Below are 57,671 nucleotides of genomic sequence, written 5' to 3'. Positions count from 1 at the left end.
TTCCACCGTCGTGCGCAGCTCGAGCATCATCAGCGAATCCATGCCGATTTCGGCCAATGGCCGATGGCGGTCGACTTCCTTGGGCGGCAGGCGAAGCACCCTTGCGATCTCCTCCACGACGATGTCGAGGAGGGCTGCGGTCGCTTCTTCCGGCGGCATGGCGCGCAGCCGCTCCAGAGTAACGGCCGCTTGGCCGGACTGACGGGACACGCTGCCCGTGTCGATGGCGTTGAAGGTCGGAGCGCGTACAGCCGCGAGTTCGCGCCTGGCCATCGCCCAGTCGATGCGCGCGATGGCACAAGCATCGACCAGCTGGCGTCCCGTGGCGTCGAATGCCCAGTCCAGTGCGTTGAGTGCCGTGCGCGCTGGCATCAAGGTGGAGGCGAACCGGCGCTTCAGGCTCGAGTTCGCTTCGATATGCCGGGCGAGATACCCGGCATCCTCGATCGCTCCCCACGCAACGGCCAGGACAGGCAGCCCTTGGGCCCGCAGGCGGCGGGCGATCCCCTCGACATAGGCATTTCCGGCCACATAGTTGAACTGGCCGGGATTGCCGAACAGGGTGGTGGCCGACGAGAAAAGCAGCAGGTAGTCGAGGTCCAGCCTGCCGGCAATGCGTTCCAGGTGGAGCGCACCGCTCGCCTTCGGCCGCAGCACGATGTCGATCGATTCGTGATCGATTCCCTGCATCAACCTGTCATCGAGGACCATCGCGGCATGGGCAATGCCCTTGACCGGACGCTGGTCGCCGAGCTGGTCGACGAAACGGTCGAGGCCGGCGGCGTCGGTCACGTCGGTGGCAGCGATCTCCACCGTCACGCCTCTTTCGCGCAAGGCCTCGACCTGCCCGGCGACCGTATCGGACAGGTGGCCTGACCGGCTGATCAGCGCGATGTGCCGGGCGCCGCGGTCGACCAGCCATTCCGCCGTCGCGAATCCGAACCCGCTGGTGCCGCCGATCACGACATGCCAGCCGTCGGCATTCACCGGGAAGGTGTTGACGGGCGCCTCCGAAACGCTTGGTTGTCGGGCCGGCGTCACGACGATCTTTCCGATATGGCCTGCGCGCTGCATCAGGCGGAAAGCCTCACCGATATGTGCGCCGTCGAAGACGCGGTGCGGAAGCGCAGAGAACTCGCCCTCGGCAAAGAACGCCACCACTTCGGCAAACAACCGCTGCGACAAGGCCCTGTGGGCGCCTATGAGCTGATCAACGTCGACGCCGAAGTAGCTCAGATTGCGGCGTAGCGGCCGCAACCCGAGATGGGTGTTGGCATAGAAGTCGCGCTTGCCCAGTTCGATGAAGCGACCGAACGGTCTGAGGCAATCCATGGAACGGATCATCGCCTCGCCCGCCAGCGAGTTGAGAACCACATCGACGCCCTTGCCGCCAGTGAAACTCAACACTTCCTCGGCAAAGGCGAGGGTGCGGGAATTGCAGACGAAGTCGGCACCGAGGCTGCGCAGCAGGGCTCGCTTCTCCCCGCTGCCGGCCGTCGCAATGATGGTGGCGCCGCGCTGCTTGGCGATTTGCATGGCCGCCAGGCCGACGGCGCCGGCCCCACCATGGATCAGGACGGCTTCACCGGGCTCCAGCCTGGCCAGGTGCACGAGAGAATAGTAGGCGGTGAGGAACGCGACAGGCAAAGTCGTCCCGTCTTCGAACGACAGCTGGGGCGGTAACTTGCTCACGGCGAACGACTTGGCGATGAGGTGGCTCGCAAAGGCGCCAGGCGCAAAGGCAAGAACGCGATCGCCGATTGCCAGTTCTTCGACATCGGGGCCCGTCCTGACCACCGTTCCGGAACACTCCATGCCGAGGCCGGGGCCGGCAAAACCATCCTCCAGCGCCTCTTCGGGCAGCAGGCGCAGGTTCCACATCACGTCGCGGAAGTTGAGCCCGGTGGTCGCCACCTCGATTTCGACCTCGCCGGCTTCGGGCGCGCGGCGTGGCTGCGGTACCCAGCCGAGTGCGCTCCTGCCGGAGCCCTGACGCGTCACCAGGCGCAACGCCATATCGTCGGCCAGGGGCTTGGGCGGATGGGGAGCGGCTGCCCCTCGCTCGACGCGGAAAACGACACGACTGTCGCCCAGGATGAAGATTTCCCGTTCGTCGTCCGGGGCTAGCATTTCGCCTGCGGCCCGCTTGATGATCTGCGCACGCGATGCACCTGCCAAACCGACACAGCGTATCTGAAGGCCGGGATACTCGTTGCGTGCCACTCGGAGGGCCGCCACCAGCGCGCACCAGAGCGGCTGCTCGAGGGGCACCAGGCTTTCCGCGGGGCCGAAATCGACGACGATCCAGAGGCGGGTCGGCATATCCGCCAACCGCCGGCATTGATCGGCGATCGCATCGAGATGCTCGGTCAGGACGGACACCGGATCGACCGCTCTTTCGTCGGGCGAGATCGACAAGACGTAGTCGGTCGTCGCGACCTTATCTTGACGTACGGTTTCGGTGCCACCATGGCTCACGGCGGCCCGAAGATCTGCGGCCGCCGCGCCTTGCCAGGAGAACACGGCCTGTTCGATCGCAGCCGCGGCGTTGCGATCGTTGCCATTGCCGAACACCCCGTGCACGACCACACCGATACGCGCTTCGCCGGAGGCGGGGGACACCGAAATGCCAGAGAAGCCCGCAGTTTCGAGTTCGTCGATCCATTCCTGATCGGTCAACAATGCACCGACAGGGAACTCGGCATTGGCCGAGCGCGACCACCAGCGTCGCCGGCTGCCGCGTACGATGTCCCAAAAGGCGCTGGGTGCCAGTTCGCCCGCGATGAGCGGTGCGCCCGGACGCAGCAACCTGGTAACGGCCGCGATGCCCTCGTCGCTGCCGGCAGCGACTTCGCTCAGAGCGTCGACCGCCAATGCGAGATCCAGCGAGGCCGGACGCAAGGTGTCGAGCTGTGACCAGGTGAGGCAGCGTACAAGCGGGGCGCTATCTCCGATCGCCGCCCGCGCCTGTTCGAGGCGGTCCTCGTCCAGGTCGGTCAGAGTGATCTCGACATTGGCGAAGCGTGCGCTGAGATCCACGGCCGTGGCGAAGTGGTCGGCACCCACCATCAAAAGGCGAAGCAGGCGGCCGCCGGGGTGACATGCAAGCGACGCCGCCACGTCGTGGACGACGGCGTCGCGCAACCATCCGATCTGATTGGAGGCCAGGCCGAGATTGCGCCAGTGCGGCGAGCCCAGCTCGCTCACGGCGGTTGGGTCTCCTTCGCTCAGACGTCCGATAATACTCTCAAGGCGCGAGACGCTGGCCGCTTCCGCGCCCATTGTCGGATGACGCACCAGAAGCGTACTGACGATCGTGTCGATCTCTGGAAGGTCGCATGAAGAAGACAGCGTGCGAACGCCAGCCTGATCGACAGCGAGGTTCTTCGCCTCGAGATGCCACAGCAAGGCGGAGCGGAGGAAAGCGGACCAGGATGCGCCATCGTCGGCGCTGGGCGCATCGGGGCTTTCCTCCTGCGAACCGATGGCTGGCTGGCTCTGGAGGGCAGCCCACGTCGAACGAAGCGTTCCTGCCTCGAGCAGAAGCAGGGCTTCGGAGAGGGCGGCCGCGCTGCCCGCGGGGCGTTCCATGTCGATATGCCGGTATGCAAGAGTCGACGGGAAACCCGCGCGTTCTAGCTGCCAAGCGGTGGTGCGGTAGCTCAGGGACCTGGGGTCCGCAGCCAGCTCGGTCGGGGCTTCGACCAGTCGGACGTTCTGCGCCGTCACGACGATCTTTCCGTGCTCGTCCCAGAGGTCGATATCGACGACCATCGAGCTCAAGGACTGCCTGAGGGTGCGAGCGGTGACGCGTGTGACGATGACACCGGACTGGAATACCCGTACGCAGCCGAAGCGAACCGGCAGCATGCGCTTCATCGGCATGTCCGCAACGCCTGCTTCCTCCGAGGCGAAAAGCGCGTGGAATGCGGCATCCAGTGCGGTGATATCGATGATGCGCGTCCCATCTACCAGCGCGTCCGGCCGGTCGAGGCTGCCGATCGCAAACTTCGACTCGGGGAACACGACCTGCCGAATGCGCTGGAACGTCGGGCCATAGCTGAAGCCGAGATCGCTGGCCGAGGCGTAGACACTGTTCTTGGGAACGATGACGGCATGAGCCGGCGCCGCCGGGGGAACGGTCGCCTTGCCGGCAATCGGCGAGCGCCCAATGATACCGCGGGCGTTGAGAGTCCAGTCCGCGCCGGCGCCGCTGCCACGCTGCCGCGACAGTAATTCGACGACGCCCGTCTCGTGCGCGAGTTGAACCCAGACTTCAAAGGAGGTTTTGCCTTCGAAGACAAGCGGCCGAAGGATATCCAGATCGCGAAGTTCCAGGGCGCCATCCGGATGGGTCTCGCGTGCGGCGGCGAGCATGATCTCCACGTAGCCTGTCGCCGGCAGGACCGGGACATCGCCGACCTTGTGATCCGCGATCCATGGATAGAGTGCCGGATCGACCGTCGAAAACCATTCGACGCCGTCCTTGCGGGGACGGGCCCCCAGCAGCGGATGGGCATGCGGCAGCAACGTGGTGCTGGCCTCAACGGTCGCAGATACCTTGAAGTGGGTGTGCTGCCACGGATAGAGCGGCAGGACGACAGCGGTTGCGGGAGCAGGGCCGAAGAAGCGCTGCATCTCGATCTTGCCGCCGGCCAGCGCGACCTTCGAGGCCGCCCGCTCGATGGGATCGAGGGCGGACTGTCCGTCGCTCTCAGTCAGCGTGTCGATGACAATGCCGCGCGTTCCGGCCTCGCGAAGCACGTCTCGCACGTAGCTTGCCAGAATGGGCCGAGGCCCCACTTCCAGGAATACGCGCAGTCCGTCGTTCAGCAGCTCGTTCAGCGCCGGCTCGAATTGCACAGGCTCGCGGACGTTACGCCACCAATGGTCTGCGCCGAGCGTCTCCGCAGCAACTGCGCCACCGGTCACCGACGACACGAACTTCTTGTGAGGGGGCAGCGGTCGCAGCCCCTGCAATTCGCGCAACAACGGCCCCCGAACGGGATTGATCAACGCACTGTGGAATGGATAGTCCAGGTCGAGTCGTCGCGCGCTGATCCTCAGGTCGGCCGCCGCCTGAAGCACGCGGTCGATATCCGCAGTCGTTCCGGAAACAGTGACGCTGCGCCAGCTGTTGATCGCCGCGATTTCGACACTGTGTGTACCGGCGGTTTTCAGAAAGCGTCGAGCCTCGCGGTCGCTCAGCATCAGCGCCGCCATGCTTCCGCTGCCGCGCACGCCTTCCTGGTTGCGGCTGCGGGCCACCACGACGTCGATGGCCTGGTCCAGGCTGAGCGCGCCGGCGCACCAGGCGGCGCCGATCTCGCCGACGCTGTGACCCAGCGTAGCACTGGCCACAACACCTCGCTCCTCGAGCGCGCGAACCGTGGCAACTTGCAGGGCAAGGAGGAGAGGCTGCGAGTAAGTGGCCCGTCTCAGGCGCGGCGCGAGATCATCCGCGAACAGCGTGTCCACGATCGACCAGCTCTGGACCTTCGCGAAACGGTTGTCGATTTCCTTGAGTGCGTCGCGGAAGACTGGGCTGGTCTCCCAAGCGTCGCGACCCATGCCTGCCCACTGCGAGCCGTTTCCCGAGAACAGGAAGACAAGGGGCTGATCGGTGCCTAATGCCTGGCCGGTGAGGACGGCGGCGGACTCCTCGCCCTTTGCGAAGGAGGTGAGATGATGACGAATCTCGTCCGTCGTCTCGCCGCGAGCGACCAGGCGGTGCGGAAGCGCATCCCGCAGATAGGCGCTGGCAGAAATGAAGGTCGCGGCCTCGCGCGTCGTGGCGGGCCACGTCTCGACATAGCGGGTTGCAAGCTCTCGCAAGCCGTCACCCGTGTGTGCGGACAGCAGCAGAGGCGGAGGCGCGGTCGTATTGCTCACCTGAACGAGATGCGCGACAGCCCTCTCGCTGCGAAGGATGACGTGCGAGTTGGTGCCGCCAAACCCGAACGAATTGACGCCTACCAGTTGGGGGCCCCGCTGATCCGGGAGGCGGCGGTTCTGGGAGATGATCTCGAGATTGAGTTCGTCGAAGGGAATGTCGGGATTCGGCGCGCGCTGGTGCAGCGTCGCGGGAACAAGACCCTGGTCGAGAGCCATGATGGACTTCAGCAAGCCAGCCAGCCCCGATACGGGCTCGAGGTGGCCCACGTTCGATTTCACCGACCCGATCGGCAGGGGCTGCGTACGCTTCTGGGCCAGACCCTTGCCAAGCGCGTCGGCCTCGATGGGATCTCCTACCCGTGTGCCGGTGCCGTGCGCTTCGACGAAGCTCAGGTCAGCGGGATCGATCCGGAAGTCTCCGTAAACCTGTTCCAGAAGACGTCGCTGAGACTCGGCGGAGGGCAGCGACATGCCGGTCGTGCGTCCGTCCTGGTTTATCCCCGAACCGACGATCACTGCATGGATGCGGCTGCGGGATTTCAGTGCCGAGGCCATCGAGCGGAGCACGACGACGATCGCGCCCTCGGACCGCACATACCCGTCCGCCGAAGCGTCGAACGGCCGGCAAAGCCCGGTCGGCGACAACATCGAAGCGCGCGAGAAGCCGATGTAGGAGAAGGGCGAGAGGAGCAGATTCACACCTCCCACGATCGCCGTCTCGATGGCGCCGCTGCGGATGGCTTCCGCGGCGAGATTGAGGGCCACCAGGGAAGACGAGCAGGCGGTATCGACCGCCAGGCTCGGGCCGCGCAGGTCAAACGTGTAGGAAATGCGATTGGCCATGATGCTGAGCGAGTTGCCCGTCATCATGTGCATGCCCGCGGCAGAGGGGTCGGCAAAGAAGCGCGCGGCGTGGTCGACCGAAGAGGCGCCTACATAGACGCCTACGGGGCTCCCGGTGAGGAGCGAGGGGCGGATGCCTGCGTGGGCGAGTGCGTCATGGGTGACTTCGAGAAGGTGACGGTGCTGAGGGTCGACCTGTTCGGCTTCCCGAGGACTCATGCCGAACGCGGTGGCATCGAAGCCCCACACGTCATCGATCACTCCGGCCGAAAAAGAATAGCTGCGGCCGATCTGGTCGGGAGAAGGATGATAGAAGGATTGAGTGGGGAATCGATCGGGAGTGATTTCGGTTACACTGCAAAGATTGCGGCGTAAAAGTTTCCAGAGACCTTCACTGTCCTTGGCACCCGGCAGGCGGCAGGCATATCCAACAATCGCAACTTCATCTCGACGCGTCATTGGAAAGCTGCTCCCGCGACGCGGCCCGACGTCTTAGAACCTACGCACACCATGCAAGAGCCCCACTCTCCCGATTTGAATTCTGCCTCGTACAGCAAGTGACAGTCGATTGCCGACCCGAAAGTAAGTCGAAATTGTGTTGATCTTGCGTCGCTAACGTCGCAGCGGCCTTCTTGTTTCGGACTATATGCAAGTCCACCGTGATAAACCAAATCAGACAGGATGGAGAGACGGCGGCATGCACAAAGGAGTGATACAAAGGTGAGATTGCCGTCAACTTCAGTCACGGCATCCGCAATGGTTGAGGGGGCAGCGGGTGAGGGCGGCACCGGCCGCTCCGGACCTGAAGGAGGTGCCGAGCTCGAGCTCGATTTTCGGCCTGATGCTGCGTCGCACGGCTGGTTGTTGGTGCATTTTCGAACGACATTGTATGGCTCGGCTGCCCGCCCGGTGATCCGCTTCGAGCGCGAAGGGGCGGAGACCCAGGCGCCCATGCCGGCCGCCCTGTTCGGACTCGGAACATGGATCGGGCCTGTTCCTGAGCAGACGCGCCGGATTTATGTTGCCCCGCCGCGGGGATGCTCCGAGACGGACTTTAGTGTCACTTCCTGCAAATTGCTTGGCTATCCGGAACTGTTGAGCCTGGCGTGGAAGCGCAGCCCGGCCAGGGCCTTGCTGGCAGCGGCGTTGGGCGCTGTTGGGCGGAGAGCCGATTCCGGTGAAATTTTGAAGAGTATATTGGGGGCCACCCCGCTCTCCCGATACCACAAATGGCGTGCCGCCAGTGAGCGGGGGCTGGATCTGGTGGGACTGGAAGCCCCCCGGGACAGTTGGCGTCTGGGACCCCACATCCGCGTGATCGTCCACGACGATAGCAACAAGGCGGCCGATGCGGTCAGGGCGACGGTTGCTTCCCTCGAGCGGCAAGCTTACCCGAATTGGTCGCTGGCCCTCGTCGGCACGGAAAATACATATCGCATCGATCGGCCGGCTATCCAGGTCGAACGGGGTGCGAAGGCCGAGCACTTGTGGAGAGGCCTTGAAAGCTCCGATCTGATTCTGCCGATCTCCGCCGGCGACACGCTGTCGGACTATGCGATGGCGGCGCTGGCCGAGTTCGCCTCCGCGCGTCCCAGCTGGTCGCTGTTCTATGCCGACGAGGACTCGATCGACGGCGGCCGACATGTCGCGCCGGAACTCAAGCCCGACTGGAGTCCGATTCGCCACCGGGCGAGGCCTTTCATTGGGCGTGCCATCTATGTACGGCGCCGGGCACTCGACGGCTTGGCACAGCTTGCACCGGCAGATGCCTTGCGGCCGTCGACTTGGAGCGCACTGTTCGCTGCAGAAGCGGGACCGGTCGGCCACATCCGGCGCGTCCTCCTGACCAAGGTGTGGAATGCCCCCGTTGAAGAGGACCGGGTCGGCGTGCCGAAGGCGCGTGCATCGGCAGCTACGGCCACGATCATCATTCCAACGCGTGATCGTGCGGATCTGTTGGCGGTGTGTCTGGCCGGCCTCGAGAAAACCACGCCCCGCAATTTCGACCTGCTGATCGTCGACAATGGCAGCAGGAAGCCAGCGACGCGAAGACTTCTCGATCGGGCGCGAGCCTATCCTTGGGTTCGCGTCCTCGAGGCCGCCGGGCCATTCAACTTTTCCGCACTCTGCAATCGTGCGGCAGAACTGGCGACCGGCGAGGTCCTCGTCTTTCTCAACAATGATACCGAGGCGATGCGACCGGACTGGCTCGTCAATCTCATCGGCTGGGCGGTGGATCCCGGCGTCGGCGCGGTAGGCGCCAAGCTCTTCTATCCGTCGGGACGCCTCCAGCATGCCGGGCTCGTGCTCGGCCTGTGCGGCTATGCGGCTCACATCGACATTGGGGCTCCTGCTGCGTATCCCGGATACCTCGGTCGCTTCACGGTCCCGCACGAGGTTTCCGCGGTGACGGGGGCTTGCCTGGCTGTCCAGAAGAGCAAATTCGACGCGGTCGGCGGCTTCGACGCGGACAGATTTCCGGTCGAACTCGGCGACGTGGACCTCTGCCTGCGATTGGCGCAGCGCGGGTGGAAGACGATCTTAACGCCCGACGCGGTCCTGACGCATAAAGAATCCGCCACCCGAGGTAGATCGAATGTAGCGAGACGCTACGCGGCGGAGAGGAAGCAGTTCCTGGCGGCATGGCAGGACGCCCTTCGCGACGATCCCTTCTTCCATCCGGCGCTGTCGCTGACCGCGCGGCGGACGAGCCTCGATCACTAGCGCGATGCGTGTCCGTCGGCCCTCCAGGTACGAGCCGCCGCGATGGCGCGGCGGGCGGCTTCGGCGCTGGATCGATTCCGCGCTCGAAACCATCCATTCCGAACTCCTCGTACCGCTGGTCGAGCACGTGATTCTCGGGCGCTTGGCTGGTGCCACGATCCGGCCAACGCTCCTCCATGTCATGGCGCGGCGGCTCGCCCTGCTCGAGTGCGGTTTCGACCGTGATTTCTATCTGCGCCAGTTTGCTGACGAGGCGCAGCGTCGGCGTGCTGCCCGTGCTCCCTTGCTCCACTATGCCCTCCTGGGGTGGCGGACGCGGCGCGCTCCCGCTCCAGCCTTCGATCCTGTCTTTTACCGGCGCCGCTACCTGGAGCGGCCACCGGGATTGGATCCGCTGTTGCACCACCTGGAGAAGCCCCCCGGTGGTGGATCTCCCCGCAACGAGGTCGAGGCGCGTTCGGACCGTTCGCCGTGGCGAGAGGGAGCGGAGGCCGTGCTGGTGTTTCATCACGGACGCGGCGGCGGCAGCAGCCACTTCCTCGATCTCTATGAGCGGGATATCGAGAAAGGAGGCCAGAATGTCCTCCGCGCGCGGACGATCCTCGAAGCCCCAACGCTGGCCGTCATTGACGATCACACGTTCGATCTTTCATCCGATCTCGATGCACTGGTAGAGTTTGCCCGGCGGCGCAGGGTAAATAGGCTTCTCGTGAATCATCTCGTCGATCGTCCGGCAGAGACGATGGGATGGCTGCGTGATCTCGGTAGGCGTCTGGGCATATCCTATGAGGTCGTCCTGCACGACTATTACATCTTGTGCCCGCGGATCGATCTGGTCACCGGAGCCGGTGTCTGTTGCGACGTCGCACCGCCCGAAACATGCGTTCGATGCGTCACTCACCATGGCGCGGAGGTGGCCGAGTTCGACCCGCTGACCTGGCGCCGCGATCACCTGGAGTTTCTCGCCGGGGCGGTCCGCATCGTTGCGCCGAGCGACGATCTTGCGACGCGAATGCGGAGCTACCTGCGGAAGCAGATCGTCGTCTGGGAACCCGAGAGCGATGCCGGGCTCCCGCCCGAGAGTGCGCCGGCCGTCAAGGCGAACGAGCCCCTGCGACTCGTCACTCTGGGGGCACTGAACGTATCGAAGGGCCTGCGCGTCATGCAGGCCCTCGCCGACGCGTCGGAGCGGGCCGGCGCACCTCTTCGGCTGTCGGTCCTCGGCCCGACTTCGGAACCGTTGCCGGCAAGCGTCAGCATCACTGGCGCCTATCGCGCCGACGATCTCGACAGGCTTCTGATCGAAGCGGCACCCCATGCGGTGCTTCTTCCGGCGATCTGGCCGGAAACATGGTCATTCGTGCTGACCGCAGCCCTGGCGCGAGGCTTGCCGGTGATCGTGTTCGACATTGGGGCACCAGCGGCACGTCTGCGCCGCCTTGGACGTGGCCACGTACTGCCGCTGGCGTTGTCAACGGACCCGGCGGGGCTTCTCGCGGCGCTTCTCCAGCTGCGCGATCGGTGGGTGGGCCGATGAGCGGCCTGCGATCGCCGAGGACCGCGAGTGACCTTCTGTTCGGACTGGTCCGGCGCGGCGGGCTGGCGGTGGCCACAGGGCATGCACTTCCGGGCTGGAAGCGGGGCCTCTGCCGGCAATATGGCCTCACGCCCGGAACCGTCGACGTCGAGCACTATGCGCGCTCTGCGGGGCGACCGTTCTCGTCCCCGGAAGACGCGGCCTTCCACTATCTGGCGGTGGGGTCCGATCGCGGCTGGTCTCCATGGCCTGGCTTTTCGCCGAACGACTATCGCCGAGCCAATCCCGATACGGTCCTGGCCGGATACGAGCCCTTTGCCCACTGGTCGAGATTTGGCCGCACCGAGGGAAGGGGCGCGGAAGCTCCTGATTCGCCGGTTCCCGAGCTTCGGCATCTGCTGGAGCAACGACCTCCGGACCGTGCTCGTGCTTCGGTGGACGTCGTCATGCCTGTCTACGGTGGGCGGGCATTGGCGCTGGCCGCGATTGGAAGCGTACTCGAAGCGGCAAACCGAGGGGCCTATGACCTGGTCGTCGTTGACGATGCCTCGCCCGATCCGCTCCTGCGAGCTGACCTGGCGACGTTGGCCGAGGCCGGTCTGATTACCTTGCTTGTGAACGAGCGCAATGTCGGCTTCGTCGGATCCGTCAATCGCGGCATGAGCCTACATCCCGACCGAGACGTGGTCCTGTTGAACTCGGACACTCGGGTCTTCGGTGACTGGCTGGATCGGTTGCTCGCGGCGCTGCGGACCGTGCGGACGGCCACGGCAACGCCGCTTTCGAACGCGGCGACGATCCTGAGCTACCCGGCGACGCTTTGCGAAAACCGCCCGGTGTCGGTGCTCGATGCCGCGCATTGGGACCGCCTGTGTGCCGCCATCGATGCCCCGGTCGTGGAAATTCCCACCGCCATTGGCTTCTGCATGGCGGTGAGCCGCACCTGCCTCGATCAGATCGGCACTTTTGACCAGGAGCGTTTTGGTCGTGGCTATGGTGAGGAAAACGACTTCTGTCTTCGGGCAACGGCGGCCGGGTGGCGTCACGTCGCGGCGCCAGGTATCTTCGTCTGGCATCGCGGTGGCAACTCGTTCGGCGAGAAGCGCGGCGAGCTCATCGCCGCCGCTCAGGCCACCCTTGAGGCGCTCCATCCGGGTTATGCCGCCTCGGTGGGGCGCTTCATTCGACGGGATCCGCTGGAACCTGTGAGGAGAGCGCTCGATATCGCGAGAATTCGTGCCGATCCCCGGCACAAGCGGCTCTGTTTGGGGCCGCCCGTCGCGCCACCGGCGGACGTGCTCGACGTCGAACTCGTGCCCGACCTGCCACCCTATGCGGGGCAATACCGTCTGGTGCCGAGGGGATTTGGCGCCGTTCCCAACCTACCCCGCTTGGAACGGTCGACGACGACGGCCGTCCTGGCGTCCATGTTCAAGGAACTCGGCATCCAGGAGTTCGGTGGGGGAATGGCGGGAGCCGCATTTTACAGATGGAATGGACGTGTTCGTCGGGCGTTGGAAATGAACGGCATCAGCTGAGCAACCACCTCCCATAGTGTTGCGCGCGTGCCACAGTTGGCGACAGACGAGCTGCGATAACCATACTGTGCCCTCAACCGAAGGCGGTGTTCGTGATATCGTACTTTCAGCGGCCCTCTACATTCGACGTAAACGTTGGGGAGATAGATGAAGAAAGCTGGTTTGGCCCTTCTGGGCTTTGGTTTGTTGCTGCCGAACGTTGCGGGCGCCCAGGCCATCAACGCTCAAGAGGGCTTCTACATCGGTGCTGGCGGCGGAGCCGCCTGGTTCATCGGTTCCAATTCCAACATCCAGACCTGGACGGGCTGGGCCGTAGGCGGCAAGGCCGGTTACGACTTCGTCGGTCCGCGCGTCGAACTGGAGGTCAGCTACGGCCAGATCCCGACGTCGGCCAACATCCCGGGCACGGCGATCAACGGCAAGGTCGGCCAGCTCAACGTGATGGCGAACGTGCTGTACGATTTCATGCCGACCTCGGTGATCACCCCGTATATCGGCGCCGGTGCTGGCGTCGCGTTTATCGACAGCAATTCTTCGCTGGGCAGCACGCAGTTCGCCTATCAGGGCATGGTGGGCGTTGCCTACAATGTGACTGAGCAACTCCGCTTCCTGATCGAAGGCCGGTACGTCGGCACGACGGCGCCGAGCGTGAACACGCCGTTCGGCAATGTGACCTTCCAGAACAACAATATCCTCGCGCTGGCAGGCGTGACCTACAAGTTCGCCGCGGCACCGGCTGCTCCGCCGCCGCCGCCGCCGGTCGTTGCGCCGCCGTCGTTCATGGTGTTCTTCGACTGGGATCGCGCGAACCTGTCGGCTCAGGCTCTGACCACGATCAAGCAGGCTGCCGGCGCCTACAAGGCGAAGGGTAACGCCCGCATCACGGCGACCGGTCACACCGACACGTCGGGCGCGCCAGCCTACAACATGGCGCTGTCGCTGCGTCGTGCGAACGCCGTCAAGGACGCCCTGGTTCGCGAAGGCGTGCCGGCGACCGCGATCGCGGTGGTTGGCCGTGGCGAGCAGGGCCTGCTGGTCCAGACCGGCCCGAACGTCCGCGAGCCGCAGAACCGTCGCGTCGAAATCGTTATCCAGTAAGCTGGACGACCCGAAACAGGAAAGGGCGGCCCGATGGGCCGCCTTTTTCTTTGCTCAAAGCTCGCGAAGCGCAGCGGCGACAACGGTGAGGTGGCGCTCCCAAGTCGCCCGCAACCAAGATCCACAGCGCGTGCAAGGTGACCGGCCAAGGCGCGGCGGTCGATACTCAAGGCGGGAGGCCACGTCGCACAGTTGATTGGCTAGCGGGCATTATCGCGGACTACCTCGCAGACAGTCGAAAGGCTGGTTCGCGCAGGACCTGTCCGCCCACCGAAATCAGTCGTCTCAGGGCCTTCCTGAGGGGAGCAGGATCACGGCATGATTGGCGCCGGATATCGACACATCACAAGTCAACGGGGACCAAACCATGCAGCGGCTGAAATTCGGCGCCTTCCTCGCCCCGCACCATCCGATCGGCGAGAATCCCATGCTGCAGTTCCGGCGCGATCTCGATCTCGTCGAGCAACTCGACGGGCTGGGCTACGACGAATTCTGGTGCGGCGAACATCACTCCAGCGGCTGGGAGATGATTGCCTCGCCCGAGATGTTCCTGGCGGCGGCCGGCGAGCGTAGCAAGCGCATCAAACTCGGCACCGGCGTGATCTCGCTGCCCTACCACCACCCCTACAACGTCGCCCAGCGCATGGTGCAGCTCGATCACATGACCGGCGGCCGCGCGATCTTCGGTTCCGGACCCGGCGCGCTCGCGTCCGACGCGCACACGCTCGGCATCGACCCGATGCTCCAGCGCGACCGCCAGGACCATGCCATTGGCATCATCCGCCGCCTTTTCAAGGGCGAGAGGGTGACCGACAAGACCGACTGGTACACGATGCAGGATGCGGCCCTGCAGCTCCTGCCGCTGCAGGAGGACATGCCGTTCGTGGTGGCCTCGCAGGTCAGCCCCTCGGGCATGACCCTGGCGGGCAAGCACGGTATCGGCATCATCTCGATCGGCTCGATGTCCAACGAGGGGCTGTTGGCGCTGCCGACGCAGTGGAAATTCGCGGAGGACGCCGCGAAGAAGCACGGCCAGACGGTCGACCGGAAGAACTGGCGCGTCCTGCTGAGCTGGCATGTCGCGGAAACGCGGGAGAAGGCGCGTGAGGAGGCCCGTCACGGGCTGATGAGGTGGCATAACGAGTACATCGTCGGCACCTTGCAGCGCCCGGGTGCGGCGCCCTTCACCGATCCGGACGATGCGGTCGACAAGACGGCGTTCACGCCGGGTTCCGCCGCTACGATCGGTACGCCCGACGACCTGGTGAAGGTCATCAAGGACGTCTATGCGAAGAGCGGCGGCTTCGGTACGGTCGTGGGCTTCGTCCACGATTGGGCCAACCCGGAGAACACGCGCCGCAGCTGGGACATGGTCGCACGCTATGTCATTCCCGAGATCAACGGCTACGTGACCAAGCTGCGCGAATCGCAGAAGTTCCTGATCGAGAATCGCGGGGTATTCGAACGCGCGCAACAGGCGATCATGGCGAAGATCATGCAGACCGACGGCGGCGCCGAAGCCCTCAAGGCCACCAAGGCCCCGCGCTTTGCAGCCGCATCGGCGGCGGTGCCGGACTTCGAGAAGGAAAATGCCCGCTGAGGGCATGATGAGGTGGCGCCGGAAGGCGCCGCCTCAGTTCTGCTGCTGCCGCCAGACGATGATCGAACTCATCGTGTAGTTGAACGTGGCGCCGACGACGACTCCGGCGATGCCCGCGATCCACCAGCTCTCGTTCGAGTCGAACAGCCACGACGCCACGCCGATGTTGGCCAGCGCTCCCACGCCGCAGACGACGTAGAACTTCAGGAGCCCGGCCAGTGCCGCCGTGCCCCGCAGCTTCATGTCGCTGTAGGTAAGCAGGTTGTTCACATGGAAGTTCGACGTCATGGCGGCGACGGTTGCCATCGACTGTGCCGTGTCGAAGCCGCAGCCGGCGAGCAGGCCCAGTCGCAGCGCGATAAGGTGAACGGCGATACCGGTGGTACCAACGATCATGAAGAACACGAAGCGGACCGGCACGGTCCCGCCCGTCACGCGGTGCAGCAGGAGGCCGAGGAAGTCGAGAATCGCGCGCGCGTCGAACTTCGACCGGCCTTCCTGGCGCGATCGGAAGCGATAGGCGACCTCGGCCACGCGCACCTGGTTACGGGTGGTGGCGAGGATATCCAGAAGGATCTTGAAGCCCGACGGCACGAGCCGCGGCGCAGCAGACTCGAAGACTTCGCGTTTCAGGGCAAAGAACCCGCTCATCGGATCGCAGACCTGCCGGCCGATGAAGCAGTTGGCGAGGTGGGTCGCAACGCGGCTGGCGAAAGCGCGCCCGGCGGAGTAGCCACCCTCGGTGCTGCCATCGCCAACGAAGCGGCTTCCGATCACGATCTCGGCCTGGTCGTTCTGCAGCATGGCCACCATGGCGGGCAACACCGTCTCGTCGTGCTGCAGATCGGCATCCATCACCGCGACGTAGGCGGCGGCGGAACTGAGGGCGCCCTCGATACAGGCGCCCGCGAGGCCGCGCCGGCCCACTCTGCGGATACAGCGAACACGCGCATCGTCCTGCGCGAGCTGCTTGGCCACTTTCCAGGTCCCGTCAGGGCTGTCGTCGTCGACGAAGACGACTTCCCACGGAATGCCGATCATCGCTTTATCGAGCTGGTCCACAAGCCGCAGAAGATTCTGCGATTCGTTGAAGGTCGGAACGACGATCGAGACTGTCGGGGAGGGCATTGGCATCCACCGTCAGTATATTGTCCCGACCGGCATGATCCCAACAGGATTGAGAGCGGTCGGCTGCAGTGTCATGCTGGCCGCCAGATTTCGACCGGCGGCAAACTTCATCGGCTGTGTACAGGTGCCCGTGCCGGACCGGCGGGCAGGACAACTCGCGCACACCATCCACAATCGGGTTAAAAGGGACGAGCCGATCAACTCGACACGGCTGTCGCATTCAACGTTGCAGGAAAAGTGTCGGAAGAGGGAGAGACGAAGTGAAGATTTGCTATTTCAACGACTACCGGCTCGGCGTCATCAAGGGCGACCAGGTCGTCGACGTGACCGACTCCGTGAAGGACATTCCGCATCTCGACTCGCGGGACCTGATCATCGGGCTGATTGCACGCTGGGACGCCTACAAGGCCAAGGTCGAGAAGGCCGCCGCCGAGGGCAAGGGAGTGCCTGTGTCCGGCGTGAAGCTGCGTCCTCCCGTGCCAAAGCCGGGCAACATCGTCTGCATGGCCGTGAACTACATGGAAGACGGCACGCTGCCGGAGAAGCCGGCCATCAACGCCTTCCACAAGGCGGCGACCGCGGTGATCGGTGACGGCGACACGATGGTCCTGCCGGACGCGCCGGCCACGATCTTCGAGGGCGAGGCGGAGATGGCGCTGGTCATCGGCAAGCGCGCCACGCGCGTCGCGCAGGCCGACGCCTTCAAGCACATCTTCGGTTACACCTGCTTCATCGACGGTTCGGCCCGCGGCCTGCCGCCGCCGGGCAACGTCTTCTTCCAGATGAAGTCGCGCGACACGTTCGCCCCGATCGGCCCTTGCATCGTCACCGCCGACGAGATCGCCGATCCGCAGAACCTCGACATCACGCTGACCAACAACGGCACGGTGATGCAGAAGTTCAACACTTCCGACATGGCGCACCACATCCCGCGCATCATCGAGTGGGTGAGCTCGATCCACACCCTCGAGCCAGGCGACATCGTCGCCACCGGCACCAACCATCGTGGCCTCCACTCCTTCATGGACGGGGACAAGATCGAGCTGACCGTCGAGAAGATCGGCACGCTGAAGTTCAGCGTGAAGGATGAGCTGAAGCGCACGTGGGCGCGCACGACCCGTCTCCAGCACAAGGAGAAGGGCGGCGAGGGGCCGCACACTCCCCAGCTGACCGGCAAGTACGCAAAGCAGTAACTCGTGCGGGGGCGCACCGTGTCGGCGGTGCGCCCATCGCTATCGAAAGGGAAGCGGTGACTCGATCAATTCAGGTGCCGGCCGGACTTTTCGACAGCCGGGACTACGGCTTCGCCCAAGTAACGCTGACGCGAACTCCTGTCGGTCTGGCCGTGCATGTGTCGGGGCAAGTTGCCTGGGACGCCGATCGGAATGTCGTCGGCCGTGACGATATCGGCCGTCAGCTCGAGAAGAGCCTCGAGAATCTGGCGGCCGCATTGGCATCGGTCGGCGCCAGTCTCGATCAGGTCGGTGCATTGCGCCTCTATATCAAGCAGAGCCACATGCACGAGGGTAAGGCTATCACGCGTGCTCTGAAGGCGACGTTTGGCGACAATCCACCGTGCGCGACATGGATCGGCGTCCCGTCGCTTGCCGACGACGCGTTTCTTATCGAGGTCGAACCCTCTACGGTATTTCTGGCGCTTCGATGACAAGGAAAGGGCGCCGCGGTTTCCCGCGACGCCCCTTCGAGACAGCAGGCTGCTACCTGCTTAGTGGGTGAGAGCCGCCTGGCCGTTGCCCGCCTGGACGGGGATCGCGCGGGGCTTCTTCTCCTCCGGGATCTCGCGCTGCAGCTCGATCGTAAGCAGGCCGTTGGCGAGCTTCGCGCCCGTGACCTTGACATGGTCGGCGAGCTGGAAGCGGCGCTCGAAGTTGCGGCCGGCGATGCCACGATAGAGATACTGCTTCTCTTCCTGACCCTCGGTCGGCGCGGCCTGACCGGTGACAAGAAGCTCGTTCTCCTTCTGGGTCACGTTCAGCTCGGCTTCGGCAAAGCCCGCGACCGCCATCACGATCCGGTAGGCGTTATCGCCGGCCTTCTCGATATTGTACGGGGGGTAGCCGTTGGCGCCGGACTGATTGGCCACCGAGTCGAGCAGGTCGAAAACTCGGTCGAAACCGACGGTGGCACGATAGAACGGTGAATAGTCGACAGTACGCATTTGATCATCCTCTCTTGAGCGATGTTGGACGTTCCCGCCCCGGATGGGCGCGGCGAACGACGGTGATTTGGGGAGGGAAGGGACGGCTTCAAGGGCGAAAGAAATTTCCTTTGGAGGGCCTTGAACAGCAGGAAATGCTCCCTTCGGAATAACCTTCGGAAATTCAACTCATGGCCAATGTGCGAGATATCGCCAAATCAAAGGCGGTAAGCGCATGTCCAAGTTCATCCCCCGTTCCGAAGCTGCTTTGTGGGTCCTGTCGATCTCCCAGGCCGCCGGCATGCTCGCCCTCAATATCGCTTTGCGCGTGGGCGTGTCGTGAGGCACCTGCCGCTCTTTTTCGATTTGGTCGGCCGTCAGGTCGCGGTGGTGGGCGATGGCGCCAAGGCGGATCTGCGCGCCAACCTGGCCCGCTCCGCCGGTGCCGAGGTCCGCAGGCTCAACGCCGGTTCGGTCACGGCGGCGGATTTCCAGGGCGCGGTAGCAGTCTTCGTCGCCACCGACGATGAGGCGGCAGACGCTGCGGTCCACCGGGTCGCGAAGACCGCGGGGGTGCCGGTCAATGTGGCGGACCGGCCTGCGCTTTGCGACTTCATCATGCCTGCCATTGTCGATCGCGAGGGCGTGGTCGTGGCGATCTCGACCGGCGGCGCGTCGCCCACGCTGGCGACTGTGCTGCGGGGGCGGATCGAGGCGGCGTTGCCGGAGCGGCTGGGCGCGCTGATACGCCTCGTTACGACATTCCGGGCCCAGATCAATGCGCTGATCACCGCGCCCTCCGGCCGGCGCATTTTCTTGAGGCGACTGGTCGAGGGACCGGCCGCACGGCTTGCCCTGGCGGGTGACGAGGCCGGGGCCCGACGGGTTGCACTCGGCGAACTGGACGCCGCGCGGCGGCAACTCTCGCCGGCCGGCATTGCGCATATCGTTGGCGCCGGGCCGGGCGATCCAGACTTGCTGACCCTGAAGGCGGCGCAGCTCCTCCAGGAGGCCGACGCCATCCTGCACGATGATCTCGTGCCGCCGGCCGTCCTGGCGCGCGCGAGGCGCGACGCCGAAATCGTTTCCGTGGGCAAGCGCAAGGGGCGCCCGAGTTGGGCGCAAGCCGATATCGACGCGGAGCTGGTACGTCGCGTGCGCGCCGGCCAGACGGTGGTTCGGCTGAAGGCCGGCGACCCGTTCGTCTTCGGTCGCGGCGGCGAGGAGGTCGATGCCTTGCGGACCGCAGGGCTGCCCTGGACTGTCGTACCCGGTATCACCGCGGCACTGGGCTGCGCGGCCTCGGCCTGTATTCCTCTCACTCATCGCCGACATGCTTCGGCCGTGACCTTCGTCAGCGGACACGGGGCCAAGGACGGCAAGCAGCCCGCCTGGGCCTCGCTCGTCGGTGATGGCCATACGCTGGCGATCTACATGGGCGCTTCCGAGGCTTCGACCGTGCGCGATCGCCTGATGGCCGCGGGCGCGGGTCCCTCCACGCCGGTCGCGATCGTGGAGAACGGCACGCGCCCGGGCCAACGGGTCTCGACCGGCCGGCTGAGCGACCTTGCGCGGCTCGCCGCTTCCCACTCCCAGGGCATGGCGGCTGGTCCCAGTCTCATCATCGTGGGCGATGTCGCGGCCTACGCCGCCCTGTCCGAAGACCTGCCGCTCGCAAAGGTGTCCTGATGGCCAAGAATCTGAGTGGCGACCTCCAGGTCGCCTCGGCGAACCGGTTGGTCGACGGCACGGTTGTCTGGCTCGACGAGGCGGGCCAATGGACCGATCGCCTCGAGCACGCGGCCATCGCTCGCGACAAGCGCAACGCCGAAATCCTTCTAGAGCGCGCCCGCGCCGAGGCCTCCAGCGTGATCGATCCGTTCCTCGTCGCAGTGACGGAGGACGACGAGGCTACGATCGAGCCGCTATCGCTTCGCGAGAAGATCCGTGCCTCGGGCCTCACCTTCGAGGCCATCGCGGCCGATGCGGTGCGTTATGCCTGATACTCATTTCTACCAGTACGACGACTACGACCGGACTCTGGTCTCCGAGCGCGTCAACCAGTTCCGCGATCAGGTGCGGCGCCGGCTGGCGGGTGAGTTGACCGAGGAGCAGTTCAAGCCGTTGCGCCTGCACAACGGCCTTTACCTGCAGCTGCACGCCTACATGCTGCGGATCGCGATCCCCTACGGCACGCTGTCGTCGCGACAGCTTCGCAAGCTAGCCGACATCTCGCGCAAGTACGATCGCGGCTACGGCCACTTCACGACACGCCAGAACCTGCAGCTCAACTGGATCAAGCTCGAGGACGCGCCGGACGCACTGGCGGCTCTGGCCGAGGTCGACATGCATGCGATGCAGACGTCGGGCAACTGCATCCGCAACGTGACCGCCGACCACTATGCCGGCGCGGCGATCGACGAGATCGAGGATCCGCGCATCTGGGCCGAGATCGTGCGCCAATGGTCGACGCTCCATCCCGAGTTCACCTTCCTGCCGCGCAAGTTCAAGATCGCCATCACCGGCTCGCCGAACGACCGCGCGGCGGTGCGCGTGCACGACATCGGCTTGCGTCTGTGGCGAAACGAGCAGGGCGACGTCGGCTTCGAGGTGATCGTGGGCGGTGGCCTTGGGCGCACGCCGATGATCGGCAAGACGCTGCGGGAGTTCCTTCCCAGGGACGAGCTGCTCGCGTATCTCGAATCGACCCTGCGGGTCTATAATCGCTATGGCCGCCGCGACAATCTCTACAAGGCCCGGATCAAGATCCTCGTGCACGAGGTCGGTGTCGAGAAGATGCGCGAGGAGGTCGAGGCAGAATATGCCGCGAACCGCGACGGTGCCCTCAAGCTGCCCACGGCCACGATCGAGGCGATTACCCGCCAGTTCGCGCCGCCCGTGCTCCCGCCGAAGCCTGTCATGTCGCCTCTCGTTGAGGCCCAGCGGCTGGAGGATCCAGACTTCGCGCTGTGGCTGAAGTCCAACGTCGCGCCGCATCGCGTCCCGGGCTACGCCATCGTGACCGCCTCGCTGAAGCCCGCGGGCTCACCGCCGGGCGACGCCAGCGCGGCTCAGATGGAGGGGGTCGCAGACATCGCCGAGGCGTACAGCCAGGCCGAGTTGCGGGTCAGCCACGAGCAGAACCTGATCTTCCCCCATGTCGCGGTGGAGGACCTGCCGCGGGTCTACCGGGAACTGGCGGTGCTGGGCTTCGCGGAAGCCAATGTCGGCAAGATCACCGACATCATTGCCTGCCCGGGTCTCGACTACTGCGCGCTGGCCAATGCGCGTTCCATCCCCGTGGCGCAGCGGATCTCCAATCATTTCGCGAACCTCGCGCGTCAGCACGATATCGGTGACCTGAAGATCAAGATCTCGGGGTGCATCAACGCCTGCGGCCATCACCATGTCGGCCATATCGGCATTCTCGGCGTCGACAAGAACGGCGTCGAACTCTACCAGATCAGCCTCGGTGGCGACGTCGATTTCGGCAGGACCGCGATCGGCGCAATCCTTGGACCTGCCGTGGCGGCGGACAAGGTCGTCGAGACCGTAGACTCGATCGTGGCGACCTATCTCGATGCCCGCCAGCCGGGCGAACGCTTCGTCGACACCTACCGGCGCATCGGCGCGCAGCCCTTCAAGGAGAATGTCTATGGCGCTCTATAGCGAAGCGGGTCTGCCCGCGTCCTACGTTGCTCTGCCCTTCGCCGAGTGGCTGGCGCGGCCCGAATGGCCGGCCGTGTCCCTCGCGAACACCGATCCCGTGGAGGACCTCGCGCCGCATCTCGGTCGCCTGCGCCTGATCATCCTCGACTTTCCGAAGTTCAGTGACGGCCGTGCCTACAGCCAAGCCCGGTTGCTGCGCGGGCGGATGGGCTATCGCGGTGAACTGAGGGCGACGGGCGGCGTGCTGCAGGACCAGATCGCGTTCATGCTGCGCTGCGGCTTCGATTCCTTCGAAAGCGAGCAGAAGGGCTTCGGCGAAGCCCTGGCCAAGGCGCGCACCCTGTTCAGCGTTGTGTACCAGCCCGCCGAGGACGATCAGGTCCCGGCTGCGCTTCGCCGGCTCGAGCACGGCAACGCTGCGGCGTCCTGATCAAGGCTCACCTTCCGGTTGGGCTTCCAGCCACTTCAGGCCTTCTTCGGCCGTGGCGAAAATCTGCGCCTGACCGGTGAACTTGCCAAGATTGACGTAGCGCTTGGCGAGCTCTGCCCCATGGGTGGGCCGGGGTACCAGCGCGAGAGGCCCCCGCTTCGCGAGGGTTGCATAGGCTGCGGCCCGTGCGGCGAGCATCATCACATCGTGATCGTCGTAGGTCCCGTCGCCCCGGCTGCCATCGAACAGCTTGCGATAGGTGAGGGCGTTCTGCGCGACGACCGCGTCGGTAAAAGCCTCGATGTCCTTGAGAGCGATGACCCCCACCACCCGGGCTTGGACGAGGCGCTTGTCGTGATCGATCGTGTACTCGATGGGCATGGCCGGACTTTAAGCAAACTCCGCGCTGGACGTCGAGGCGTTTGGCGGTGTTTGCAACCCACGATAAGCTTACTGCAATAGCCGGAGTCACACTGGCCGGTATCCCACCGGATGATGTGGACCGACGCCGAAATGGATCGCATCATCGAACCGGGCGGACATCCGCGAACGACGCTGATCACGAGAAGGCGCCTTCAGGGAGGACCAGCGCCCCATGCCTGATGAGACGCTGCTGATCGCCGCCGCGCACAAGGGGCTGGACGTCCCGCCGTGACTTGGGAATTGTGGGCCATGACCACGATCTACGGCATCAAGAACTGCGACACGATGAAGAAGGCGCGCGCCTGGCTGGACGGGAAGGGCATCGCCTACGATTTCCATGACTACAAGATGGCGGGAATCGAGCGCGGCCGTCTCGAAGGCTGGGCCCGCCAGGTCGGCTGGGAGACGCTGCTGAACCGTGCCGGCACGACCTTCCGCAAGCTGCCCGCCGAGGACAAGGAGGGGCTGACCGAAAGGAAGGCGATCGCGCTGATGATCGCACAGCCGTCGATGATCAAGCGACCGGTGCTCGAGGCCGGCGGCAAGCTGCTGGTCGGCTTCAAACCGGATCAGTACGAGACGCTTGCCTAGACGGGAAGCGCCGCAAGCACGACGCCAATTGCCCCGCCTCAAACATTGCCGTCGCCGCGCGGTCCGTTGCGGCCGCTGACCGCCATTGGCGAGCCAGGGCTCTCATAGGGCCCGAAATCGTTCTAGAGCCAGATCGCTTCGGCATTGATCGCGGCAAGATCCGCGGCCAGGTGACCGAGCTGGGCATCCTCGTCGACGCTCACCCGCCGAATGTCCGAGGCGCGGTAGATGGTTATAAAATTAAGTTATTTCAACAAGTTACATGATTGATTTGACGCATTTCGGGAAATGAGGGAAGATCACGCCATAAGGCCTTTAACAGGCTATCTATTTGATTTTTGAGTGGCCGAAACGGCCGTGTCCTCACTTTTCGAGGTCTGATGATGAAAACCCTCTCTGTCGCACTTGTTGCCCTTCCTCTTGCCCTGTCGCTTTCCGCCTGCGGAGATACCTGGGGTGAACGCGCCGTGACCGGTGGCGGCATCGGTGCGGGCACCGGCCTTGCGGTGGGCGCCATCGCGGGTTGGCCGCTGGTTGCCCCGGTCCTGGTCGGAACGGCGGTCGGCGCCGGCATCGGCGCGGCCACCACGCCAAAGAAATAGCGTCAGCCCAGCAGAAGCTTGAGTTTGCGCTCGAAGACGCTCAGCACGTCTTCGAGCGTTTCTCCGTGCGCGAGCTTGCGCGGACCATTGTAGACCATGTAACTGCCGCCGCCGCCGCCCGGGACTTTGGCGATGGCGTACAGAGGTTGCTCTGCCGTGTGGCGAAAGATCGAGAAGATCGCCATGCCGGGCCGGAAGTCGATGGCATAGTCGCGCCACTCTCCGGATGCCACACGCATGCTGTACAAACCGAGAAGTCGCGACAATTCACGTTTGTCGAACGAGACGATTCGGCGCCGGGCCCGCTGATCGGCCAAACGGTACAGGTTGCTCATGCCGTCGCGATTTCGAACATGTCAGTTGTATGAATTCTTGCAGAACCGCCGATGGGGGTAAAGCACGTTGCAACCCCATTCGCTTGTTTGCCAAAGACGGGGTGGGGGGGTATGAACCGCCGCTGAAGCTGTTGATATTCCGCGATATTCCGGGAGCACTCCGTGTCCGAGTCCGCCGCGTTCCACGAAATAGACGAGGCCGTCCGCAAGGACGAGATGAAGGAGTGGTGGAGTCGCTACGGGACGCTGATCGTGGTGGTCGCCGTCGGGCTGGTGGTCGCCGTAACGGCCTTCGTGGGCTGGCGGCAGTATGATCAGGCGCAGCGCGCCGCCGCCAGTGCCACTTATTCGGCGGCGCTGGCCCAGATTGCGACGGATCCGGCGGCAGCCCGCACCGAGCTGGAAAAGCAGGCAGCGAATGCCGTTCAACCCTACCGGTCTCTGGCGGCCCTCACGGCGGCGCAGCTCCGGGCAACTCTGGAGGAGCAGGTGACGGCGCTCGCGACCGTGGCGCCCAGCCTGTCGGCGAGCGAGCTCAGCGACCTTGCTCTCGTCATCGCCGCCTTCAAGAGCATCGACACCCCCAAGGCCGAAGAGATGGTGGCCCGGCTCGAGCCGCTCGCCGGCCCCGATCGTCCGTTCCGGCTGAGCGCTCGCGAGTTGCAGGCCATGCTCGCCGTTCGCAAGGGCGATACCAAGCGTGCGAAGGAACTGTGGAACGAGATCGCCAAGGATCCAGCCGTGCCGCAGGGCGCATCCCAGCGTGTTTCGGCGATGTTAAATCTCTACGGCGGCGCGGAGGCGAAATAGTCCGATGTTGAGCGTAATCCGCGTGTTCGACCCCCGATTCCTTCTCGCCGCCGTCCTCCTGGTGGTCTCCCTTTCCGGTTGCGATATCCTCGAAAAGAAGAAGACGGCGCTCCCCGGCGAGCGCATCTCGGTACTGGGCGACCGAAAGGACCTCGAACCGGACAGCGACGCTGCGAACATTCCGGTGGTTCTGCCGCCGCCGACGGTGAACGAATCCTGGCCGCAGTCCGGCGGCTTCGCCAACAATGCCATGCACAATCTGGCCATCGGCGCGTCTCCGCAGATCGTCTGGACGGCCGATGTCGGAACTGGCAGCAGCTCCACTCGCATCCTGACCACGCCGCCGGTCGTCGCCGAGGGCAAGGTGTTCGCCAAGGACGCGCAGAGCACGGTGTCCGCCTTCAACGCCGATACCGGCGCACTGCTGTGGCGCGTCACGCTGGAGCCGGAGAAGGCACGGGACTCCGATGAGTTCGGCGGCGGGCTGGCCTATTACGGCGGGCGGCTGTTCGTGACCACCGGCTTCGCGACGGTCTTTTCGCTCGATCCCGCTACCGGCAAGGAGGACTGGCATTCGACCGTCAGCGCGCCGGTCCGCGGGGCTCCGCTGGTCTTCGCGGACAGGGTCTTCGTCATCGCCATCGACAACAGGCTGCACACGCTGGCGGCGGCCGATGGCTCCGACCTCTGGCAGTTCGCCGGTCTGCAGGAGACGTCGGGCTACGTCGGCGGCAACAGCCCGGCAGGCTCCGGCGACACGATCGTGGCGCCGTTCACCTCGGGCGAGCTTGCCGCGCTGCGCATCGACAACGGCCGGCCCATCTGGAACGAAACGCTGATCGGTGCGCGCGCCGACGTGCGCGCCTTCGGCAATCTCGCCGACATTCGCGGCCGTCCCGTGATCGACCGCGGTCTGGTGATCGCCATGGGCTCGGCCGGTCAGATCGCGGGCATCGACCTGCGGTCCGGCCAGCGCCAGTGGGACCGCAACATCGGCGGCAGCCAGACACCTTGGCCGGCGGGCCGCTTCCTCTTCATCGTCACCGGCAACGCCGACGTGGTGGCGATGGTCCGTGACACTGGCAAGATCCGCTGGGTCACGCCGCTCACACAGTACGAGGACAGCAAGAAACAAGTGCCGGTCCTCTGGGGTGGGCCGGTGCTCGCGGGCGACCGCCTTCTCTTGACCAGTTCGCGGGGCGACCTCGTGGTCGTCTCGCCTTATACCGGAGAGATCATGGGCAAGATCGACGTGCGCGACCGCGTGCGCCTCGGACCCGTGATTGCCAACCAGACCATTTATGTCCTCACAGATTCCGGGCGACTCATTGCCCTCCGCTGAAGAACGCTCACAATCCCAGGGGCTGCGTCGGGTCGCCATTGTCGGTCGCCCCAACGTCGGCAAGTCGACGCTCTTCAACCGTCTGGCTGGCCGTCGGCGCGCCATCGTCGACGACACGCCCGGCGTGACCCGCGACGTGCGCGAGCAGCCGGCGCAGCTCGGCGATCTCGCCTTCATGCTGCTCGATACGGCAGGGTGGGAAACCGCGGGCGGCGAAGCCCTCGAGGCACGCATGCGGCGCTTCACAGAGCGGGCGATCGACGGGTCGGACGTCGTCCTGTTCCTGATCGATGCCCGCTCCGGAATCCTGCCGCTCGACCAGAGTTTCGCCAGCTGGCTGCGCAAGCGATCGGCCAAGGTGATCCTGGTTGCCAACAAGTGCGAAGGCCGTGCCGGCGCGCAGGGGCTTGCCGAGGCGCACGGGCTGGGCCTGGGCGAGCCGATCCCGGTGTCGGCGGAGCATGGCGAGGGGCTGAGCGACCTGCACGAGGCGCTGAGCCGGTACATCGAACCGATGCCGGAAGAAGACGAATCCGGCGAGGCCGACGCGATCGATCCTGACCTCGACGACGTGCCGGAGGGGCGACCGCTGCTGCTGGCCATCGTCGGCCGGCCGAACGTGGGCAAGTCGACGCTTCTTAACCGGCTGGTCGGCGAGGAGCGGGTCCTGACCGGGCCCGAAGCTGGAATTACACGCGACTCGATCCGGGTCGAATGGGAATGGCGGGGCCGTCCCGTGCGCCTGGTCGACACGGCCGGCATGCGCCGCCGCAGCCGCATCGACGCCAAGCTGGAGGCCGCCTCGGTGGCCGATTCGCTCGACACGATCCGGCTCGCCGATGTGGTCGTGGTCGTGCTGGACGCCGCCGACATGGCCGAGAAGCAGGACCTCAACATCGCCGGCTGGGTGATCGAGGAGGGGCGCGCGCTGGTGATCGCGGTCAACAAGACCGACCTGTTGGCAGACGACCAGTCGCAGTCGTCGAAGCAGTGGCGCAAGTTGCGCGACCGGCTGGAGATGTCGTTCTCGCAGGTGAAGGACGTGGCTATCGTCGGGTTCTCGGCGCTCACCGGACGTGGCGTAGAGCGCCTTCTGCCCAAGGTCTTCGAAACGTACGAGATTTGGAACAAGCGGGTTACGACACCCAAGCTCAATCGCTGGCTGCGCGAGATGGAGACGCTGCATCCGCCGCCGCTCGCCAGCAACGGGCGCCGCATCCGCCTGCGCTTCATGACCCAGATCAAGCGCCGGCCGCCGACCTTCATCCTGTCGGTCAGCCAGCCGCAGGAGCTGGGCAACGACTATCTGCGCTTCCTGACGAACCGCCTGCGCGACGATTTCGACATGCCGGGCGTGCCGATCCGGCTCAGCATGCGCAAGCCGAAGAACCCCTTCGAAGGCCGTCGCAAGCAGCAGCGCTAGGGCTGAGCGCAGCTCAGCCGGGGCAGCGTCAGGACATTGCCTCCGGCAATGTCCGGGAGCGTTGAAGAAAGAGCGACTACAGGAAAGCCAATACCACCGGCCGCATCGCGGCCGATGGTGGAGAGGCGCCTTGCCCCGTACCGACCTGCTGCCCTAGGCTTCATTCCAACAAAGTCGAAATAACGAGCTGCGCCGCGGCCGCCGACGGGATGAAAGGGCAGAACCATGGATATTCAGTACGTAGCGCCTAGAACGCTCGATGAAGCGGTACGGGCGTTCGCCGCGGCGGCCGGCGCCGGCCGGATCCTGGCAGGCGGCACCGACCTCCTGGTCCAGATGCGCAACGGCGTCGTCGCGCCGGGCACGATCGTCGACATCAAGAAGATCGGCGAGCTGACCACCATCGAGGATACGAAGGAGGGCGGCTTCCGGATCGGCGCCGCCGTCTCGGGCGCGGTTCTGCGCGAACATCCCAAGGTCGGCAAGGTCTGGCCGGGCGTGGTCGAGGCCACCAACCTGATCGGCTCCACTCAGGTCCAGGGGCGTGCGACACCCGGCGGCAATTTGTGCAACGGCTCGCCGGCCGGCGACAGCGTTCCGGCCATGGTCGCGGCCGGCGCGATCGTCACCATCCACGGGCCGAACGGTCGTCGCGAGCTCGCCGTCGAAAAGGTGCCGAAGGGTCCGGGCCGGCTCAACCTCGAGCCGGGCGAGATCGTCGTTTCCTTCACTTTGCCGCCGCGGCCGAAGGGCTCGAGCGACGCCTATCTGCGCATGATCCCGCGCACCGAGATGGACATTGCCGTCGTGGGCTGCGGCGTCAGCCTGACGATGGACAAGGGAACCTGCACCGCCGCGCGCGTCGGCCTCGGCGCCGTCGCACCGACGGTGCTGCTGGTCGAGGAAGCGGCGAAGGCGCTCATCGGTTCCAAGCTCGACGAGGCGGCGCTGGCGAAGGCCGCTGCTGCCTGCAGCGCCGCCTGCCGTCCCATCGACGACAAGCGCGGCACCATCGCCTATCGCACCAAGGTGGCCGGCGTCCTGCTGAAGCGCACCGCACTGATTGCCGCCGAACGCGCGGGAGGAAACTAGGACCATGGCAAAGCTTCACGTCACCACCACCATCAACGGCGAGCCACAGGAATTCCTCTGCGACGCCGACCAGAGCATGCTGGATGTGCTGCGCGGACCGCTCGGGCTCACCGGCGCCAAGGAAGGCTGCGGCACCGGCGACTGTGGCGCCTGCACGATCACCCTGAACGGGCGCATCGTCTGCTCCTGCCTGATGCTGGCGGCCGAGGCCGAGGGCCAGAAGATCGGCACCATCGAAGGCATGGCCGGCGAAGAGCTGCACCCGCTGCAGCAGAAGTTCCTCGAATCGGCCGCACTCCAGTGCGGCATCTGCACGCCGGGCGTCCTGATGGCCGCCAAGGCCCTGCTCGAGAAGAACCCCGATCCGACCGAGCATGAAGTCCGCTTCTGGCTGGCCGGCAACCTGTGCAGGTGCACGGGCTACGACAAGATCATCCGCGCCGTGATGGATACCGCCGCCGACATGAGGGCCGCACGATGAGCACGACTGGGAGCACCACCGACACTGCCAACGACAACAAGTGGATCGGCAAGCGCACGATCCGGCCCGACGGCGCCGACAAGGTGACGGGTCGCGCGGCCTATGCCGCCGACACCACCATGCCCGGCATGATCTGGGGCAAGGTCTTGCGCAGTCCGCATCCGCACGCGCGCATCAAGTCGATCGACACCAGCAAGGCGGAAGCCCATCCCGGCGTGAAGGCCGTGATGACGGCCAAGGATATCGTGAACTTCCCGATCGAGAAGTCGGTGATGCTGGGCATCCAGGACATGCGCTGGATGTGCCGTAACGTCATGGCGCGGGAGAAGGCGCTGTTCGCCGGACATCCGGTGGCGGCGGTCGCGGCGACCACCGAGAAGATCGCGGCGGAAGCCTGCAAGCTGATCGAGGTCGAGTACGAGGTCCTGCCGTTCGTGATCGACGTCGAGGAGGCGATGAAGCCCGATGCGCCGATCCTGCACGACTTCATCAAGTTCAAGGACAAGCCGTCCAACATCGCCGGCACGCTGGAGCACAAGCTCGGCGACATCGGCGAAGGCTTTGCCAAGGCCGACATCGTCATCGAGCGCAGCTTCCGCACCCAGCCGGTACATCAGGGCTATATCGAGCCGCATGCCTGCCTGGTCAGCGTCTCCGACGGCAAGGCCACGATCTGGAGCTCCAGCCAGGGCCAGTTCATGGTCCGCGCCATGTGCGCCTACCTGACGGGGCTGCCGCAGAACGAAATCCGCGCCATTCCCGCCGAGATCGGCGGCGGCTTCGGCGGCAAGACGATCATCTACCTCGAGCCGCTGGCCCTGATCCTGGCCAAGAAGTCCGGCCGTCCGGTGAAGATGACCATGAGCCGGGCCGAGGTGTTCCATGCCTCGGGCCCCACCTCGGGCTCCTACAGCACGGTCAAGCTCGGCGCGACCAAGGACGGCAAGCTGGTGGCGGCACAAGGCACCTTCTGCCTGCAGGCCGGCGCGCTCCCGGGTTCGCCCATCCGCGGTGCAGCGGGCTGCGCCTTCGCGCCCTATGACATCCCGAACGTGCACTCGTTCGGCTACGATGTGGTGTCCAACCGCTCCAAGGTTGCCGCCTATCGCGCGCCCGGCGCGCCGATCGGCGCCTATGGCGTCGAGTGCGTCATGGACGAGATGGCCGAGGCGCTGAAGATGGATCCGCTGGAGTTCCGACTGAAGAACGCGGCGAAGCAGGGCACCAAGGCCGCGCACGGGCCGGTCTATCCGCGCATCGGCTTCGTCGAGACGATCGAGGAGGCGAGGAAGCACGCGCACTACACGACGCCGCTTCCCAAGGCGAAGAAGGGTATGCTGTATGGCCGCGGCGTGGCTTCGGGCTTCTGGTTCAACGCCGGCGGCGAATCCAGCGCCCAGGTCAACATCAACGAGGACGGCACGGTGGTGGTGATCACCGGCCATCCCGACATCGGCGGCTCGCGCGCCTCGACGGCCAACATCACCGCCGAGATCCTGGGCATCGACTACAAGAAGGTCTCGGTGCTGATCGGCGACACCAGCGTCATCGGCTTCAGCAACCTGACCGGCGGCAGCCGCGTGACCTACGCCTCGGCCATGGTCGTGACCCAGTCGACTGAGCGGGTGATCACCCAGCTGCGCGAGCGCGCCGCCAAGATCTGGAAGATCGATCCCGACGCCGTCGTCTGGGAGAATGGCGAGGCCCGGCCGGCCGGCGACAATGCCGGCAAGTTCGAGCCGCTGAGTCTCGGCCAGATCGCGGCCCAGGCCAGCGCCACCGGCGGGCCCATCGGCGCCGGCCAGCAGCTCAACACGACGGGCGCCGAAGGCGGCTTCGCCACGCATCTTTGCGACGTCGAGGTCGATCCCGACCTCGGCATCGTGCGCGTGCTGCGCTACACGGCCTTCCAGGATGTCGGCCGGGCCATTCATCCCAGCTATGTCGAGGGCCAGATCCAGGGCGGTGCCGCCCAGGGTATCGGCTGGGCGCTCAGCGAGGAGTACATCTTCAACAAGGACGGCAAGCTCGATAATCCCAGCTTCCTGGATTACCGCATGCCGGTGAGCTCGGACTTGCCGATGCTCGACTCGGTGATCCTCGAGATCCCGAACCCGAAGCATCCGCAGGGCGTGCGCGGTGTCGGCGAAGTGCCGCTGGTGCCGCCGCTCGCAGCGGTCTCGAACGCGATCTACGACGCGCTCGGCCGGCGGTTCTACAGCCTCCCGATGTCGCCGCCCAAGGTGCTGGCCGCGATGGACCTGGCAGCGGAATAAGAGAGGCGGTGACGGCCCCGCGCCGTCACCTCTTCGAAGACGCCGCGGGCGGCGCCCCTCAGCTCAGGCTCGGGCGCTGCTCGAGGGCCACGTCGCCGGCGACCCATTCGCCGTTCATCGTGCAGGAAGGCATCGCGAGCTGGATCAGCGATTCGCCATGCGCCTCCGGTGGGATTTGCTGCGCCTCGTCCTCGCCGGGAAAGGCCTCGCGGCGCATGAACGTGCGCATCGGCCCCGGATTGAACAGATTGGCCTTCACCTGGGTATGCGCGACCTCGGCCGCGTAGATCCCGACCATCATGTCGAGCGCGGCCTTGCTCGTGGCATAGGCTCCCCAGTAGGGAATGATCCTACGCGAGGCTCCCGAGGTCACGAAGATGGCCCGGCCGGCGTCGGAGCGGCGCAGCAGCGGGTCCATCGAGCGGATCAGGCGCCAGTTGGCGGTCACGTTCACCGCCATCACCTGCTCGAACACCTTGGGCTCGAAATGGCCCATCGGCGAGAGCGTGCCCAGGATGGCCGCATTGCCCAGAAGCACGTCGAGGCGACCGAAGCGATCGAACAGCGCCTGGCCCAGCCGGTCGATCCCGGGTCCGTCCGTAATATCGAGCGGTACCAAAGTGGCCGAGCCACCGATCGCCTTGATGCGGTCGTCGACCTCTTCGAGGCCGCCCACGGTCCGGGCGACGAGGACGCAGTGCGCGCCCTCGGCGGCATAGGCGAGGGCGGCCGCGGCCCCGAGACCGCGCGAGGCGCCGGTGATCAGCGCAACACGCCCGGCGAGGCGGCCGACGGCGGCTTCGGTCATGATCCTGAACTCAGGTCGATTCGACGAGGAGGGAGAGCTGACGATCCTCGACGCCGGTCACGTCGTCGAGGGCGATAGGATAGTCACCCGTGAAGCAGGCGTCGCAGAAGGCCGGATTGGCCGCGTCGCGGCCCGGCAGGCCCATGGCTCGATAGAGCCCGTCGATCGAAACGAAGGCCAGCGAATCGACGCCGATGAACTTCGCCATGCCGGCGACGTCGTAGCGCGAGGCCAGCAGCTTGTCCTTGTCCGGCGTGTCGATTCCGTAGAAGCACGGATCGGTGGTCGGCGGCGCCGCGATGCGCATATGCACTTCCTTGGCGCCGGCGTTGCGCACCATCTCGACGATCTTCATCGAGGTGGTGCCGCGCACGATCGAATCGTCGACCAGAATGACGCGCTTGCCCTCGATGTGGGCGCGATTGGCGTTGTGCTTCAGGCGAACGCCGAGATGGCGGATATGGTCCGCCGGCTCGATGAAGGTGCGGCCGACATAGTGGTTGCGGATGATGCCCAGTTCGAACGGCAGGCCCGACTGCGCGGCATAGCCGATAGCGGCGGGTACGCCGGAATCCGGCACCGGCACGACGACGTCGGCCGGCACCGGGCTTTCCTTGGCCAGTTCCATGCCGATGCGCTTGCGGGCGTCGTAGACGCCGATACCCTCGACCTTCGAATCCGGTCGCGCGAAGTAGATATGTTCGAACACGCAGAAGCGGCGCTTCTGCTTCACGAACGGCTTGATGGACCGGAGGCCGTTGCCGTCGACGATGACGATCTCGCCCGGCTCGACGTCGCGCACGAAGCGGGCGCCGATGATGTCGAGGGCGCAGCTTTCCGAGGTCAGGATCCACGCATCGTCGAGGCGGCCAATCACCAGGGGACGCACGCCCATCGGATCGCGCACGCCCAGCAGCGCTTCGTTGGTCAGCAGCAGGAGCGAATAGGCACCCTTTACGCGGCCGAGCGCGTCGATCAGCCGGTCGACCACGGTCGAATAATTGGAGCGGGCGATCAGGTGGTTGATCACCTCCGTGTCGGTCGTCGACTGGAACAGGCAGCCGATCCGGACCAGCTCCTTGCGCAGGAGATACGCGTTGGTGAGATTGCCGTTATGCGCGAGCGCCAAGCCGCCAAAGTCGAAATCGGCGAAGATCGGCTGAATGTTGCGGTCCGAGGAACCGCCCGTCGTGGCGTATCGGTTGTGGCCGATCGCCGAATAGCCGACGAGCTTTTCCATGACGGCCTGGGTGCCGAAGATGTCTCCGACCAAGCCGGCGGCGCGATGGTTGTGAAAAACCCGGCCGTCGAAAGTCACTATTCCCGAGGCTTCCTGCCCACGGTGCTGCAGGGCGTGGAGGCCCAGCGCGGTGTGCGCGGCGGCATCGGCTGTCCCGTAGATGCCGAACAGCGCACATTCCTCGTGAAACTTGTCGAGGTCGTCTTCGGAGCGTTTCAGGGGGGTATGCACGGCGGGGTTATAGCTGGGGTGTCGCCGCGACGCTATCAAGTATGACTCACTGCGGCGGTTTGGTTTCCCCCGGCGCGGCCGGTGTCGCGGGTGCGGCAGGAGTGGCATCCGACGGGGCGACAGTCGAAGGCGCCGAACGCGGCGCGGCTGTCGACGACCCCGGAATGACGCCGCTTTCCATGCCCGGGCGCTGCAGGCGGTTGCGGAAGCCGCTCGGCAGTTGCGGCTCCACGAAGGTCGCCATTTCACGGATCATCGGAAAACTGGCGGCGCCTTCGACCGCCGGCGGCAGCTGGCGGGGGCCGAGATAACCGTAGAACAGGAAGGCCGTTCCCATCGCGACCCAGGCGCAAAGCACGCCGAAGCCCGCCCCGAGAATCCTGTCGGGCCGTCCGAGCGGCCCGGTCCGGATGGACCGGGAAACCACGCTGGTGAGCATAATCAGCACGATCAGGGCTCCGACGAAGACGACGAGCAGGGAGATGAAGTAGGACAGTTCTGCGCTGCCCACGACCTTCAGGACCTCGGGCTCGACGACGTTCGAGAAGCGCCAGGCGATCCAGCCGGCGCCGATCCAGGAGGCGATGAACAGGATGGCATGGGCAAAGCCCGTGGACATGCCTATGAGCGCCCCGAACACGGCGACGGCGATCACTGCGACGTCGAAAACGGTAATTCCCAGCTGCTCCATCGACCCCGTTCTCTCCGTACCTCAGTATTGATCCCGGTCGCGCCGGCGGTCCCCCGATCCTTCGGGGGCTCCCTCGCGCCGGCCACGTTTTAGAGGCCGATCAGCCGGTTGGAAACGTGCCACAAGGTCCGATAGATGCTCAATTTCGTCAATGGCGATGCCCTCCGGCGCCCGCGGAGCGGGACCCGAGCCGCTGCGAACCTGCGGGACGAGTGCACTCCGGAAACCGAGTTTCGCCGCCTCCCGCAAACGGGCTTCGCGCTGGCCGACGGGCCGCACTTCGCCGCCGAGGCCGATTTCACCGAAAACCACCATATCGCCCGGCACCTGTTCGTCGGCCAGGGAGGAAATGACAGCCGCCGCCACGGCGAGGTCGGCGGCCGGTTCGCCGATCCTGAGGCCGCCGGCGACGTTCAGGTAGACGTCGTTCGCGCCGACCGTGACGCCGCAGCGTGCCTCCAGCACAGCCAGGACCATGGCAAGGCGGTTCGAATCCCAGCCGACCACGGCGCGCCGCGGCGTGGCGAGGGAGGAGGGGCTGACCAGCGCCTGGATCTCCACCAGCAGCGGACGGGTGCCTTCGATGCCGGCGAACACACAGGTCCCCGAGACGTGACCGCGGCGGTCCGCTAGGAACAGGGCCGAGGGATTGGCGACATCGGACAGTCCCCGGTCGGACATCTCGAAGACGCCGATCTCGTCGGTCGGGCCGAAGCGGTTCTTGACGGTGCGCAGGATGCGGAACTGATGGCCGCGTTCGCCTTCGAAGTAGAGGACCGTGTCGACCATGTGCTCGAGGACGCGGGGGCCGGCAATGGCGCCGTCCTTGGTCACGTGGCCGACCAGCAGCACGGCGATACCACGCCGCTTGGCGAGCTCGACGAGGGCCTGCGCCGAGGCGCGGACCTGGGTGACGGTGCCTGGCGTCGAATCCACGGTATCGAGCCACATCGTCTGGATCGAATCTATGACGGCGACCTTCGGCGCGTCCGGCTGCTCCAGCGACGCCACGATGTCACGCACCGAGGTCGCGGCGACCAGCTGAACGGGGGCGTCGGCCAGGCCCAGCCGTTCGGCCCGCAGGCGGACCTGGTCGACGGCCTCTTCGCCGGAAATGTACGCGCAGGCGGTGTGCTGCCTGGCGAGTGCCGCCGCCATCTGCAGCAGCAGGGTCGACTTGCCGATCCCGGGGTCGCCACCGATCAGCAGCGCCGAGCCGACGACCAATCCGCCGCCGCACACACGATCGAACTCGTTGATGCCGCTCTTCAGTCGCGGCGGCTGCGGTGTCGAGCCCGTGAGGCCCGTGAAGTCGAGCAGGCGTCCTTTTCCGAGACGGGCCATCGCGCCGCCAGCCGGGCCGGGGGCGGGAGCGGCCTCCTCGACGATGGTGTTCCACTCGCCGCAGGACTCACAGCGCCCGCTCCATTTCGACGTGATGGCGCCGCAGGACTGGCAGGCGTAGCGCTTGAGCGGCCGCGCCACGATCAGAGCTTCCGGACCTGCATCCGGATCGGGCCCTCGGCCCGGCCATGGATGAACTGGTCCACATGGGCGTTCCCCGAACTGTCGATGTCGGCGACGGGGCCCTGCCAGATGAGCTTGCCCTCGTGCAGCATGCCGATGCGGTGACCGATCTTGCGGGCGCTCGCCATGTCGTGGGTGATCGAGATTGCCGTGGCGCCCAGACTGCCGACGGATTTCACGATCAGATCATTGATCACGTCGGCCATGATCGGATCGAGGCCGGTCGTCGGCTCGTCGAAAAATATGATCTCGGGTTCACGTGCGATCGCTCGGGCGAGCGCCACGCGCTTCTGCATGCCGCCCGACAATTCCGAGGGGAAGAGGTCGCCGATTTCAGGGCCGAGGCCGACGGCGCCCAACTTGCCGATAGCGACTTCACGGGCCTGGTCGGGGGCCATGCCATCGCTCTGGATCGGCCCGAAGGCCACATTCTCCCAGACGCGCAGGGAGTCGAACAGGGCACCACCCTGGAACAGCATGCCGAACTTGCGCATGACCCGCGCACGGTCGCGATCGGACAGGTCGCTCGTCTCCTCGCCGTCGACCTTGATCGAGCCTTGGTCGGGCTTCAGAAGGCCGAGAATGCATTTCAGCAGCACCGACTTGCCGGTGCCCGACCCGCCGATCACGACCATCGATTCGCCCGGTGCCACGTCCAGGTCGATGCCCTGCAGCACCTTCTTGGGTCCGAAAGCCTTGGTGACGCCGCGCAACGAGATCTTGGGAGAGGCCATGCGGGGGGAGCCGATCAACGGGCGAAGAAGGCTTCGGTGATAAAGTAGTTGAAGGTCAGGATCAGCATCGAGGCGGAGACCACCGCGCTGGTAGTCGCCTTGCCGACACCCTGGGCGCCGCCGCGCGACCTGTAGCCGTGATAGCAGCCCATCAGCGTGATCAGGAAACCGAACACCGCCGCCTTGACCAAGCCCGAGAAGACGTCCTGGAACTGCAGGAAGTCGAGGGTATTGCGCAGGTAGGCGGCATCGTTGAAGTCGAGCTTGTAGACGCCGATCAGGAAACCGCCGAACACGCCGATGATATCGGCGACCAGCACCAGGAACGGCAGGGTGAGGATACCTGCGATGAGGCGGGGGGCGACAAGATACTTGAACGGGTCGGTGGAGAGCGTCGTGAGGGCGTCGATCTGCTCGGTGACGCGCATGGTGCCGATTTCGGCAGCCATTGCGGCGCCGACTCGCCCGGCGACCATCAGGGCGGCGAGCACGGGTCCCAGTTCACGGGTCAGCGAAACCACGACGACGTTGGGAATGGCGCTTTCGGCGGAGAAGCGCGCGAAGCCTGTGTAGCTCTGCAGCGCCAGCACCATACCCGTGAAGATCGCCGTCAGGCCGACCACGGGCAGCGAGTAGTAACCGATCTCCATGATCTGCCGGAAGATCTGTCGGCGGTAATAGGGCGGCTGCAGACCCTGCCGGACCGCCTTGAAGGCAAAGGCCGAGACGCTGCCTATCGCCTCCAGGAAGGCGAGCGTCATCCGGCCCAGGACCGTAAACAGGGGAAGCGTCACGCCGGTTCTCCCGTTTCGTCGGCCGGCGCCTCGGCGAAGCGGTCGACATAGGCACGATGATAGCGTCGGCCCAAGGCGGTCATGACCTCGTAGGCGTTCGTCCGCGCATGGTCGGCCAAGTTATCCGGCGTGAGATGAGGACCCAACACCTCGACCGTCGCGCCCGGAAGGCAATCGACCTCCGGTACATCGGTCACGTCTATGGTCACGAGATCCATCGAGATGCGGCCGATCACGGGTACATTGTGGCCGGCAAGATGCACATGGGCCCGGTTGACGAGGTTGCGGAAATAGCCGTCGGCATACCCCAACGCAATGGTGGCGATCCGGCTCGGTCGTGCCGAACGCCAGGCGCCGCCATATCCGACCGTCTGGAAGGCATCGATCTGGCGCGTCTGGAGGATCCGGGCCTCCAGGGTCACGACGTCCAGCATCGGGTTGGCCTGACCCGGCAGGGGATTGATGCCGTAGAGCGCCGCGCCGGGACGCAGCAGGTCGAAATGATAATCCGGTCCCAGGAAGATGCCCGACGAGTTGGCCAGCGACGTCGGTGCTCCGGGCATCGCGCGCACGAAGTTGCGGAAGCGGGAGAGCTGTTCGCCGTTTACCGGGTTCGAGGGTTCTTCCGACGCAACCAGATGGCTCATGATCAACGCGAGCCGCAGGCCGCGCAGCCGGCCGCGTTCGTTGATCAACACCTGCGCGTCCTCCGCACCGAAGCCAAGCCGATGCATGCCGGTGTCGAGGTGCACGACGGCGTCGAGGGCCTGGTTGAAGCGCTGGGCTGCAGCCCGCCAGGCATTCAGCTGTGCCAGGTGATTGAGCACGGGGACGAGGCGGTGCTCCACGAAATCGCCTTCGGTGCCGGGAAGCAATCCGTTCAGGACGTAGATCGGCAGCTCGGGCAGCACGCGGCGGAGCGCTATCCCCTCGTCGATATGCGCGACGAAGAACTGGCGGCAGCCTTCGGCCGCCAGCAGGGGACCGACCACGGTCGCCCCCATGCCATAGGCATCGGCCTTCAGAACGGCGGCGCAGTCGACCGGCCGGCCGGTGGCGCGTCCGGCATCGCGCAGCCCGCGCCAGTTGGCGGCAATCGCGCCCAGGTCGATGGAAAGGACCGCCCCGGCGCGGCGCGCCGGGTCATGATCGTCGGGAATTGACACGTGGCGACCTTAGAACGCTGACACGGGCTCGTCAGCAACGCCATCGAGGTTGCCGAACTTCGTGAACTGTCCTTCGAACGAGAGGCGTACGATGCCTGTGGGGCCGTGTCGCTGTTTTGCCACAATGACCTCGGCCTTGCCGTAGGTCTGTTCGCAGCGCTGCTTCCAGTCGTCGTGCCGCTCGTTGAATTTCTGGTCGCTCTCCTCGGCGCGGCGAGCGGGCTCGCTGCGGGTCAGATAGTATTCCTCACGATAGACGAACATCACGACGTCCGCGTCCTGCTCGATCGACCCGGATTCGCGAAGGTCGGAGAGCTGGGGCCTCTTGTCCTCGCGTTGCTCTACTGCGCGCGAAAGCTGCGAGAGCGCGATCACCGGGACGTCGAGTTCCTTTGCGAGTGTCTTCAGGCCTCGGGTGATCTCCGAAACCTCCTGCACGCGGTTTTCCTGACGACTCTTGCCCGACGGGTTCAGGAGCTGAAGGTAGTCGACGATGATGAGGCCGAGACCGTGGGTGCGCTTCAGCCGGCGAGCGCGGGTGCGCAATGCGGCGATCGACAAAGCCGGCGTATCGTCGATGAAGAAGTTGAGATGCTCCAGTTCGTGGCTGACGTTGATGACCCTGTCGAATTCGTGGCTCAGCACCTCGCCGCGGCGGATCTTCTCCGAGGAGATTTCGGCCTGCTCGGAGAGCATACGGGTGGCAAGCTGCTCGGCGGACATTTCGAGCGAGAAGAAACCGACCACCGCGCCGTCCACGGCTTTCGGATGCCCGTCGACGATCTCCTCCCGGTACGCCTTTGCGGCGTTGAAGGCGATGTTGGTCGCCAGGGCGGTCTTGCCCATCGACGGTCGGCCGGCGAGGATCAGCAGGTCGGATCTGTGCAGGCCGCCCAGCAACTGGTCGAGATTGAACAGGCCTGTGGCCACGCCGGTGAGCTTGCCTTCGCGCACATAGGCGGCCTCGGCCGCCGTCATGGCCTCGGTCAGGGCCATGCGGAACGGTTTGAATCCGCCCTCGGTCTGGCCCGTCGTCGCGAGGTCGTAGAGCTTCTTTTCAGCGACCTCGATCTGTTGCAATGCGGTCTCGTCGACGTCGCCCGAGAAGGCGCCGTTCACGACGTTCTCACCCAGATCGATGAGCTGCCGGCGCAGGTAGAGATCGTGGACCGCGCGGCCGAACGCGGCCGCGTCGATCACGTGCACGGAGGCTGCTGCCAGTCGTGCGAGATAGGCCGCGCCGCCGGCCTCCTTCATCGCGGGATCCTGCTCGACGTAGGTCTTGAGCGTGACGGCGCTCACGACCTGGCCGCGCTCGATCAGGCGCGACAGCGAATCGAAGAGCTTGCCGTGGAGCGGATCGGCGAAATGCTCGGGGCGCAGGAACTCGGCCACGCGCTGGTAGGCGGCGTTGTTGATCAGGATCGCGCCGAGCAAGGCCTGCTCGGCCTCGAAATTGTGCGGCGGCTCGCGCAGGCGTGCATCTTCGGCGCCGGGCAGGCGCGTGACGTTCGAGGTGTCTTTCAGCGGCTCCATCACATTGTCTTTGCCGAAGATGGGAGAGGGATCACAGCGCAAAGAATCGCTGCGCAGGCTTATCCAGAGTTTAGCGAGGATACTTCCTATTCAGCGGCCATGGTCTCTGCGACGTTCTTCAGACGTTCTTCGGTAACCATGTAGTCACGAATGAGCGGCACCGCATCCTGGCGCCGGCTGATCTGTATCTGAAACACCATCTGCCGCATGTAGCGGAAGGCGACCTCGCAGCCCGCGAGATAGAATTCCCACATTCGGCAGAAGCGATCGTCGTAGCCGGCGATTTCCTTGATTTTCTCCCGGTTGGCGAGGAAGCGATGGCGCCAGCGACGCAGGGTCTCTGCATAATGGAGCCGCAGCACTTCGATGTCGGTGACCCACAGCCCGGCCCTCTCGATCGCGGCAAGGACCTCCGACAGGGCGGGCGAATAGCCGCCCGGGAAGATGTATTTGCGAAGCCAGGTGTTGGTGCCCCCGGGGGGCTCCATGCGGCCGATCGAATGCAGCAGCATCACGCCGTCATCGGCCAGGAGGTCGCTTATCTTTCGGAAGTATTCGAGGTAATGGGCCGAGCCGACATGCTCGAACATTCCGACCGAGACGATACGGTCGTAACGGCCGGATTCCTCGCGATAGTCGATGAGCTTGAAGCGGACACGGTCCGAGATTCCTGCCGCCTGGGCGCGTCGGTTGGACACGCCATGCTGTTCGCGCGAGAGCGTGACACCCGTGACTTCGACATCGAACGATCGGGCGAGGAACAACCCCATGCCACCCCAGCCCGAGCCGATGTCGAGTACCTTGTGACCCGGCTTCAGGAGCAGCTTCGTCGCTATATGAAGCTTCTTGTCGGCCTGCGCGAGTTCGAGGGATTCGTTGCCCGTCTTGAAGTAGGCGCAGGAATACTGACGGTCGGGATCGAGGAAGAGATCGTAGAGTTCGCCCTTGAGATCGTAGTGGTGGGCGACGTTTTGCTGAGCCCTGCCGATGGGATTGTACTGCTCCAGCAGCCGCAGGCCTCGCTGGAGCCTGTAGGACCAGCGCATCATGGCCGTTGAATCGACGGCGTCGATGTTTCGCCCGAGGAGGTCCAGCAGGTCGTAGAGGTCGCCCTGTTCGACGGTCAGCCGGCCGTCCATGTAGGCTTCGCCGAGCGCGAGACGGGGGCGGAAAGCGAGGTGGATTCCGGTCCACCAGTCATGGACCCGCATCGTCACGGAGGGACCGGGTTTTGCGCCCGTGATCTGATGCGGCCGACCCGTCTCATCGACGATGGTCAGTTGGCCTTCGCTCACCACCCGGGCAAGGACCTGCGCCAGCAGCACGACGGATAACTCCAAGTTGTCGCTGCCCAAATGTTAGTCCCATCCGTATTTTCGGCGCAAAGGGAGGGATACAAAAAATTAAGCAGGGTAAATGTGAATAAATCGCATTTGGATTGCCAAGATTCATAGGCGGTGATATCGGGCCATTGATACTCACTCGCAGCGGAGGAAGACGTGAAGAGACGTGCGCTCGTGAAGACTGGCCTGGCGTTTGGTTCCGGCGCGTTCATCGCGCGTCGCGCCTGGGCGCAGGGCGGCACGCTCAATCTCTATTCCGCCCGCCACTACAAGACCGATGAGGCGCTGTACGGCAATTTCGCCGACCTCACCGGTGTGAAGATCAACCGGATCGATGCCGAGCCCGATCCTCTCATCCAGCGTCTCCGGACCGAAGGCGACAAGAGCCCGTGCGACGTGTTCATCACCGTCGACGCCGGCCGCATCGAACGCGCCCGGGAGATGGGGCTCCTGCAGGCGACCGACTCGCCCGTCCTCGCCAAGGCGATCCCCTCGCACCTGCGCGATCCCGACAACACGTGGTTCGGCTTCTCCAAGCGCGCCCGCATCTTCGTCTTCAACAAGGAGAAGATGCAGGCCGCCGCGGCGCCGCAGACCTACGAGGACCTCGCCGATCCAAAGTGGAAGGGCAAGGTCCTGATCCGTTCCTCCGGAAACATCTACAATCAGTCTCTCACCGGCTCGGTGCTGGCGGCCGATGGCCTGGAGAAGACCGAAGCGTGGGCCAAGGGCGTCGCCGCCAATCTGGCGCGTCCGCCGCGCGGCGGCGACACCGACCAGATCAAGGCCGCCGCAGCGGGCGAGGGCGACGTCGCCGTCGTGAACACCTACTACTTCGTGAACCTGGTGCGCTCGACCAAGCCGGAGGAGCGCGAACTCGCGGCCAAGCTTGGGGTCATCTTCCCGAACCAGGCCAATCGCGGCACGCACGTAAACCTGAGCGCCGGCGGCGTCGCCAAGCATGCGCCGAACAAGCAGGCGGCGGTCAAGTTCCTCGAGTACCTGGTCTCGCCGCAGGCGCAGAAGTACTTCGCCGACGGCAATTCGGAGTATCCGGTCGTGGCCTCGGTCGAGCTGTCGCCGGAGCTCAAGGCACTTGGCCCCTTCAAGGAGGATCAGCTCAACGCCCGCGTGTTCGCGCAGAACAACGCCGAGGCGCTGAAGATCATGGACCGGGCGGGCTGGAAGTAGGACGCCCCGACGCCGCCACCGTGCGGCTCAGCAGGATCACCGGTGCAAGGGACACGGTGACGATGAGAATGGATCCGACGGCCGCCTGAGCCAGGCGCTCGTCGGATGCGAAGCGGTAGACCCCGATCGCGAGCGTGTCGAAGTTGAAAGGCCGTATCAGCAGGGTCGCCGGCAGTTCCTTCAGCACTTCCACGAATGCGACGATCCCGGCCGTCAGGACCGGCGCCCGCAGCATGGGCAGGTGGATACGCCACAGCACGTCGCGTGGCCTCGCCCCGAGGATGCGCGCGCTCGCGTCCATGGCCGGATCGATGGCGGCAAGCCCGGGCGCGACGTTGGCCAGCCCGACGGCGAGGAAGCGAACCGTATAGGCGACGACCAGGGCGAAGGCCGTGCCACTCAGCAGCAGGCCGGTCGGAACGCCGAGCAAGCGCCGCGAGAGCAGGTCGAGGCCGTGATCGGCAAATGCCAGCGGCAGCAGCACCCCGACGGCGATGACGGCGCCGGGAATGGCATAGCCGAGCGATGCGAAGGCGATGGTGCGGTGGAGCAGCCGCCGGCGGACGAGGCGACCGGCGTAGCTCAGGAACACGGCGAGACCGACGATGTTCGCAGCCGCTACCGTCGCCAGGATCAGGCTGTTGAAGGCATCGCCGATGAAGCGACTGTCGGTCAGCAGCACGCCGGAGGACAGGGCGAGCTGCGCGAGATGTGCCGTTGGCACCGCGAAGCCAAGCAGGATCGGCAGAGCGCAGGCAGCCAATGCAGCGAGACCTGCGGGCAACGAGAGCTGCACCGGGTCGGCGACGTGGCGCAGGTTGGAGGCGATGGCGAAGTGGGCGCCGCCGCGTGACCGGCGTTCCAGGGCAACCAGGACGACCGCGATGAGAATGAGAACCATGGAGAGCTGCGCCGCGCCCTCGCGGTTTCCCATGCCGTACCAGGTCCGGTAGATCGCCGTGGTGAAGGTGTGGATGCCGTAATACTGGACGGTCCCGAAGTCGGCGAGGGTCTCCAGCAGTGCGAGGGCCGTGCCGGCGGCGATCGCGGGGCGGGCCAGCGGCAGGCCGATGCGCAGGAAGGTGCGCCAGGGTCCGTTGCCGAGGATACGGCTCGCCTCCAGCAGAGACCGCGACTGGGCGAGGAACGCCGCGCGCGCGGCGAGATAGACGTAGGGGTATAGGACCAGGGTGAAGAGCAGGGCGACGCCCTGGGGAGAGCCGAACTCGGGAAACCAGTAGTCCCCGCGGCTCCATCCCATCGCGGTGCGCAGCGCGGACTGAAGCGGGCCGGCAAAGGTCAGCAGGTCGGCATAGGCATAGCCGATGATGTAGGTCGGCATGACGAGCGGCAACAGCAACGCCCATTGCAGGATCTGGCTCCCGGGAAACCGGTACATCGTCACGAGCCAGGCGGTGCCGGTGCCGATCATGACGGTGCCGAGGCCTACGCCGATCAGCAGGACGATCGTGTTGCCGACGATCTCGCGGAGCTGAGTCTCGGCGAGGTGGCGCCAGAGCTCGCCCTGGGCGCTGAACAGACTGGTGGCGATGCCGAGCAGGGGCAGCGCGACGACCGCCGCAACGGCGAGGGCGCCGAGCCGCCAGATCACGGACGCACCAAAAGAAAACGCATGCCATCGCGGTGCGATGACATGCGTTCGAAGAACTCCGCGGTGCCTGTCGGCACGCGTACTACTTCTGGTCGGCCGGCGTTTCCTCGGCCGCAGCCTCGGCAGTCTCGCCTTCGCCCTCGGCTGCCTCGGCCGACTTGGCCTCGAACAGCGCAGCGGCCTGGTCGGCCGCACGCTGCGCGGCTTCCGCCGCTTCCATGGCCGCACGCTCGGTCTCCGCCACCAGCCTGCCGCCCTTGGCGAGGAACTCGGCTTCGTCGGCAGAACGGGCAACCAGCACCGAGATCTCGACCACGACTTCCGGATGGAGGTGGATCTTGATCTTGTGCTCGCCCAGCGCCTTGATCGGCTTGTCCAGTTCGACCTGGCTGCGCTCGATCTTCACGCCCTGTGCGGCAGCGCCGTCGGCGATGTCGCGCGAGGTGACCGAACCGTAGAGCTGCAGCGCCTCGGAGGCCTGGCGGATGATGGTGACCTTGAGGTCGCCCATCTTCGCGCCGACCGCTTCGGCTTCCTGCCGGCGCTCGAGGTTCTGAGCCTCGAGGACCTTACGCTGCGATTCGAAGTAGGTGATGTTGTCCTTGGTCGCGCGCAGCGCCTTCTTCTGCGGCAGAAGGTAGTTGCGGGCGAAGCCGGGCTTCACCTTCACAACATCGCCCATCTGGCCGAGTTTCGGCACGCGCTCGAGCAGGATGACGTTCATCGGCATGATTGCGTCTCCCGACTAGGCGATGAGGTAAGGCAGGAGGGCCAGGAAGCGGGCGCGCTTGATCGCCTGGGAGAGTTCGCGCTGCTTCTTGGACGAGACTGCCGAGATACGGCTCGGTACGATCTTGCCGCGTTCGGAAATGAACCGCTGCAGAAGGCGCACGTCCTTGTAGTCGATCTTCGGGGCGTTGGCGCCGGAGAACGGGCAGCTCTTGCGGCGGCGGGTGAACGGACGACGCTGTGCGCTCATGCTTCTTCTCCCGTTTCAGAGGCCACCGGGGCGGCACCGCCCTCGTCGCCGAAGCGCGAACGCTCGCGACGCGGCGGGCGATCGCCCCAGCGTTCGCCACGATCGCCGCCCGGACGGTCGGACTTCTCGGCGCTGCGCACCATGATGGCCGACGGGGCTTCCTCGAGCTCGTCGACACGCACGGTCATGTAGCGGATGATGTCTTCGTTGATCGACATCGTACGCTCCAGCTCCTTCACCGCCGCCGCGGGGGCGTCGATGTTGAGCAGGGTGTAGTGACCCTTGCGGTTTTTCTTGATGCGGTAGGTCAGCGAGCGCAGGCCCCAATACTCCTTCTTGGAGACGGTGCCGCCCATGCTGGTGACCAGTTCGGAGAACTGGGTGGTCAGAGCCTCCACCTGCGTCGTCGCAACGTCCTGACGCGCAATGAAGACATTCTCGTAGAGTGCCATGTAGATTCGGCTCCTTATGGCTGTTAGCGACCCGAAGTTCCGAAGAACCGCCCGGATCTAGCCGCCCCACGCGGAATGCACCGGGGCGGCAAGGAGATCGGGGCCGATTCAGGCCCCGAAGAGGCGCGGTTATACAGGCAAGCGGTCCGAAAGCAAGTATTCCCCGTGCGGCTTGACTGCGTCCCGCGCCCCGGTATGACTGCCCGCAATCGCGATGAAAATCATGGGAAAACGCGCATGAGTCGGGCTTTTGTCTTTCCGGGGCAGGGATCGCAGGCTGTCGGCATGGGGGCAGATCTTGCCGGTGCCTTTGCCACCGCCAGGGAGGTCTTCGGCGAGGTCGACGAAGCGCTGAAGCAGAACCTCTCTAAACTCATGCGCGAAGGACCCGAGAGCGATCTCGTCCTAACCGAGAATGCTCAGCCCGCCCTGATGGCGGTTAGCGTCGCGGTCACCCGCATCCTGGAGAAGGACGGAGCGAAGCCGCTGTCGTCGCTGGCCGCCTATGTCGCGGGCCACTCGCTGGGTGAGTATTCGGCGCTCGCGGCGGCCGGCGCCCTGACGCTCGCGGATGCCGCGCGCCTCCTGAAGCTGCGCGGTCAATCGATGCAGAAGGCCGTGCCCGTGGGCATCGGCGCCATGGCCGCCCTGCTGGGGATCGAACTGGAGGCGGCCCAGGACGCCTGCAAGGAAGCAGCCCAGGGAGAGGTCGTCGCGGTCGCCAATGACAATGGCGGCGGCCAGATCGTCGTGAGCGGTCACAAGGAAGCGGTCGAGCGTACCATCGAGGCCGCCAAGTCGCGGGGCTGCAAGCGCGGCATGATGCTGCCGGTGAGCGCGCCTTTCCATTGCCCGCTGATGCAGCCGGCCGCCGATGCGATGAAGGTCGCGCTGGAGGAAGTCGTGCTGATGCCGCCGCGCGTGCCGCTGGTTTCCAATGTGCTGGCTTCGGAGCTCAGCGAGCCGGGGGCGATCAAGCAGCGCCTGGTGGAACAGGTAACCGGCCTCGTGCGTTGGCGCGAGAGCGTGCAGTATATGAAAAGCAAGGGCGTCGATGTCCTGGCGGAGTGCGGCACCGGCAAAGTCCTGTCCGGGCTCGTCAAGCGCATCGACAAGGAGATGACCGGCCTGGCACTCAATACACCTTCAGACATCGAAACCTTCCTCAAGACGGCCTAAGGAGAGCGCCATGTTCGATCTGACCGGCAAGGCAGCTCTTGTGACCGGCGCGTCCGGGGGTATCGGCGGCGCCATCGCGCGCGCGCTCCACAAGCAGGGGGCGACGGTCACCCTGTCGGGCACGCGTGCCGAGGCGCTGGAACAGCTCAAGGCCTCGCTCGGCGAGCGAGCGCATGTCGTGGCCGCCAGAATGGACGATCCGGCCGATATCGACCGGCTCGCCAAGGAGGCTGAAGCTGCCATGGGCGGCAAGCTCGACATCCTCGTGAACAATGCCGGGATCACCCGCGACAACATCTCGATGAGGATGAAGGACGAGGAATGGGAGAAGGTCCTGCAGGTCAACCTCACCGGGACTTTCCGGCTGACCCGTGCGGCGATGCGCGGGATGATGAAGCGCCGCTTCGGCCGGGTCATCAGCATCACCTCGATCGTGGGCGTCACCGGCAATCCGGGGCAGGCGAATTATGCCGCCGCCAAGGCCGGGCTGATCGGCATGTCGAAGTCGCTGGCGCAGGAGCTGGCGTCGCGGGGGATCACGGTGAATTGCCTGGCGCCCGGATTCATTGCCACACCGATGACAGACGTGCTGACCGACGATCAGAAGAAGACGATTCTGGCACGTGTTCCCGCCGACCGCCTCGGCACGCCCGACGAGATTGCGGCCGGTGTGGTCTATCTCGCCAGCAACGAGGCCGCCTATGTCACAGGTCAGACGCTGCACATCAACGGCGGGATGGCGATGATCTGAGGGACAGGCTTACAAGTGCCTGATTCTGTGGGCTTTTCGGACCTAGCCAATGGTACGGGAGCTATGTTAAGAGCCCGGCATTCGCCAACCCCCTGGCGACCGGAATTTGTTGGATACACGGGAAGGACAAGACAATGAGCGATATTGCCGAGCGCGTTAAGAAGATCGTCGTCGAGCACCTCGGCGTCGAGGCCGCGCAGGTCAAGGAAGAGGCCAAGTTCATCGACGATCTGGGCGCGGACAGCCTCGATACGGTCGAGCTGGTGATGGCGTTCGAGGAAGAGTTCGGTATCGAAATTCCCGACGACGCGGCGGAGAAGATCCAGACCGTCGGCGACGCCATCGGCTTCATCAAAGGCACCGCGAAGTCCTGATCTTCACCGGTTCCTGAAAGAGGAAGGGCGGAAGATGAGGCGTGTTGTCGTAACCGGCATGGGAATGGTGACGCCGTTGGGTGACGGCGTCGACACGAACTGGCGTCGCCTGATGGCGGCGGAGTCCGGCATCCGGTCGATCCAGGCTTTCGATACCTCGGACCTCGCGACCAAGATCGCGGGCGAGGTGCCCCAGGGCGACAAGGCAAACGGCCACTTCAACGTGGACGATTACCTTGCCCCCAAGGAGCAGCGTAAGCTCGACAAGTTCATCATCTTCGGTATCGCGGCCGCCCAGCAGGCGGTCGAGGATTCCGGCTGGATGCCGCAGGACGAGGAAGGTCTCAATCGGACCGGCGTCATGATCGGCTCCGGTATCGGCGGTCTTCAGACGATCTACGAAACGTCTCTCATCCTGAAGGAGCGGGGGCCGCGTCGCGTCAGCCCCTTCTTCATTCCCTCGGCGCTGATCAACCTCGTCTCAGGGCAGGTCTCGATCAAATACGGGTTCCGGGGACCCAACCACGCCGTGGTCACCGCCTGCGCCACCGGTGCACATGCCATCGGCGACGCTGCGCGGCTGATCCAGTTCGAGGATGCCGACGTCATGGTGGCCGGCGGCGCCGAAGCCGCCATATGCCGCATCGGCATCGCGGGATTCAATGCCTGCAAGGCGTTGTCGACCGACTTCAACGACACGCCGACACAGGCCTCGCGCCCGTGGGACAAGCGGCGCGACGGCTTCGTGATGGGCGAGGGTGCGGGCTGCGTCGTGCTCGAAGAGTACGAGCATGCCAAGAAGCGCGGCGCCAAGATCTACGCCGAGATCCTGGGTTATGGCCTGTCCGGAGACGCCTATCACATCACGGCTCCATCCGAGGACGGCGACGGTGCGATGCGTGCGATGAAGGCGGCGTTGAAGCGCGCGAATCTGGGTACCGATCAAATCGACTATGTGAATGCACACGGCACGTCGACGATGGCCGACGTGATCGAACTCGGCGCCGTGAAGCGTACCTTCGGCCAGGATGTCCATAGTCTCTCCATGTCGTCGACCAAGTCGGCGACCGGACATTTGCTGGGCGCTGCCGGCGCGATCGAGGCGATCTATGCGATCAAGTCCCTGATCGACCAGGCCGTTCCGCCGACGTTGAACCTCGACGAGCCCGACGAGGGCTGCGACATCGATCTGGTTCCCAAGCAGGCCAAGCAGCGCAAGGTTCGCCATGCCCTGAGCAACTCCTTTGGCTTTGGCGGCACCAACGCGTCCCTGATTGTCGGGCCTGTCTGATTTCATCCTGAGGAGCTGAGTCATGCTCAGCTACTTCCGCTGGGTTCTCTTCTTTATCGCGCTGTTCGCCACCGTGATGGGCGGCTCGGTCTATCTGGGTCACGCCATTCTCACGGCGGAGGGCCCGCTCGCTACGACCAAGAACATCGTGATCCCGCGCGGCGCCGGACCGACCACCATGTCCAAGCTGTTGCAGGAGGAGGGCGTCATCGCCCACCCGCGCCTGTTCCGCGTGGCGTTGATGATCGACCCGTCGCCCAAGCCCATCAAGGCGGGTGAATACGAAGTGCCGGCTCATACCTCGATGCAGGCACTGGTGGAACTCCTGCAGTCGGGCAAGGTCGTTCAGCGTCGCCTCACGATTCCCGAAGGGATGACGACCCCCGAAGTGCTGGAGCTGGTGCGCAAGACCGAAGCGCTCACCGGCGACATCACGCTCGATGTGAAGGAGGGCGACCTCCTCCCCGAGACTTACTTCTATTCGCGCGACGACACCCGCGACGGGCTGCTGTTGCGCATGAAGGAGGCGATGGAGAAGACGCTCGACGAGGCGTGGCGCAAGCGCGCCGCCGGCCTGCCGCTCGCCAACAAGCGCGAGGCGCTCATCCTGGCGTCGATGATCGAAAAGGAGACGGCGGTGCCGGCCGAGCGCACCAAAGTGGCCGCGGTATTCATCAACCGGCTGCGCCGCCGCATGAAGCTCGAGAGCGATCCCACCACGATCTACGGCCTGACCGAAGGCAAGGCGCCGCTCGGCCGCGACCTGACGCGCGCCGATCTGCAGTCGAACACGCCGTTCAACACCTATGTGATCGCGGCCCTGCCGCGCGGGCCGATCTGCAATCCCGGACGCGCCTCGATCGTCGCGGCCACCAACCCGGCGCGCGACCGTTCGCTCTTTTTCGTCGCCGACGGACAGGGCGGCCACGCCTTCGCGCTCACGCTGCCCGAGCACAATCGGAACGTCGAGCGTTGGCGCCAGATCCAGCGCGAACGCGCGGAATCCCAGTCCCAGACACAGCCGCAAACGCCGGCGCCGCAGGCGCCAACCACCCGGCAATAGCATGCCGGCGGCGCTCCTTCTGGCGCTTCTCGCATTTGCCGGTCTCGCCCTGGTCATGGCCTGGTTCCTGAGGGCAAAACCCTCTTCGATGGCGCGCGCTGTCCGTATCGTGATGGTGGTGCTGGGGGGGATCGGCGTCGGCGGCCTGCTGATTTTCGGCCTGCGCTTCCTGCCGGGCCTCATGCCGGAGCTGTTCGGGCTCGCGGGCGTCTTGATCACCGCCTTGATCGCGCGGGCGGTGCGGCAACGCCCGTCGGGCGGTTTCAGTTCTCCCGGCACCGGCCAGCGGACGGAGGTCAAAACCGCCTACCTGCAGGCCTGGATCGATCATGCGAGCGGCGACGTCGGCGGAACGGTGCTCGCCGGCCGATTTGCCGGGCGCGCGCTCGACGTGCTCACGGACGTCGAGCTTCTCGATCTGAGGGAAGAGTGCGTAACCGACGCCGATTCGCTCAGGGTCCTCGAAGCCTATCTCGACCGACGCCTCGGTGCGGACTGGCGCGGCGACCAGCATGCACCGCCGCCGCGGGGCGCAGGGTCCGACATGACGCGCGACGAGGCGTTGGCGGTCCTCGGCCTGACGGAAGGTGCCACCGTGGACGAGATACGCGCGGCCCATCGACGCCTCATTCAGCGCATGCATCCGGATGTCGGCGGCACCGCCGATCTCGCCGCGCGCATCAACCGCGCCAAGGATGTGCTGCTTGGCGGTTGATCTTGCCAGAGAGAGCGCCGACATGGCATCAAGCCACGCGTGGGCTTGCCACGATCCTGTCAAATCATTGATTCTAAAATACAATCCCGCCGTTGAATGAGGTCGATCAGCATGGCGCAGCGTGTTCGTAAAGCCGTCCTGCCGGTCGCCGGCCTGGGGACGAGATTCCTGCCCGCGACCAAAGCCATGCCCAAGGAGATGCTGACCGTCGTCGACCGGCCTCTCATCCAATACGCGGTCGAGGAGTGCCTCGCCGCGGGCATCGAGGAATTCGTCTTCGTATCCGGGCGCAACAAGGGGGCCCTGGAGGATCATTTCGATCACGCGTACGAGCTCGAAGCCACCCTCGAGCAGCGCAAGAAGGCCCCTGAACTCAAGCAGACGCAGGACGCCACGATCAAGCCGGGCAATGCCATCTTCACGCGCCAGCAAAAGCCGCTCGGTCTTGGCCACGCGGTCTGGTGCGCTCGTCACTGGATCGGGCGAGAGCCCTTCGCCGTTCTGCTGCCGGACGAGCTGACCCTCGACACGCCCAGCTGCATCGGTCAGCTCGTGCAGGCTCACGAGAAGACCGGCGGCAGCGTCGTGGCCGTTATGGACGTCCCTCGTGAGCAGACCAAGAGTTACGGTATCGCGGCTGTGAAGAACGAGCAGGGCAACCTGTCGGAAATCACCGGGATGGTGGAAAAGCCCAAGCCGGAAGAAGCGCCTTCGACCTTGGCCCTGATTGGCCGGTACGTGCTGCTGCCGGAAGTATTCGACCACCTCGACCGGCACGAGACCGGCGCCGGGGGCGAAATCCAGCTCACCGACGCCATGGCGAAGATGATCGGTCACCAACCCTTCCACGCGCTGCGTTATGCCGGTCAGCGGTACGATTGCGGCAGCCGCCTCGGCTTTCTCGAGGCCAATGTCGCCGTGGCCCTGCACCGCACCGATACCGCCGCGGAGACGCGGGCTCTCCTCGGTCGTCTTGTGAAGGGCTGAGCATATGCGAATTGCGATGATCGGCTCGGGCTATGTCGGCCTGGTGTCTGGAGCCTGCTTTGCCCAATTCGGTCACGACGTCGTCTGTGTGGACAAGGACGCCAGCAAGATCGAGCGGCTGCGCAAAGGTGAAATACCGATCTTCGAGCCAGGCCTCGACAAGCTGGTGGCCGACAATGCAAGGTCCGGCCGCCTGAGCTTCAGCACGCGGCTTGAGGATGCGGTCGGCGATGCCGATGCGGTCTTCATCGCCGTGGGGACGCCGACGCGCCGCGGCGACGGCCATGCCGACCTGTCCTATGTCTACGCCGCAGCAGCGGAGATCGCCCAGGCGATACGCGGTTATACGGTGGTGGTGAACAAGTCGACGGTGCCGGTGGGCACAGGACGGGAAGTTGCCCGCATTATCCGCCAAGCGCGGGCGGACGCCGAATTCGACGTCGCATCCAACCCGGAGTTCCTGCGCGAAGGCGCGGCCATCGAAGATTTCATGAAGCCCGACCGGGTGGTGATCGGCGTCGAGAGCCAGCGGGCTCGGGATCTGATGTCGACGATCTATCGTCCGCTCAACCTCATCCAGACGCCGATGGTCTTCACCAACATCGAGACGGCCGAGGTAACGAAGTATGCGGGCAACGCCTTCCTCGCGGCGAAGATCACGTTCATCAACGAGATCGCGGACCTTTGCGAAAAGGTCGGTGCCGACGTGCATGACGTGGCGCGCGGAATCGGGCTCGATGGGCGCATAGGCCGCAAGTTCCTGCATCCGGGCCCCGGCTTCGGCGGCTCGTGTTTTCCCAAGGATACTCTTGCGCTCGCCTACACCGCGCGCGAGGTCGATGCACCTCAGACGATCGTCGAGCAGGTCATCCGGGTGAACAACAGCCGCAAGAAGAAGATGGCGCAGAAGGTCATCGACTTCTGCGGAGGCTCGGTCGCAGGATTGACGATCGGCGTCCTCGGGTTGACGTTCAAGGCCAACACCGACGACATGCGCGACGCGCCGTCCCTGGACATCGTGCCTGCGTTGCAGGCCGCGGGCGGCAGGATCGTGGCCTTCGATCCGGAAGGGATGGTCGAAGCGGCACGCCTGATGAAGGATGTGATCTTCGCCAAGAACGCCTACGAGGCGGCCTCGGGAGCCGATGTGCTGGTGGTCATCACCGAATGGCACGAGTTCCGCGGCCTCGATCCGCGGCGTATCAAGGAAGCGATGCGCCAGCCCCGCATCGTCGACTTGCGCAATATCTTCGACCCCGAGGAAATGCGGTCGCTCGGCTTCGCCTATGACAGCATTGGCCGGCCGGTCGGGCGCGGCTGAGAATTCTTCACGGTTCCCTTCAGGAGACCATTTTATGAGCCAGATGGCGCACAAGTTCGATCCGAGCATCCTGCGTGAGTACGATATTCGCGGCATCGTGGGCGGGACGGTTCATGCGGCCGACGCCCGGGCGATCGGACGCACCTTGGGGACGCTCGTCCGGCGCAAGGGCGGCAAGCGGGTGGCGCTGGGCTATGATGGAAGGCTGAGTTCTCCCGAACTGGCGGCCGCGTGCATCGAAGGCCTGACCGCGGCCGGAATCGATGTCGTCGACATCGGTCTCGCCGCCACGCCGATGCTCTATTTCGCCGTTTACCATCTCGAGGCCGACGGCGGGATCCAGATCACCGGATCGCACAATCCGCCGGACTACAACGGCTTCAAGATGATGATGGGCAAGAAGTCGTTCTTCGGCGCCGACATCCAGAAGCTTGGCGAGATGGCCGGCAAGGGCGACTGGGAAACGGGGGCGGGCAAGGTCGAGAAGGTCTCGATCCTGGCCGACTATGCCGCGCGTCTCTTGCGGGACGTCAAGCCCGGCAACAAGCTCAAGGTCGCGTGGGATACCGGCAACGGCGCAGTCGGCGTCTCGATTCGAGCTGTCGTCGACAAGCTGGAAGGCGAACATTTCGTGCTGAACGAGAAGGTCGACGGGACCTTCCCGTCGCACCATCCCGATCCCACGGTGCCGAAGAACCTCGAGCAGCTGATTGCCGAGGTGACGAAGCGGGGGTGCGACCTCGGCATCGCTTTCGACGGCGATGGTGACCGGATCGGCGCCGTCGACGGCAAGGGCCGCATCCTTTGGGGCGACCAGCTGCTGGTCCTCTGGGCGCGCGACGTGCTCAAGACCAATCCTGGCGCCACCATCATCGCCGACGTGAAGGCGAGCCAGGTCCTGTTCGACGAGATCGCCAAGGCCGGCGGCAAGCCGATGATGTACAAAACCGGCCATTCGCTCATCAAGAGCAAGATGGCCGAGATCGGTTCGCCTCTCGCGGGCGAGATGAGCGGCCACGTGTTCTTCGCCGACACATTCTACGGTTTCGACGACGCGCTCTATTGCGGCCTGCGTCTGCTCAACATCGTGGCGAACGCGAAAGAGAGCCTGGCGGAAATGCGGGACGGGCTGCCTCAGCCGGTCAACACACCCGAGCTCCGCTTCGACTGCCCGGACGATCAGAAGTTCGGTGTCGTCGAGAAGGTGAAGGAGCGGCTGCAGAAGGACGGCGCCAAGTTCTCCGACATCGACGGCGTCAGGGTCAGCACCAGGGACGGTTGGTGGCTTCTGCGGGCGTCCAACACGCAGCCCGTTTTGGTCGCGCGCTGCGAGGCAGCTGACGATGCCGGTCTCGCGCGGCTCATGACCGATCTCAAGGCCGCCCTGGCGGCGTGTGGCGTGGAGCTTCCGGACGACGCCTCGTCCGGCCATCACTGATGCGCTTCTTCTTCTACGGCACGTTGCTCGATCGCGACGTGACGGCTCTCGTCCTGGGGCGGCGGTTGCCGCCGCAGGCGTATGCGGCGGCGAGCCTGCCGGGGCACGCCCGACGCAGGGTGCAGGGCGCGACCTATCCGATCGTAATTGCCGATCCTTCAGACGAAGTGCCCGGCGCAATCGTGGGCGGTCTCAGTGACCGGGATGTCGCGCACCTCGCGGCCTACGAAGGACCGGGCTATCGGATCGCGCCGCTGCGGGTGAAGGTCTTGGGGAAGATGGACGTGGTGTCGGTTTTCGAGCCCATCCAGTCGCGGCTAAAGCCCAGCCGGGAGGCGTGGGACCTGACGGTCTGGCAGCGCCGTCACAAGAAATCCTTCGTGGACCGGCTGAAGAGAGCGCTCAGCGTGCACCCGGCGTATTCCAGGCAGTGACCTGGAGCGCCGAGCAATAGACCTTCCGCTTTTCGAGCCGCTTGCACCCTTCGATCGCCTGTTCCTGGGACAGGTTGATCAGTCGTGCGCGATGGAAGACGCGGTTGGCCATCTGCACCTCGTCGACGATCGCCGAGGCCGAGCGCGAGTCGGGCAGGGCCGCGGTCGCCCGCTCCAGGGCCGCCTGAGCGGCCTGCGGATCGCTGAAGGATCCGACCTGGATCACCCAGCTTCCGAGAGCGGGCGTGTCCGACCCAGCGGAAGGCGCTGCGGCAAATGCCGCCGTGGTCGCGGGCTTTGCCGGCGCGGGGGCCACGAAGCCCGCATACTTCGGACTGACCTGCGGCTGCTGCGCCTGCTGAGGCTGCGCCGCGGCCGGCGGCCGATAGGCCTCGGCGAAGCCGGCGCCGGGATCGAACTGGGCGGCGGTGTAACGCGCCGACGGCGGCTTGCGCACGGACGTCCAAGGCGAGAGCTGCATGGCCGCGGCAAGCGTGAAGCCGCGATCCATGAGCGCGGCCATCGTCCGGTCGCGCTGTGCGGCGCTGGTGCCTCCCATGACGACACCGATCAGGCGGCGGTTGTCGCGCACTGCCGACATCACGAGGTTGAAGCCGGAGGCGTTTGTATAGCCGGTCTTCAACCCGTCGGCGCCTTCGTAGCTGCCGAGCATGCGGTTGTGGTTCTCGAGGATGCGTCCCCGGTAGGAGTAGCTCTGAACCGAGAAGATCGCGTAGTAGTGCGGATAGTCGCGCAGCAGCGCGTTGGCGAGCTTGGCGAGGTCGCGGGCAGTCGTGACCTGCTCGCTGTTGGGCAGGCCCGATGCATTGCGAAACACTGTCGAACTCATACCGAGCTGACGCGCCTTCTGGGTCATCAGGCGGGCAAACGCCTCCTCGCTGCCGGCGAGGCCTTCGGCCAGAAGGACGGCCGCATCGTTGGCCGAGCGCGTAACCAGCGCCATCGTGGCGTCGCGCACGTTGACGGTGCCGCCCGGCGTCATGCCCATCTTCGTGGGCGGAGCATTCAGGGCATTCACGGACACGGGCAGCGCGTCGCCGAGCGACAGCCGCCCCGAATCCAGAGCCGAAAAGGTTAGGTAGATCGTCATAAGCTTGGTGACGGACGCGGGATGACGGAGCTCATCCGCGCGATCGGAAGCCAGTTCGCGGCCGCTCGTGGCATCGACGATCAGGTAGGATTCCTTTCCGCTGACCGCCGGATTGGCGACCCAGGAAGAGGACGTATTGCGCGAGGCGGCCTTGGCGCGGGCCTTGGCGGGCGGGGCAGCCCGCTTGACCGACTTAGCCTGCGTCTGGGCATCGACGGGCGAGGGCGCGAGCGAGGCGCCGAGAAAAAGAATGCTGACGGCGACCCAAGAAAAGCCGACCGCAATTCGCCTGAGGGGAAAAATCATTGCGAATACGCCACACGCGAAATCAGATTCTTGTGCTCATCCAATAGGTTATGAGCTGTTGCTTGAACTTTACTAAAGTTTGTAGGGGTATGCAACTTTGGACATGCCGTTCTGCTGCCCCAGTTGGTTTAGATTATGCAGGCCTGTTCTGAAGGAGGCGTGATGAAGGCTCTTTTCCTGGCGTTGGCTGCCTTGACCGCTCTGTCGGCGGCACCCGCCATGGCGCAGAGGCCGGATCGCAACGTCGAGCTGCCGGTCGTCCGCAGCTTCCATTGGTTCGACTTCGTCGCGGCCGACGATATCCGGGCGGCTTGCGTGCCGGGCGGCCGAAGCCGCCTTAGGCTCATCTACAACGCCCTCTGGGAAGAGCAGGTTCGCGCCTACGACATCTACCTGCAGCCC

The 57,671-nt window shown here is 65.2% G+C and carries 50 protein-coding genes (2 of these 50 running past the window's edge); 31 read left to right on the top strand and 19 right to left on the bottom strand.

Features of this window, described 5'->3' with window-relative positions:
- Window positions 1–7,197, bottom strand: the 5' portion of a protein-coding gene (locus tag ACP15H_RS10780; RefSeq protein WP_425066181.1) for an SDR family NAD(P)-dependent oxidoreductase. 243 nt of this gene lie to the left of the window's left edge; the window shows 7,197 of its 7,440 coding nt (coding positions 1–7,197); the start codon lies at window positions 7,195–7,197; its stop codon lies off the left edge, out of view.
- Between the two features lie 297 nt (window positions 7,198–7,494).
- Here ACP15H_RS10780 and ACP15H_RS10775 point away from each other — a divergent pair, with 297 nt between their 5' ends.
- From ACP15H_RS10775 to ACP15H_RS10755, 5 genes are all read left to right on the top strand, one after another.
- A complete protein-coding gene (locus ACP15H_RS10775) occupies window positions 7,495–9,462 on the top strand; it encodes a glycosyltransferase family 2 protein (protein ID WP_425066180.1) in 1,968 nt (655 codons plus the stop codon).
- Window positions 9,463–9,466: 4 nt separating this feature from the next.
- Window positions 9,467–10,999 (top strand): hypothetical protein, encoded by a 1,533-nt coding sequence (locus ACP15H_RS10770; protein WP_425066179.1) that lies wholly within the window; start codon window positions 9,467–9,469, stop codon window positions 10,997–10,999.
- Window positions 10,996–12,537 carry a glycosyltransferase family 2 protein gene (locus tag ACP15H_RS10765; RefSeq protein WP_425066178.1) on the top strand — a complete coding sequence of 514 codons (1,542 nt, stop codon included), beginning with the start codon at window positions 10,996–10,998 and terminating at the stop codon, window positions 12,535–12,537. Before ACP15H_RS10770 ends, ACP15H_RS10765 begins: the two co-directional genes overlap by 4 nt.
- 147 nt (window positions 12,538–12,684) lie before the next feature.
- On the top strand, window positions 12,685–13,635 hold the full coding sequence (locus ACP15H_RS10760) for an OmpA family protein (RefSeq protein WP_425066177.1): 951 nt from the start codon (window positions 12,685–12,687) through the stop codon (window positions 13,633–13,635).
- Window positions 13,636–14,002: 367 nt separating this feature from the next.
- Window positions 14,003–15,235 carry an LLM class flavin-dependent oxidoreductase gene (locus ACP15H_RS10755; RefSeq protein WP_425066176.1) on the top strand — a complete coding sequence of 411 codons (1,233 nt, stop codon included), beginning with the start codon at window positions 14,003–14,005 and terminating at the stop codon, window positions 15,233–15,235.
- A gap of 33 nt (window positions 15,236–15,268) precedes the next feature.
- Here ACP15H_RS10755 and ACP15H_RS10750 read toward each other — a convergent pair whose 3' ends face one another.
- Window positions 15,269–16,363, bottom strand: coding sequence for a glycosyltransferase family 2 protein (locus ACP15H_RS10750; RefSeq protein WP_425066175.1), 1,095 nt, complete (start codon window positions 16,361–16,363; stop codon window positions 15,269–15,271).
- 260 nt (window positions 16,364–16,623) lie between these two features.
- Between ACP15H_RS10750 and ACP15H_RS10745 the strand changes: the two genes are divergently transcribed.
- Window positions 16,624–17,556, top strand: a complete 933-nt coding sequence (locus ACP15H_RS10745) for a fumarylacetoacetate hydrolase family protein (RefSeq protein ID WP_425066174.1) — start codon at window positions 16,624–16,626, stop codon at window positions 17,554–17,556.
- Between the two features lie 74 nt (window positions 17,557–17,630).
- A complete protein-coding gene (locus ACP15H_RS10740) occupies window positions 17,631–18,029 on the top strand; it encodes a RidA family protein (RefSeq protein WP_425066173.1) in 399 nt (132 codons plus the stop codon).
- Between the two features lie 60 nt (window positions 18,030–18,089).
- Here ACP15H_RS10740 and ACP15H_RS10735 read toward each other — a convergent pair whose 3' ends face one another.
- Entirely contained in the window at window positions 18,090–18,542 is a 453-nt protein-coding gene (locus ACP15H_RS10735; protein ID WP_425066172.1) for an Hsp20 family protein, read from the bottom strand.
- Between the two features lie 318 nt (window positions 18,543–18,860).
- Between ACP15H_RS10735 and cysG the strand changes: the two genes are divergently transcribed.
- Genes cysG through ACP15H_RS10715 form a run of 4 tightly spaced genes read left to right on the top strand, consistent with a single transcriptional unit; the run spans window position 18,861 to window position 22,620 of the window.
- The gene (gene cysG / locus ACP15H_RS10730; protein WP_425066171.1) at window positions 18,861–20,210 is read left to right on the top strand and encodes a siroheme synthase CysG; all 1,350 of its coding nucleotides are present in this window, start codon (window positions 18,861–18,863) and stop codon (window positions 20,208–20,210) included.
- Window positions 20,210–20,524 (top strand): DUF2849 domain-containing protein, encoded by a 315-nt coding sequence (locus ACP15H_RS10725; RefSeq protein WP_425066170.1) that lies wholly within the window; start codon window positions 20,210–20,212, stop codon window positions 20,522–20,524. The genes cysG and ACP15H_RS10725 overlap by 1 nt, the downstream gene beginning before the upstream one ends.
- Complete coding sequence (locus ACP15H_RS10720) at window positions 20,517–22,190, top strand: nitrite/sulfite reductase (protein ID WP_425066169.1); 1,674 nt, start codon at window positions 20,517–20,519, stop codon at window positions 22,188–22,190. Before ACP15H_RS10725 ends, ACP15H_RS10720 begins: the two co-directional genes overlap by 8 nt.
- On the top strand, window positions 22,177–22,620 hold the full coding sequence (locus ACP15H_RS10715) for a DUF934 domain-containing protein (protein ID WP_425066168.1): 444 nt from the start codon (window positions 22,177–22,179) through the stop codon (window positions 22,618–22,620). Before ACP15H_RS10720 ends, ACP15H_RS10715 begins: the two co-directional genes overlap by 14 nt.
- Here ACP15H_RS10715 and ACP15H_RS10710 read toward each other — a convergent pair whose 3' ends face one another.
- A complete protein-coding gene (locus ACP15H_RS10710; RefSeq protein WP_425066167.1) occupies window positions 22,621–23,001 on the bottom strand; it encodes a hypothetical protein in 381 nt (126 codons plus the stop codon). It lies immediately after the preceding gene.
- 291 nt (window positions 23,002–23,292) lie between these two features.
- On the opposite strand from ACP15H_RS10710, the gene ACP15H_RS10705 reads away from it, so the two are divergent.
- Window positions 23,293–23,634: an ArsC family reductase gene (locus tag ACP15H_RS10705; protein ID WP_425066166.1), complete on the top strand. Its 342-nt coding sequence runs from the start codon at window positions 23,293–23,295 to the stop codon at window positions 23,632–23,634.
- A gap of 380 nt (window positions 23,635–24,014) precedes the next feature.
- Complete coding sequence (locus ACP15H_RS10700; protein ID WP_425066165.1) at window positions 24,015–24,236, top strand: hypothetical protein; 222 nt, start codon at window positions 24,015–24,017, stop codon at window positions 24,234–24,236.
- 2 nt (window positions 24,237–24,238) lie between these two features.
- Here ACP15H_RS10700 and ACP15H_RS10695 read toward each other — a convergent pair whose 3' ends face one another.
- Entirely contained in the window at window positions 24,239–24,571 is a 333-nt protein-coding gene (locus ACP15H_RS10695; protein ID WP_425066164.1) for a DUF2794 domain-containing protein, read from the bottom strand.
- Between the two features lie 162 nt (window positions 24,572–24,733).
- On the opposite strand from ACP15H_RS10695, the gene ACP15H_RS10690 reads away from it, so the two are divergent.
- The 6 genes from ACP15H_RS10690 (at window position 24,734) to ACP15H_RS10665 (ending at window position 31,995) form a co-directional block, all read left to right on the top strand.
- Window positions 24,734–25,381, top strand: coding sequence for a tetratricopeptide repeat protein (locus tag ACP15H_RS10690; RefSeq protein WP_425066163.1), 648 nt, complete (start codon window positions 24,734–24,736; stop codon window positions 25,379–25,381).
- Between the two features lie 22 nt (window positions 25,382–25,403).
- Complete coding sequence (locus tag ACP15H_RS10685) at window positions 25,404–26,723, top strand: PQQ-binding-like beta-propeller repeat protein (RefSeq protein WP_425066162.1); 1,320 nt, start codon at window positions 25,404–25,406, stop codon at window positions 26,721–26,723.
- Window positions 26,710–28,146, top strand: coding sequence for a ribosome biogenesis GTPase Der (gene der, locus ACP15H_RS10680; RefSeq protein ID WP_425066161.1), 1,437 nt, complete (start codon window positions 26,710–26,712; stop codon window positions 28,144–28,146). Before ACP15H_RS10685 ends, der begins: the two co-directional genes overlap by 14 nt.
- A gap of 231 nt (window positions 28,147–28,377) precedes the next feature.
- The gene (locus ACP15H_RS10675; RefSeq protein ID WP_425069886.1) at window positions 28,378–29,238 is read left to right on the top strand and encodes an FAD binding domain-containing protein; all 861 of its coding nucleotides are present in this window, start codon (window positions 28,378–28,380) and stop codon (window positions 29,236–29,238) included.
- A 4-nt stretch (window positions 29,239–29,242) separates the two neighbouring features.
- On the top strand, window positions 29,243–29,719 hold the full coding sequence (locus ACP15H_RS10670) for a (2Fe-2S)-binding protein (protein ID WP_425066160.1): 477 nt from the start codon (window positions 29,243–29,245) through the stop codon (window positions 29,717–29,719).
- The gene (locus ACP15H_RS10665; RefSeq protein ID WP_425066159.1) at window positions 29,716–31,995 is read left to right on the top strand and encodes a xanthine dehydrogenase family protein molybdopterin-binding subunit; all 2,280 of its coding nucleotides are present in this window, start codon (window positions 29,716–29,718) and stop codon (window positions 31,993–31,995) included. The genes ACP15H_RS10670 and ACP15H_RS10665 overlap by 4 nt, the downstream gene beginning before the upstream one ends.
- 58 nt (window positions 31,996–32,053) lie before the next feature.
- Here the strand turns inward: ACP15H_RS10665 and ACP15H_RS10660 are convergent, their stop codons facing one another.
- The 9 genes from ACP15H_RS10660 to ACP15H_RS10620 all read right to left on the bottom strand — a co-directional run bounded on the left by ACP15H_RS10660 (window position 32,054) and on the right by ACP15H_RS10620 (window position 42,062).
- Window positions 32,054–32,803, bottom strand: coding sequence for an SDR family NAD(P)-dependent oxidoreductase (locus tag ACP15H_RS10660; RefSeq protein ID WP_425066158.1), 750 nt, complete (start codon window positions 32,801–32,803; stop codon window positions 32,054–32,056).
- A 10-nt stretch (window positions 32,804–32,813) separates the two neighbouring features.
- Window positions 32,814–34,274: an amidophosphoribosyltransferase gene (gene purF / locus ACP15H_RS10655; protein ID WP_425066157.1), complete on the bottom strand. Its 1,461-nt coding sequence runs from the start codon at window positions 34,272–34,274 to the stop codon at window positions 32,814–32,816.
- Window positions 34,275–34,320: 46 nt separating this feature from the next.
- Window positions 34,321–34,965, bottom strand: coding sequence for a CvpA family protein (locus ACP15H_RS10650; protein ID WP_425066156.1), 645 nt, complete (start codon window positions 34,963–34,965; stop codon window positions 34,321–34,323).
- Window positions 34,966–34,986: 21 nt separating this feature from the next.
- Window positions 34,987–36,450, bottom strand: a complete 1,464-nt coding sequence (gene radA / locus ACP15H_RS10645) for a DNA repair protein RadA (protein WP_425066155.1) — start codon at window positions 36,448–36,450, stop codon at window positions 34,987–34,989.
- Window positions 36,451–36,452: 2 nt separating this feature from the next.
- Complete coding sequence (locus ACP15H_RS10640) at window positions 36,453–37,226, bottom strand: ABC transporter ATP-binding protein (RefSeq protein WP_425066154.1); 774 nt, start codon at window positions 37,224–37,226, stop codon at window positions 36,453–36,455.
- Window positions 37,227–37,240: 14 nt separating this feature from the next.
- Window positions 37,241–38,020 (bottom strand): MlaE family ABC transporter permease, encoded by a 780-nt coding sequence (locus tag ACP15H_RS10635; RefSeq protein WP_425066153.1) that lies wholly within the window; start codon window positions 38,018–38,020, stop codon window positions 37,241–37,243.
- Window positions 38,017–39,186 (bottom strand): alanine racemase, encoded by a 1,170-nt coding sequence (gene alr, locus ACP15H_RS10630; RefSeq protein WP_425066152.1) that lies wholly within the window; start codon window positions 39,184–39,186, stop codon window positions 38,017–38,019. The genes ACP15H_RS10635 and alr overlap by 4 nt, the downstream gene beginning before the upstream one ends.
- 9 nt (window positions 39,187–39,195) lie before the next feature.
- Entirely contained in the window at window positions 39,196–40,722 is a 1,527-nt protein-coding gene (locus tag ACP15H_RS10625) for a replicative DNA helicase (RefSeq protein WP_425066151.1), read from the bottom strand.
- 86 nt (window positions 40,723–40,808) lie between these two features.
- On the bottom strand, window positions 40,809–42,062 hold the full coding sequence (locus ACP15H_RS10620) for a class I SAM-dependent methyltransferase (protein ID WP_425066150.1): 1,254 nt from the start codon (window positions 42,060–42,062) through the stop codon (window positions 40,809–40,811).
- Between the two features lie 159 nt (window positions 42,063–42,221).
- Between ACP15H_RS10620 and ACP15H_RS10615 the strand changes: the two genes are divergently transcribed.
- Window positions 42,222–43,256, top strand: coding sequence for a Fe(3+) ABC transporter substrate-binding protein (locus tag ACP15H_RS10615; RefSeq protein WP_425066149.1), 1,035 nt, complete (start codon window positions 42,222–42,224; stop codon window positions 43,254–43,256).
- Here ACP15H_RS10615 and ACP15H_RS10610 read toward each other — a convergent pair.
- The 4 genes from ACP15H_RS10610 to rpsF form a co-directional block, all read right to left on the bottom strand.
- A complete protein-coding gene (locus ACP15H_RS10610) occupies window positions 43,231–44,868 on the bottom strand; it encodes an ABC transporter permease (RefSeq protein ID WP_425066148.1) in 1,638 nt (545 codons plus the stop codon). The genes ACP15H_RS10615 and ACP15H_RS10610 overlap by 26 nt on opposite strands.
- Window positions 44,869–44,950: 82 nt before the next feature.
- Window positions 44,951–45,592, bottom strand: coding sequence for a 50S ribosomal protein L9 (gene rplI / locus ACP15H_RS10605; RefSeq protein ID WP_425069885.1), 642 nt, complete (start codon window positions 45,590–45,592; stop codon window positions 44,951–44,953).
- Window positions 45,593–45,613: 21 nt separating this feature from the next.
- Window positions 45,614–45,847, bottom strand: a complete 234-nt coding sequence (rpsR, locus tag ACP15H_RS10600) for a 30S ribosomal protein S18 (protein ID WP_425066147.1) — start codon at window positions 45,845–45,847, stop codon at window positions 45,614–45,616.
- Complete coding sequence (gene rpsF, locus ACP15H_RS10595; protein ID WP_425066146.1) at window positions 45,844–46,299, bottom strand: 30S ribosomal protein S6; 456 nt, start codon at window positions 46,297–46,299, stop codon at window positions 45,844–45,846. Before rpsF ends, rpsR begins: the two co-directional genes overlap by 4 nt.
- Before the next feature lie 237 nt (window positions 46,300–46,536).
- Between rpsF and fabD the strand changes: the two genes are divergently transcribed.
- The 10 genes from fabD to ACP15H_RS10545 all read left to right on the top strand — a co-directional run bounded on the left by fabD (window position 46,537) and on the right by ACP15H_RS10545 (window position 55,852).
- Entirely contained in the window at window positions 46,537–47,478 is a 942-nt protein-coding gene (gene fabD / locus ACP15H_RS10590; protein WP_425069884.1) for an ACP S-malonyltransferase, read from the top strand.
- Between the two features lie 10 nt (window positions 47,479–47,488).
- Window positions 47,489–48,229, top strand: coding sequence for a 3-oxoacyl-[acyl-carrier-protein] reductase (fabG, locus tag ACP15H_RS10585; protein ID WP_425066145.1), 741 nt, complete (start codon window positions 47,489–47,491; stop codon window positions 48,227–48,229).
- A gap of 134 nt (window positions 48,230–48,363) precedes the next feature.
- Entirely contained in the window at window positions 48,364–48,603 is a 240-nt protein-coding gene (locus ACP15H_RS10580; RefSeq protein WP_295135853.1) for an acyl carrier protein, read from the top strand.
- Between the two features lie 34 nt (window positions 48,604–48,637).
- Complete coding sequence (gene fabF / locus ACP15H_RS10575) at window positions 48,638–49,894, top strand: beta-ketoacyl-ACP synthase II (protein WP_425066144.1); 1,257 nt, start codon at window positions 48,638–48,640, stop codon at window positions 49,892–49,894.
- A 22-nt stretch (window positions 49,895–49,916) separates the two neighbouring features.
- The gene (gene mltG, locus ACP15H_RS10570; protein WP_425066143.1) at window positions 49,917–50,957 is read left to right on the top strand and encodes an endolytic transglycosylase MltG; all 1,041 of its coding nucleotides are present in this window, start codon (window positions 49,917–49,919) and stop codon (window positions 50,955–50,957) included.
- Between the two features lies 1 nt (window position 50,958).
- Window positions 50,959–51,672, top strand: coding sequence for a DnaJ domain-containing protein (locus ACP15H_RS10565; protein WP_425066142.1), 714 nt, complete (start codon window positions 50,959–50,961; stop codon window positions 51,670–51,672).
- Between the two features lie 111 nt (window positions 51,673–51,783).
- Window positions 51,784–52,659, top strand: coding sequence for a UTP--glucose-1-phosphate uridylyltransferase GalU (gene galU / locus ACP15H_RS10560; protein WP_425066141.1), 876 nt, complete (start codon window positions 51,784–51,786; stop codon window positions 52,657–52,659).
- Window positions 52,660–52,663: 4 nt separating this feature from the next.
- Entirely contained in the window at window positions 52,664–53,980 is a 1,317-nt protein-coding gene (locus tag ACP15H_RS10555) for a UDP-glucose dehydrogenase family protein (protein ID WP_425066140.1), read from the top strand.
- Between the two features lie 34 nt (window positions 53,981–54,014).
- Window positions 54,015–55,418 carry a phosphoglucomutase/phosphomannomutase PgmG gene (pgmG, locus tag ACP15H_RS10550; protein WP_425066139.1) on the top strand — a complete coding sequence of 468 codons (1,404 nt, stop codon included), beginning with the start codon at window positions 54,015–54,017 and terminating at the stop codon, window positions 55,416–55,418.
- Entirely contained in the window at window positions 55,418–55,852 is a 435-nt protein-coding gene (locus ACP15H_RS10545; RefSeq protein WP_425066138.1) for a gamma-glutamylcyclotransferase family protein, read from the top strand. The genes pgmG and ACP15H_RS10545 overlap by 1 nt, the downstream gene beginning before the upstream one ends.
- Here ACP15H_RS10545 and ACP15H_RS10540 read toward each other — a convergent pair.
- A complete protein-coding gene (locus ACP15H_RS10540; RefSeq protein WP_425066137.1) occupies window positions 55,821–57,269 on the bottom strand; it encodes a serine hydrolase in 1,449 nt (482 codons plus the stop codon). The genes ACP15H_RS10545 and ACP15H_RS10540 overlap by 32 nt on opposite strands.
- 162 nt (window positions 57,270–57,431) lie before the next feature.
- Between ACP15H_RS10540 and ACP15H_RS10535 the strand changes: the two genes are divergently transcribed.
- On the top strand, window positions 57,432–57,671 hold the 5' portion of the coding sequence (locus ACP15H_RS10535) for a hypothetical protein (RefSeq protein WP_425066136.1). It continues 480 nt past the right edge of the window; only the first 240 of its 720 coding nucleotides appear in the window; the start codon lies at window positions 57,432–57,434; its stop codon lies off the right edge, out of view.

This window comes from Reyranella sp. (assembly GCF_965249915.1).
Classification (GTDB): Bacteria; Pseudomonadota; Alphaproteobacteria; order Reyranellales; family Reyranellaceae; genus Reyranella.
The sequence above is the reverse complement of the archived record's forward strand: the minus strand, read 5'-3'. Positions and strand labels throughout refer to the sequence as shown.

Excerpts from the sequence above, each read along its gene's own strand:
- ACP15H_RS10775 (WP_425066180.1), top strand. The coding sequence starts at position 7,495 with ATGGTTGAGGGGGCAGCGGGTGAGGGCGGCACCGGCCGCTCCGGACCT.
- ACP15H_RS10770 (WP_425066179.1), top strand. The coding sequence starts at position 9,467 with ATGCGTGTCCGTCGGCCCTCCAGGTACGAGCCGCCGCGATGGCGCGGC.
- ACP15H_RS10765 (WP_425066178.1), top strand. The coding sequence starts at position 10,996 with ATGAGCGGCCTGCGATCGCCGAGGACCGCGAGTGACCTTCTGTTCGGA.
- ACP15H_RS10760 (WP_425066177.1), top strand. The coding sequence starts at position 12,685 with ATGAAGAAAGCTGGTTTGGCCCTTCTGGGCTTTGGTTTGTTGCTGCCG.
- ACP15H_RS10755 (WP_425066176.1), top strand. The coding sequence starts at position 14,003 with ATGCAGCGGCTGAAATTCGGCGCCTTCCTCGCCCCGCACCATCCGATC.
- ACP15H_RS10750 (WP_425066175.1), bottom strand. The coding sequence starts at position 16,363 with ATGCCCTCCCCGACAGTCTCGATCGTCGTTCCGACCTTCAACGAATCG.
- ACP15H_RS10735 (WP_425066172.1), bottom strand. The coding sequence starts at position 18,542 with ATGCGTACTGTCGACTATTCACCGTTCTATCGTGCCACCGTCGGTTTC.
- ACP15H_RS10725 (WP_425066170.1), top strand. The coding sequence starts at position 20,210 with ATGGCCAAGAATCTGAGTGGCGACCTCCAGGTCGCCTCGGCGAACCGG.
- ACP15H_RS10720 (WP_425066169.1), top strand. The coding sequence starts at position 20,517 with ATGCCTGATACTCATTTCTACCAGTACGACGACTACGACCGGACTCTG.
- ACP15H_RS10715 (WP_425066168.1), top strand. The coding sequence starts at position 22,177 with ATGGCGCTCTATAGCGAAGCGGGTCTGCCCGCGTCCTACGTTGCTCTG.
- ACP15H_RS10710 (WP_425066167.1), bottom strand. The coding sequence starts at position 23,001 with ATGCCCATCGAGTACACGATCGATCACGACAAGCGCCTCGTCCAAGCC.
- ACP15H_RS10705 (WP_425066166.1), top strand. The coding sequence starts at position 23,293 with ATGACCACGATCTACGGCATCAAGAACTGCGACACGATGAAGAAGGCG.
- ACP15H_RS10700 (WP_425066165.1), top strand. The coding sequence starts at position 24,015 with ATGATGAAAACCCTCTCTGTCGCACTTGTTGCCCTTCCTCTTGCCCTG.
- ACP15H_RS10695 (WP_425066164.1), bottom strand. The coding sequence starts at position 24,571 with ATGAGCAACCTGTACCGTTTGGCCGATCAGCGGGCCCGGCGCCGAATC.
- ACP15H_RS10670 (WP_425066160.1), top strand. The coding sequence starts at position 29,243 with ATGGCAAAGCTTCACGTCACCACCACCATCAACGGCGAGCCACAGGAA.
- ACP15H_RS10665 (WP_425066159.1), top strand. The coding sequence starts at position 29,716 with ATGAGCACGACTGGGAGCACCACCGACACTGCCAACGACAACAAGTGG.
- ACP15H_RS10660 (WP_425066158.1), bottom strand. The coding sequence starts at position 32,803 with ATGACCGAAGCCGCCGTCGGCCGCCTCGCCGGGCGTGTTGCGCTGATC.
- ACP15H_RS10650 (WP_425066156.1), bottom strand. The coding sequence starts at position 34,965 with ATGGAGCAGCTGGGAATTACCGTTTTCGACGTCGCAGTGATCGCCGTC.
- ACP15H_RS10640 (WP_425066154.1), bottom strand. The coding sequence starts at position 37,226 with ATGGCCTCTCCCAAGATCTCGTTGCGCGGCGTCACCAAGGCTTTCGGA.
- ACP15H_RS10625 (WP_425066151.1), bottom strand. The coding sequence starts at position 40,722 with ATGGAGCCGCTGAAAGACACCTCGAACGTCACGCGCCTGCCCGGCGCC.
- rplI (WP_425069885.1), bottom strand. The coding sequence starts at position 45,592 with ATGAACGTCATCCTGCTCGAGCGCGTGCCGAAACTCGGCCAGATGGGC.
- rpsR (WP_425066147.1), bottom strand. The coding sequence starts at position 45,847 with ATGAGCGCACAGCGTCGTCCGTTCACCCGCCGCCGCAAGAGCTGCCCG.
- rpsF (WP_425066146.1), bottom strand. The coding sequence starts at position 46,299 with ATGGCACTCTACGAGAATGTCTTCATTGCGCGTCAGGACGTTGCGACG.
- fabD (WP_425069884.1), top strand. The coding sequence starts at position 46,537 with ATGAGTCGGGCTTTTGTCTTTCCGGGGCAGGGATCGCAGGCTGTCGGC.
- fabG (WP_425066145.1), top strand. The coding sequence starts at position 47,489 with ATGTTCGATCTGACCGGCAAGGCAGCTCTTGTGACCGGCGCGTCCGGG.
- ACP15H_RS10580 (WP_295135853.1), top strand. The coding sequence starts at position 48,364 with ATGAGCGATATTGCCGAGCGCGTTAAGAAGATCGTCGTCGAGCACCTC.
- fabF (WP_425066144.1), top strand. The coding sequence starts at position 48,638 with ATGAGGCGTGTTGTCGTAACCGGCATGGGAATGGTGACGCCGTTGGGT.
- mltG (WP_425066143.1), top strand. The coding sequence starts at position 49,917 with ATGCTCAGCTACTTCCGCTGGGTTCTCTTCTTTATCGCGCTGTTCGCC.
- ACP15H_RS10565 (WP_425066142.1), top strand. The coding sequence starts at position 50,959 with ATGCCGGCGGCGCTCCTTCTGGCGCTTCTCGCATTTGCCGGTCTCGCC.
- galU (WP_425066141.1), top strand. The coding sequence starts at position 51,784 with ATGGCGCAGCGTGTTCGTAAAGCCGTCCTGCCGGTCGCCGGCCTGGGG.
- ACP15H_RS10555 (WP_425066140.1), top strand. The coding sequence starts at position 52,664 with ATGCGAATTGCGATGATCGGCTCGGGCTATGTCGGCCTGGTGTCTGGA.
- pgmG (WP_425066139.1), top strand. The coding sequence starts at position 54,015 with ATGAGCCAGATGGCGCACAAGTTCGATCCGAGCATCCTGCGTGAGTAC.
- ACP15H_RS10545 (WP_425066138.1), top strand. The coding sequence starts at position 55,418 with ATGCGCTTCTTCTTCTACGGCACGTTGCTCGATCGCGACGTGACGGCT.
- ACP15H_RS10540 (WP_425066137.1), bottom strand. The coding sequence starts at position 57,269 with ATGATTTTTCCCCTCAGGCGAATTGCGGTCGGCTTTTCTTGGGTCGCC.